This window comes from Acinetobacter sp. ESBL14 (assembly GCF_036668815.1).
Taxonomy (GTDB): Bacteria; Pseudomonadota; Gammaproteobacteria; order Pseudomonadales; family Moraxellaceae; genus Acinetobacter; species Acinetobacter gyllenbergii.
Genome location: NZ_JAZEVS010000003.1, coordinates 285,369 through 343,039 on the forward strand (window position 1 = coordinate 285,369; position 57,671 = coordinate 343,039).

50 protein-coding genes, 1 tRNA gene and 1 pseudogene (2 of these 52 cut by a window edge) are annotated in these 57,671 nt (G+C 40.3%); 21 read left to right on the forward strand and 31 right to left on the reverse strand.

Going from position 1 to position 57,671, the window contains the following annotated elements; all coding sequences use genetic code 11:
• A protein-coding gene (gene dnaE / locus V6E90_RS12465) for a DNA polymerase III subunit alpha (protein ID WP_332605502.1) crosses the window boundary here: on the reverse strand, window positions 1-1,339 show its 5' portion. 2,225 nt of this gene lie to the left of the window's left edge; the window shows 1,339 of its 3,564 coding nt (coding positions 1-1,339); it begins with the start codon at window positions 1,337-1,339; the stop codon falls past the left edge of the window.
• 215 nt (window positions 1,340-1,554) lie between these two features.
• Between dnaE and V6E90_RS12470 the strand changes: the two genes are divergently transcribed.
• Window positions 1,555-2,457, forward strand: coding sequence for a tetratricopeptide repeat protein (locus V6E90_RS12470; protein WP_016543260.1), 903 nt, complete (start codon window positions 1,555-1,557; stop codon window positions 2,455-2,457).
• 62 nt (window positions 2,458-2,519) lie between these two features.
• On the opposite strand, the gene V6E90_RS12475 is transcribed toward V6E90_RS12470, so the two are convergent.
• Window positions 2,520-3,950, reverse strand: a complete 1,431-nt coding sequence (locus V6E90_RS12475) for a pyridoxal phosphate-dependent aminotransferase (RefSeq protein ID WP_065342804.1) — start codon at window positions 3,948-3,950, stop codon at window positions 2,520-2,522.
• 240 nt (window positions 3,951-4,190) lie between these two features.
• Between V6E90_RS12475 and msrB the strand changes: the two genes are divergently transcribed.
• The 4 genes from msrB to V6E90_RS12495 all read left to right on the forward strand — a co-directional run bounded on the left by msrB (window position 4,191) and on the right by V6E90_RS12495 (window position 6,664).
• Window positions 4,191-4,610, forward strand: a complete 420-nt coding sequence (msrB, locus tag V6E90_RS12480; protein WP_016543262.1) for a peptide-methionine (R)-S-oxide reductase MsrB — start codon at window positions 4,191-4,193, stop codon at window positions 4,608-4,610.
• Entirely contained in the window at window positions 4,607-5,095 is a 489-nt protein-coding gene (locus tag V6E90_RS12485; RefSeq protein ID WP_016543263.1) for a glutathione peroxidase, read from the forward strand. Before msrB ends, V6E90_RS12485 begins: the two co-directional genes overlap by 4 nt.
• Window positions 5,096-5,128: 33 nt before the next feature.
• Window positions 5,129-5,968 (forward strand): AraC family transcriptional regulator, encoded by an 840-nt coding sequence (locus tag V6E90_RS12490; RefSeq protein ID WP_407638700.1) that lies wholly within the window; start codon window positions 5,129-5,131, stop codon window positions 5,966-5,968.
• Between the two features lie 72 nt (window positions 5,969-6,040).
• Window positions 6,041-6,664 carry a LysE family translocator gene (locus tag V6E90_RS12495; protein WP_332605503.1) on the forward strand — a complete coding sequence of 208 codons (624 nt, stop codon included), beginning with the start codon at window positions 6,041-6,043 and terminating at the stop codon, window positions 6,662-6,664.
• Between the two features lie 43 nt (window positions 6,665-6,707).
• On the opposite strand, the gene V6E90_RS12500 is transcribed toward V6E90_RS12495, so the two are convergent.
• The 3 genes from V6E90_RS12500 to V6E90_RS12510 all read right to left on the reverse strand — a co-directional run bounded on the left by V6E90_RS12500 (window position 6,708) and on the right by V6E90_RS12510 (window position 11,687).
• Complete coding sequence (locus V6E90_RS12500; protein ID WP_332605504.1) at window positions 6,708-9,860, reverse strand: efflux RND transporter permease subunit; 3,153 nt, start codon at window positions 9,858-9,860, stop codon at window positions 6,708-6,710.
• 1 nt (window position 9,861) lies between these two features.
• Window positions 9,862-11,052, reverse strand: coding sequence for an efflux RND transporter periplasmic adaptor subunit (locus V6E90_RS12505; protein WP_065342800.1), 1,191 nt, complete (start codon window positions 11,050-11,052; stop codon window positions 9,862-9,864).
• Between the two features lie 182 nt (window positions 11,053-11,234).
• Complete coding sequence (locus tag V6E90_RS12510) at window positions 11,235-11,687, reverse strand: Lrp/AsnC family transcriptional regulator (protein WP_016543268.1); 453 nt, start codon at window positions 11,685-11,687, stop codon at window positions 11,235-11,237.
• A gap of 152 nt (window positions 11,688-11,839) precedes the next feature.
• On the opposite strand from V6E90_RS12510, the gene V6E90_RS12515 reads away from it, so the two are divergent.
• Window positions 11,840-12,457, forward strand: coding sequence for a LysE family translocator (locus V6E90_RS12515; RefSeq protein WP_332605592.1), 618 nt, complete (start codon window positions 11,840-11,842; stop codon window positions 12,455-12,457).
• Between the two features lie 188 nt (window positions 12,458-12,645).
• Window positions 12,646-14,850, forward strand: coding sequence for a TonB-dependent receptor (locus tag V6E90_RS12520; RefSeq protein ID WP_065342799.1), 2,205 nt, complete (start codon window positions 12,646-12,648; stop codon window positions 14,848-14,850).
• A 47-nt stretch (window positions 14,851-14,897) separates the two neighbouring features.
• Here the strand turns inward: V6E90_RS12520 and dapC are convergent, their stop codons facing one another.
• From dapC to V6E90_RS12540, 4 genes are all read right to left on the reverse strand, one after another.
• Entirely contained in the window at window positions 14,898-16,067 is a 1,170-nt protein-coding gene (dapC, locus tag V6E90_RS12525; protein WP_332605505.1) for a succinyldiaminopimelate transaminase, read from the reverse strand.
• A gap of 25 nt (window positions 16,068-16,092) precedes the next feature.
• Complete coding sequence (gene glnD / locus V6E90_RS12530) at window positions 16,093-18,756, reverse strand: [protein-PII] uridylyltransferase (RefSeq protein ID WP_262758238.1); 2,664 nt, start codon at window positions 18,754-18,756, stop codon at window positions 16,093-16,095.
• A 71-nt stretch (window positions 18,757-18,827) separates the two neighbouring features.
• Window positions 18,828-20,045, reverse strand: a complete 1,218-nt coding sequence (gene purT, locus V6E90_RS12535; protein ID WP_171068331.1) for a formate-dependent phosphoribosylglycinamide formyltransferase — start codon at window positions 20,043-20,045, stop codon at window positions 18,828-18,830.
• A gap of 121 nt (window positions 20,046-20,166) precedes the next feature.
• A complete protein-coding gene (locus V6E90_RS12540) occupies window positions 20,167-20,556 on the reverse strand; it encodes a tautomerase family protein (protein WP_016543274.1) in 390 nt (129 codons plus the stop codon).
• A 187-nt stretch (window positions 20,557-20,743) separates the two neighbouring features.
• Between V6E90_RS12540 and V6E90_RS12545 the strand changes: the two genes are divergently transcribed.
• Window positions 20,744-21,208, forward strand: a complete 465-nt coding sequence (locus V6E90_RS12545; protein WP_065342794.1) for a hypothetical protein — start codon at window positions 20,744-20,746, stop codon at window positions 21,206-21,208.
• Between the two features lie 9 nt (window positions 21,209-21,217).
• Window positions 21,218-21,721, forward strand: a complete 504-nt coding sequence (locus tag V6E90_RS12550; protein ID WP_065342793.1) for a hypothetical protein — start codon at window positions 21,218-21,220, stop codon at window positions 21,719-21,721.
• A gap of 129 nt (window positions 21,722-21,850) precedes the next feature.
• Here the strand turns inward: V6E90_RS12550 and V6E90_RS12555 are convergent, their stop codons facing one another.
• Together V6E90_RS12555 and V6E90_RS12560 are read right to left on the reverse strand one after the other, a co-directional pair.
• Window positions 21,851-22,168 (reverse strand): hypothetical protein, encoded by a 318-nt coding sequence (locus V6E90_RS12555; protein WP_016543277.1) that lies wholly within the window; start codon window positions 22,166-22,168, stop codon window positions 21,851-21,853.
• Between the two features lie 203 nt (window positions 22,169-22,371).
• Complete coding sequence (locus V6E90_RS12560) at window positions 22,372-23,076, reverse strand: Crp/Fnr family transcriptional regulator (protein WP_332605506.1); 705 nt, start codon at window positions 23,074-23,076, stop codon at window positions 22,372-22,374.
• A gap of 106 nt (window positions 23,077-23,182) precedes the next feature.
• Here V6E90_RS12560 and V6E90_RS12565 point away from each other — a divergent pair, with 106 nt between their 5' ends.
• The 6 genes from V6E90_RS12565 (at window position 23,183) to V6E90_RS12590 (ending at window position 30,473) form a co-directional block, all read left to right on the forward strand.
• Window positions 23,183-23,716, forward strand: a complete 534-nt coding sequence (locus V6E90_RS12565; RefSeq protein WP_332605507.1) for an Mpo1 family 2-hydroxy fatty acid dioxygenase — start codon at window positions 23,183-23,185, stop codon at window positions 23,714-23,716.
• A 276-nt stretch (window positions 23,717-23,992) separates the two neighbouring features.
• Window positions 23,993-26,863 (forward strand): type VI secretion system Vgr family protein, encoded by a 2,871-nt coding sequence (locus tag V6E90_RS12570; RefSeq protein ID WP_332605508.1) that lies wholly within the window; start codon window positions 23,993-23,995, stop codon window positions 26,861-26,863.
• Window positions 26,860-28,461 (forward strand): glycoside hydrolase family 19 protein, encoded by a 1,602-nt coding sequence (locus tag V6E90_RS12575; protein ID WP_332605509.1) that lies wholly within the window; start codon window positions 26,860-26,862, stop codon window positions 28,459-28,461. Before V6E90_RS12570 ends, V6E90_RS12575 begins: the two co-directional genes overlap by 4 nt.
• Before the next feature lie 23 nt (window positions 28,462-28,484).
• Window positions 28,485-29,021, forward strand: coding sequence for a hypothetical protein (locus tag V6E90_RS12580; protein WP_332605510.1), 537 nt, complete (start codon window positions 28,485-28,487; stop codon window positions 29,019-29,021).
• Window positions 29,022-29,245: 224 nt separating this feature from the next.
• On the forward strand, window positions 29,246-29,953 hold the full coding sequence (locus V6E90_RS12585) for a hypothetical protein (RefSeq protein ID WP_332605511.1): 708 nt from the start codon (window positions 29,246-29,248) through the stop codon (window positions 29,951-29,953).
• Entirely contained in the window at window positions 29,946-30,473 is a 528-nt protein-coding gene (locus V6E90_RS12590; protein WP_332605512.1) for a hypothetical protein, read from the forward strand. Before V6E90_RS12585 ends, V6E90_RS12590 begins: the two co-directional genes overlap by 8 nt.
• A gap of 125 nt (window positions 30,474-30,598) precedes the next feature.
• Here V6E90_RS12590 and ychF read toward each other — a convergent pair whose 3' ends face one another.
• From ychF to V6E90_RS12625, 7 genes are all read right to left on the reverse strand, one after another.
• Window positions 30,599-31,690, reverse strand: a complete 1,092-nt coding sequence (ychF, locus tag V6E90_RS12595; RefSeq protein ID WP_005271118.1) for a redox-regulated ATPase YchF — start codon at window positions 31,688-31,690, stop codon at window positions 30,599-30,601.
• Between the two features lie 99 nt (window positions 31,691-31,789).
• Window positions 31,790-32,449, reverse strand: coding sequence for a methionine ABC transporter permease (locus tag V6E90_RS12600; RefSeq protein WP_005062303.1), 660 nt, complete (start codon window positions 32,447-32,449; stop codon window positions 31,790-31,792).
• A complete protein-coding gene (locus tag V6E90_RS12605; RefSeq protein WP_332605593.1) occupies window positions 32,430-33,500 on the reverse strand; it encodes a methionine ABC transporter ATP-binding protein in 1,071 nt (356 codons plus the stop codon). Before V6E90_RS12605 ends, V6E90_RS12600 begins: the two co-directional genes overlap by 20 nt.
• Before the next feature lie 11 nt (window positions 33,501-33,511).
• Complete coding sequence (locus V6E90_RS12610; protein WP_332605513.1) at window positions 33,512-34,342, reverse strand: MetQ/NlpA family ABC transporter substrate-binding protein; 831 nt, start codon at window positions 34,340-34,342, stop codon at window positions 33,512-33,514.
• Window positions 34,343-34,377: 35 nt separating this feature from the next.
• On the reverse strand, window positions 34,378-35,790 hold the full coding sequence (locus tag V6E90_RS12615) for an LLM class flavin-dependent oxidoreductase (RefSeq protein ID WP_332605514.1): 1,413 nt from the start codon (window positions 35,788-35,790) through the stop codon (window positions 34,378-34,380).
• A complete protein-coding gene (locus tag V6E90_RS12620; RefSeq protein ID WP_332605515.1) occupies window positions 35,790-37,013 on the reverse strand; it encodes an SfnB family sulfur acquisition oxidoreductase in 1,224 nt (407 codons plus the stop codon). Before V6E90_RS12620 ends, V6E90_RS12615 begins: the two co-directional genes overlap by 1 nt.
• A 10-nt stretch (window positions 37,014-37,023) precedes the next feature.
• A complete protein-coding gene (locus V6E90_RS12625) occupies window positions 37,024-38,235 on the reverse strand; it encodes an SfnB family sulfur acquisition oxidoreductase (RefSeq protein ID WP_332605516.1) in 1,212 nt (403 codons plus the stop codon).
• 358 nt (window positions 38,236-38,593) lie between these two features.
• On the opposite strand from V6E90_RS12625, the gene V6E90_RS12630 reads away from it, so the two are divergent.
• Together V6E90_RS12630 and V6E90_RS12635 are read left to right on the forward strand one after the other, a co-directional pair.
• On the forward strand, window positions 38,594-39,364 hold the full coding sequence (locus V6E90_RS12630; RefSeq protein ID WP_016543290.1) for a glutathione S-transferase family protein: 771 nt from the start codon (window positions 38,594-38,596) through the stop codon (window positions 39,362-39,364).
• Window positions 39,365-39,820: 456 nt separating this feature from the next.
• A complete protein-coding gene (locus V6E90_RS12635) occupies window positions 39,821-40,291 on the forward strand; it encodes an Lrp/AsnC family transcriptional regulator (RefSeq protein WP_004661600.1) in 471 nt (156 codons plus the stop codon).
• A 43-nt stretch (window positions 40,292-40,334) separates the two neighbouring features.
• Here V6E90_RS12635 and V6E90_RS12640 read toward each other — a convergent pair whose 3' ends face one another.
• Together V6E90_RS12640 and V6E90_RS12645 are read right to left on the reverse strand one after the other, a co-directional pair.
• The gene (locus V6E90_RS12640) at window positions 40,335-41,084 is read right to left on the reverse strand and encodes a YebC/PmpR family DNA-binding transcriptional regulator (protein WP_004653079.1); all 750 of its coding nucleotides are present in this window, start codon (window positions 41,082-41,084) and stop codon (window positions 40,335-40,337) included.
• Between the two features lie 142 nt (window positions 41,085-41,226).
• Window positions 41,227-41,772: a 1-acyl-sn-glycerol-3-phosphate acyltransferase gene (locus V6E90_RS12645; protein WP_016543291.1), complete on the reverse strand. Its 546-nt coding sequence runs from the start codon at window positions 41,770-41,772 to the stop codon at window positions 41,227-41,229.
• A 279-nt stretch (window positions 41,773-42,051) separates the two neighbouring features.
• Here V6E90_RS12645 and V6E90_RS12650 point away from each other — a divergent pair.
• Together V6E90_RS12650 and V6E90_RS12655 are read left to right on the forward strand one after the other, a co-directional pair.
• Window positions 42,052-42,128, forward strand: a tRNA-Ile gene (locus V6E90_RS12650).
• Window positions 42,129-42,414: 286 nt separating this feature from the next.
• On the forward strand, window positions 42,415-42,816 hold the full coding sequence (locus tag V6E90_RS12655; RefSeq protein WP_332605594.1) for a hypothetical protein: 402 nt from the start codon (window positions 42,415-42,417) through the stop codon (window positions 42,814-42,816).
• A gap of 28 nt (window positions 42,817-42,844) precedes the next feature.
• On the opposite strand, the pseudogene V6E90_RS12660 reads toward V6E90_RS12655, so the two are convergent.
• From V6E90_RS12660 to V6E90_RS12700, 9 genes and pseudogenes are all read right to left on the reverse strand, one after another.
• A pseudogene (locus tag V6E90_RS12660) lies at window positions 42,845-43,929 on the reverse strand (catalase family protein).
• Between the two features lie 144 nt (window positions 43,930-44,073).
• Entirely contained in the window at window positions 44,074-45,180 is a 1,107-nt protein-coding gene (locus V6E90_RS12665) for a tryptophan 7-halogenase (protein ID WP_332605517.1), read from the reverse strand.
• Between the two features lies 1 nt (window position 45,181).
• Entirely contained in the window at window positions 45,182-48,208 is a 3,027-nt protein-coding gene (locus V6E90_RS12670; RefSeq protein ID WP_332605518.1) for a LodA/GoxA family CTQ-dependent oxidase, read from the reverse strand.
• A 319-nt stretch (window positions 48,209-48,527) separates the two neighbouring features.
• A complete protein-coding gene (locus tag V6E90_RS12675; protein WP_332605519.1) occupies window positions 48,528-48,821 on the reverse strand; it encodes a type 1 fimbrial protein in 294 nt (97 codons plus the stop codon).
• A 358-nt stretch (window positions 48,822-49,179) separates the two neighbouring features.
• Complete coding sequence (locus V6E90_RS12680; RefSeq protein ID WP_332605520.1) at window positions 49,180-50,160, reverse strand: DUF4882 family protein; 981 nt, start codon at window positions 50,158-50,160, stop codon at window positions 49,180-49,182.
• A gap of 158 nt (window positions 50,161-50,318) precedes the next feature.
• A complete protein-coding gene (locus tag V6E90_RS12685; RefSeq protein ID WP_332605521.1) occupies window positions 50,319-51,332 on the reverse strand; it encodes a fimbrial protein in 1,014 nt (337 codons plus the stop codon).
• Entirely contained in the window at window positions 51,329-53,902 is a 2,574-nt protein-coding gene (locus tag V6E90_RS12690) for a fimbria/pilus outer membrane usher protein (RefSeq protein WP_442881258.1), read from the reverse strand. The genes V6E90_RS12685 and V6E90_RS12690 overlap by 4 nt, the downstream gene beginning before the upstream one ends.
• Window positions 53,903-53,965: 63 nt before the next feature.
• Complete coding sequence (locus V6E90_RS12695) at window positions 53,966-54,700, reverse strand: fimbrial biogenesis chaperone (protein ID WP_332605522.1); 735 nt, start codon at window positions 54,698-54,700, stop codon at window positions 53,966-53,968.
• Window positions 54,701-54,780: 80 nt separating this feature from the next.
• Window positions 54,781-55,314: a fimbrial protein gene (locus V6E90_RS12700; RefSeq protein WP_004653088.1), complete on the reverse strand. Its 534-nt coding sequence runs from the start codon at window positions 55,312-55,314 to the stop codon at window positions 54,781-54,783.
• 490 nt (window positions 55,315-55,804) lie between these two features.
• Between V6E90_RS12700 and V6E90_RS12705 the strand changes: the two genes are divergently transcribed.
• Window positions 55,805-56,152: a hypothetical protein gene (locus tag V6E90_RS12705; protein WP_332605523.1), complete on the forward strand. Its 348-nt coding sequence runs from the start codon at window positions 55,805-55,807 to the stop codon at window positions 56,150-56,152.
• 129 nt (window positions 56,153-56,281) lie between these two features.
• Window positions 56,282-56,494, forward strand: coding sequence for a hypothetical protein (locus V6E90_RS12710; protein WP_016540435.1), 213 nt, complete (start codon window positions 56,282-56,284; stop codon window positions 56,492-56,494).
• A gap of 43 nt (window positions 56,495-56,537) precedes the next feature.
• Here the strand turns inward: V6E90_RS12710 and bioB are convergent, their stop codons facing one another.
• Entirely contained in the window at window positions 56,538-57,527 is a 990-nt protein-coding gene (gene bioB, locus V6E90_RS12715) for a biotin synthase BioB (RefSeq protein ID WP_065342773.1), read from the reverse strand.
• Window positions 57,528-57,618: 91 nt separating this feature from the next.
• Window positions 57,619-57,671: the end of a tRNA epoxyqueuosine(34) reductase QueG gene (queG, locus tag V6E90_RS12720; protein WP_332605596.1), read on the reverse strand. Its footprint extends 1,072 nt past the window's final position; the window shows 53 of its 1,125 coding nt (coding positions 1,073-1,125); its start codon lies beyond the right edge, outside the window; it ends in the stop codon at window positions 57,619-57,621.

Sequence of the window (57,671 nt, forward strand, 5' to 3'; positions counted from 1 at the left end):
ACTTACCTAAGACACGTGCCACATCTCGAATCGCACCTTTTGCCGCCATGGTACCGAATGTGGCAATCTGTGATACCGCTTGGCGACCATAGTTCTGTGCCACATATTCAATCACACGGTCACGGCCTGCGATACAGAAATCGACGTCGAAGTCGGGCATCGAAACACGTTCTGGGTTTAAGAAACGTTCAAACAGCAGATCATAACGTAAGGGGTCAAGGTCAGTAATTTTTAAACTATAGGCGACCAGTGAGCCTGCACCTGAACCACGGCCAGGGCCAACAGGAACACCGTTATTTTTCGCCCATTGAATAAAGTCCATGACGATCAGGAAGTAGCCAGGGAATCCCATTTTGAGGATAATATCGACTTCGTACTTGATCCGCTCATCATAAGGCTTGCGAATCTCGACCCAATCCTCATCACGTTCTTCAATTGGATAAAGATGGTTTAAACGTTCTTCCAAGCCCGTGCGTGATAAATGCTCGAAATAAGTATCGATGGTATAGCCATCAGGAATCGGGAAGTCGGGTAAGAAATAGGTGCCGAGTTGCAAGGCAACATTACAGCGTTTTGCAATTTGATAAGTGTTTTCAATCGCGCTTGGAATGTCTGAGAACAGCTCAGACATTTGCTCGCCCGTTTTAAAGTATTGTTCAGTGCTGTAGTTTTTGGGGCGTTTATCATCACCTAAGACATAACCATCAGCAATACATACCCGTGCTTCATGGGCTTCAAAATCGTCTTGTTCAACAAAGTGCACATCGTTATGTGCGACCACACCAACTTGATATTTGGCAGCGAGCTTGACTGCTTGCTGAATAAAATCTTCTTCACCGACGCGTTCAGTACGTGTTAAGGCCAAATAGACACGGTTACCAAACTTCTCAATCCACGCTTCTAACAAAGGTTCGGCTTTTTGCGGATTAGAAGAGCAGAGCATTTTGCCTACATCACTATGCTGTCCAAGCAAGACGATCAGATCATCGGATTGCTCAAGTACCCATTCTTTTTGCACGCATGGAATACTGAGTTGTTGACCTTCAATAAAGCCACGTGACACGATTTCAGTTAGATTCAGCCAACCTGTGCTGCTGGTTGCCAATAAGGTTGCACGGTGTTCTGCATCGTTGAGTCGAATCACGCTACCTAATATAGGTTTAATGCCTTTTTTTAAGCAAGCCTCATAAAACTTGACTGCGGCATGCAGGTTGGATAAGTCAGTGAGTGCTAAAGCAGGCATCTCATCTTTTATGGCAGCCTTGACCAAATCAGGTATGCGAACAATCGATTCCGTGATCGAAAATTCTGTGTGGATACCGAGATGAACAAACCGCATAGAAGGACTATCCTTTTTCAAAGCAACGCATAGTTTAGCATGCAAACCGAAAATGACATGCCTAATATTTTGGCAAACCGTGTTTTTGCTTTGTTATTTTTATAGAATATTAAAAATTAGTTTTTGATTTTTATGTAAATATAAATATTGGTTTACATAAAGTGTTTTGCCGTTAGAATATAACCGCATAAAAATGTAGCAATGTGAGCCAAATAATGAAATTAAAAAATATCGTACTTTCAATATTATTAACCAGCAGTTTATTTAGCATAAGCCATGCAGATGATGTGCCGTATAGCCCAGAATTGGTACAACAAGCTAAAAATGGTGATGCGATTGCTCAGAATAACTTAGGTGATGCTTATTATTATGGCATTGAAGTCGAACAGGATTTTGGTAAAGCATTGGAGTGGTTTAAGAAGTCTGCAGCAAAGGGTAATGCCGATGCAATTTTCTCTGTCGGCTATATGTATAACTATGGTGAAGGCACTGAAGAAGACAACCCAACCGCTTTAAAATGGTATACCCAAGCAGCGCAGAAAGGGCAGTTGAGAGCACAGTATTATCTCGGTTATATGTATCTGAATGGAGATGAAGGTGTTAAAGCCAATACCAAGAAGGGTTTAGAGTGGATGACCAAGTCTGCTGATGCGGGGCTGGATTTGGCACAAGTTGAGCTCGGTCATCTTTATAAAGAGGGAGATGAAGAGAAAGGTGTTGCTCAGGACTTGAATAAGGCGGTGCATTATTATCAATTGGCAGCTAAGCAAGATGAAGCTGGGGCGATCAATAATCTCGGTATTTTCTACTTAGAAGGGAATAGCGTGATTAAGCAGGACTATAAAGAAGCGATGCGCTTATTTAGTTTGGCATCCAAAGCGGAAGAGGCTTTAGGTTCTTATAATATGGCGTACATGTATGAAGAAGGCAAAGGCGTCGCGAAGAATTATAAAAAAGCGGTTGAATTTTATGAGCTGGCTTTTTCACAAGATGAAATGGATGCCTTGCTGTCTCTATCTCGTTTGTATGAAAAAGGCGGGTTTGGTTTGACCAAAAACTTAAAGAAAGCCAAAGAATACGAAGATTTATGGGATACCCTTCAATCAGCTGACGATTAATATGCTTTGATGGTGAATATGAAAATGAGGTATCTCCGCAAAAGATACCTCATAACTTAAATTTAGCGCATTTTTGCCAAGAAACGGCCTAAGCGATTAATAGCTTCACGCAGTTCATTTTCGGCAGGTAAGAACACCACGCGGAAGTGATCCGGTGTTGGCCAGTTAAAGCCAGTACCTTGAACCAGCAGCACTTTTTCGGCCTTTAAAAGATCCAGCATCAGTTTTTCATCATCTTCAATTGGATAAACTGTTGGATCAAGTTTAGGGAAGCAGTACATCGCACCATCAGGTTTAACACAGCTCAGACCTGGGATTTCATTCAGCATTTCCCATGCAATATTGCGTTGTTCGTATAAGCGACCGCCTGGGCGAATCAAATCATTAATCGACTGATAACCGCCGAGCGCAGTTTGGATCGCATATTGTGCTTGGTGATTGGCACATAGACGCATGGAAGCCAACATGTCTAAGCCTTCGATATAGTCAGCCGCACGTGCTTTGTTGCCTGTGATTGCCATCCAACCCGCGCGATAACCTGCAATACGGTAGGCTTTTGACAAACCATTGAATGAAATACACAGTTGATCGCCAGCCAAAGCTGCAACTGCCACATGCTCAATGCCGTCATAAACGATTTTGTCGTAAATTTCATCGGCAAATAAAATCAGGTCATGTTTTTTCGCTAGGGCAACAATTTGCTCCAACACATGGCGTGGATAGACGGAACCTGTTGGGTTGTTCGGATTGATAATTACAATACCACGCGTATTTGGTGTGATTTTGCTTTCCATATCCGCAATGTCTGGATACCAATAATTTTCAGAATCACATTTATAGTGAACTGCAGTTCCACCTGAAAGATTCACTGCCGCTGTCCATAGTGGATAGTCGGGCATAGGTACCAGCATTTCATCGCCGTCATCAAGCAGACCTTGCATCGCCATCACAATCAGTTCAGAAACACCATTTCCGACATACACATCATTGACATGCATATCAAAGATACCTTTCTGCTGGTAATACTGGCAGATGGCTTTACGTGCAGGGAAAATCCCTTTTGAATCGGTATAGCCAATTGCATTTGGAAGGTTTAATGCAACATCGTTAATAATTTCTTGAGGGGCTTCAAAACCAAAAGGTGCAGGGTTGCCGATATTTAGCTTGATGATCTTATGTCCTTGCTCCTCCATTTCATTGGCGGCGCGTAATACTGGTCCACGAATGTCATAACAAACATGCTCAAGCTTAGATGATTTTTTAATTTCTCGGCTTGATTGATTAGACTGGGAAACAACAGTATTTTTTGACATAGCTGGATTCACTTTTGCATATCGGTATAAATAACTTTTAAAGGTTTCTACACTTACCAAATTCAGATCGTGTTGATCTCTCAACAATTCAACAATTTTTTCATGAGTAAAACCTGATTGTTGATATTGTCTGATCGTTGGTAAGAGGTTTTGAAAAACCACACTTTTTTTCTGAGACATTGTTTGTCCTATATCACCGTGCGAAATAAGCATAACACTATATTTGCTCACGAAGAAGACAATATTGTTAAAAGTTGCTTACTTTTGATTTTTAATTTGCTTTCTTTTTGCTATCAATAATTAAAGTGTTTAAATTTCACTAAATTATACGATCTGAGACTAGAGTTTTTTTTTTGAATGGCGTAAATATAAAACCTGATCATTAAGATAGTTCTAACATCAGAATAAAAGGTGCAGGTTATGGGAAAAGTGAATAAAACGGACCGAGAATGGCAAAGAGAATTATCACCTGAAGAATATCGCATCACTCGTCAAAAGGGCACAGAACCCGCATTTACTGGGCAATATTGGAACAATAAACAACATGGTACTTATGTTTGCCGTTGTTGCGGTGCGGAATTATTTTCTTCAGAAACAAAATATGATAGTGGTTGTGGTTGGCCGAGCTTTTTTAAACCTATTGATAGTGTTGCAATCGAAGAACATGAAGATGTATCACACGGTATGGTCAGAACAGAAATTGTCTGCCATGATTGCGATGCACATTTGGGCCATGTGTTTGAGGATGGTCCACAGCCGACAGGACTGCGTTATTGCGTGAATTCGGCATCATTACAACTTAAAACAGAAGAAAAGAACGACGAGGAAACGTATCCATGAGTAACATTTATCAGTTTGAAGCTGAATTGTTAGAGGGAGAAACAAAAGCGCTCGCTGATTATAAAGGCAAGGTCATGCTGATTGTAAATACTGCCAGCAAGTGTGGTTTTACTCCGCAGTTTGCGGGACTTGAGAAACTTTATGAAAAATATAATGCTCAAGGCTTAGAGGTTTTAGGATTTCCATGTAATCAATTTGGAGGACAAGACCCAGGCACCAATAAGGAAATCGGGGCATTTTGTCAGCGCAATTATGGCGTCAGTTTTCCCATGTTTGCCAAGGTGGATGTGAAAGGACCTGAAGCACATGTGATTTTCCGTTATTTAACGCGTGAAGCGAAGGGGCTTTTGGGGAGTCGTAATATCAAATGGAATTTTACCAAGTTTTTGGTGGGGCGTAATGGTGAGGTTTTAGAGCGTTATGCACCTACTACCAAGCCAGATGCCCTAGAAGCTGATATTGAAAAAGCATTAGCGAAGAAATAAATGAGCAAAGTTTTGGTTGAGGTTTGAATTCTTTTGGACTCAACTGTTGAATTCTGGAGTGATCCAGACATGCCTTATGTGGAAACGCGTAGGGCATGTCAAAGTCGAATCTGCTATAAATCACATAGCCATCCGACCTTTTCGATTGGCGCAGTAGATGCGGGACAAAGTCATTTTTCAAGTTTTTTTGCCCAAGACCAACTGATTCAGGCTGGTAGTATTGTTGTTATTCCAGCTCATGTAGAACACTCCTGTAATCCTTTGCCAAATCAGGCATGGAGCTACCAGATGATGCATTTGGATGCGGCATGGTTGACTGCATTGATAGAGGAACTGCAACATCATACGGATCTAAACGTTGATTTTGATGCGCCGTATTTACCTCAATTAAAACCCAGTGTTATAAATGAGCTGAGTGTTTATCAGGCATTTTCGAGCTTAAATGCAGTTTTTTTTAATCCACAAATTTCACTATTAGAAAAAGAACATCATTTAATTCAGGTCTTAACCCATATATTACTCCCTTATTTTAACTGGGAGACAATTGAACCTCCTCGCTATTTTCAACAGTATTTACCTAATTTACTGGAATGTCTCGAGGACAATATTGAGGGACTGTCACTGCAACAGCTTGCTGAAAAGATGCAACTCAGCCGTTATGCATTAATTCGTTTATTTAAACATTATTTTGGCTTAACACCGCATGCCTATCAATTGAATGATAAGGTCAATCAAGCCCGTCAACGCTTGAGAAAAGGTTGTGATTTAGCGCAATTGGCATACGAACTGGATTTTACTGATCAAAGTCATTTTCATCGCGTTTTTAAACAACATACTGGCATAACCCCTAAACAATATTATAAAAAATCTTAGTCCACGCAATTTTATACAAGAACAACGCACCGCACTTTTCTAAGCTGACTCCGATTCATTTGGAGAGTAGTTATGGAGCTATTTCTGAGCATTGCGATTACGCATTTTATTGCGTTACTGACTCCCGGCGCAGATTTCTTTCTAATTTTGAAAACCTTGATGCAGAGTCAGAAAAAGGCTGCGAGATTTACCTGTGCAGGCATTGCGCTGGGGAATGCCATCATACTGATCAGCATTTATTTGAGTTTATTTATCATCGGGCAGGTGAATACAGCGTTATTCATCCTTATGAAATGGTTGGGTGTGCTTTATTTTGCTTATTTGGCTTTTCAATGTTTTCGTTTGGCTCAATCAGCACAGAGGGTTAATCAACTTGCTGAACAACGTGTTGATCAACCGCAAAAGTATGCTGAGTTGAAGGCTTTTCTATCAGGCCTACTTTCAAGTTTGTTAAACCCGAAAAATTTGATGTTTTATACGGTATTGGTAATCTTGATTTATCCTCAATATGATTTTGTTCAAAATGTTTTGGTTGGTTTTTGGATGGTGGGGTTAGTGTTGATCTGGAATGTTGCTATTGTTCAATTGATCGGTTCAAGTATTTATATGTCGTGGTTGAATCGGCATCTGCGCCATTTATATTATTTAGCAGGAATCAGTTTTTTGTTGTTTATGCTGATACTGCTCATGTACTAAACATATAAAAAGACGGTCAAATGACCGTCTTTTTTATTTAAGCTTAGTGTGTGGGCTTAACCGTTTGGGCTTCAGTTTTTCTAAAGCTGCGAATCTTACGATTAATATCATCGATAAAGGTATAGACCACAGGAATCACCAATAACGATAAGAAGGTACTGGTAATCAACCCACCAATCACCGAGATTGCCATTGGTGCACGAAAGCTTGGATCAGTCCCAATGCCGAGTGCAATTGGCAGCATCCCAGCACCCATCGCCAATGTGGTCATGATAATCGGGCGTGCCCGTTTATGGCAGGCATCAAGTAGGGCATTGAATCGCGAATAATGCTTTTCATTCCTTGCGATAATTGCGTAATCGACCAGTAGAATCGAGTTTTTACTGGCAATCCCCATCAGCATAATCAGACCAATTAAACTTGGCATCGAGAAACTACTTTTGGCTAACAGCAGCATCACGAATGCACCACCCAGTGATAGAGGTAAGGCCACCAGAATGGTAATTGGCTGCAAGAAGTCTTTAAATAACAATACCAATACGACGTAGATACATAAAACGCCTGTCAGCATCGCTAAACCAAAACTAGAGAACAGTTCCTGCATCACCTCAGCATCACCAATATTGGTACGCTTTACTGTAGGGGGGAGATTCTTCATAGTTGGTAGTTGATCGACTTTGGCAGCAATATCCCCTAAAGGTTGATTATTCAGCTCAATATTAAAATTAATATTCCGCAAACGGTTGAAGCGGTCAATTTGTGATGGACCACTCTCAATATTAACATCCGCAATGGTACCTAACATTACAGGACCTCGATTACCTTTCACCATCAGGCGTTTCATGAGTTCCTGATCTTGACGGGCAGCCAATGGCAGTTTAATCACTACAGGTACTTGGCGTTGAGACAGATTGAGTTTTGCCAAGTTTTGATCGAAGTCACCCGCAGTCGCAATGCGTAAAGTTTCCGCAATATCATAGGTGGTTACACCTAAATCAGCTGCTTTGGCAAAGTCTGGACGAATTACTAATTCGGGACGAATCAAAGCCGCACTGGAGGTGATACTGCCTACATTTGGAATGGTACGTAATTCACGTTCAAGGCTACGGGCAGTTGCCATTAATGCTTCTGGATCATCACCTGATAAAGCCAGTTGGTATTGACTATTATTACCCGCTAAACCGACTTGAATGCGTGCACCTGGAACTGGGGCAAGACGTTGGCGTAGTTGCTCCTCAATGTCTTGTAAGCTGGCACTACGATCAGAACGTTCCGTGGTTTGAATGGTGAGGGTCGCTTTACGTGGCTCACTGGATGCACCACCGGCAAAAGGATCTGTTCCCGCAGCACCACCACCAATGGTGGTATAGATGCTTTTAATCTCGGGATGATCTTTAATCAGTGTACGTGCATATTCAGCAGTGTTGAGTGTGTCTCCAAACTGTGAACCTGGGGTAAGCTCCAAACGAACCTGCGTTTGTCCTGTATCGGGTGGAGGAACAAAACCTGTTGGCAACAATGGAATCAGTAAAACTGAACAGACGAAGAAGGCAATTGCACCACTTAAAGTGAACCAACGATGATTGAGGCACCATGTCACCAATCGCATATAGCCACGCATGACTTTGCCATCTTTGGCGCGGTCTTTGGCAAGACTGCTGCTGCCTTGGTCGCTTATGACTTGGGCTGATGTAGATTCATCCTGTGGTTCGACTTTGCCTATCCAAGGTTTTAGGAGATAGGCGGACATCATCGGGGTGAGTAAACGCGCAACAAGTAGTGAAGCAAAAATTGCCAATGCTGCTGTCCAACCAAATTGAACAAAGAATTTACCTGCAATACCACTCATAAAAGCCGTGGGTAGGAATACCGCAATTAATGTGAAAGTGGTGGCAATTACGGCCAGACCAATTTCATCGGCTGCTTCCATGGCTGCTTCGTAAGGTGTTTTCCCCATACGTAAATGCCGGATGATATTTTCAATCTCAACAATGGCATCATCAACCAGAATCCCCACCACCAGTGACATGGCTAAGAGAGTGACTGTATTGAGGGTAAAGCCAAAAAAATACATGCCAATTAAAGCAGGTAAAATCGATAATGGCAGTGCAGTTGCAGCAATGATAGTGGCACGCCAGTCACGTAAGAATAACCAGACCACCAAGATCGCTAAGATTGCACCCTCGTACAGCAGTGACATTGAACCTTCGTAGTTATCCTGAACAGGTTTTACAAAGTTAAATGCTTCAGTAATTTTGATATCGGGATGTGCCGCTTTGAGTTTATCTAGAGCAACAACAACCCCTTTTTCAACATCGACTTCACTGGCACCCTTACTACGCGTGATTTCAAAGCCAATCACTGGTTGGCCATTTAAGAGTGCTGCGGAACGTCGTTCAGCCATACCATCACGAACAGTTGCAACCTGATCCAAACGAATATGTCGGCCATCGCTGAGGGCAATATCCATTGCACCAATTTCATCAGCGGTTTTAACTGTCGCAATGGTACGGATGGATTGTTCACTGCCACCGATTTTGGTTTGACCACCTGAGGCATCTTGCTGAATCAAACGTAGTTGACGGGTAATGTCGGTTGCAGTTGCATTTAGTGCCAGCAGCTTTTCAGGATCAAGTTCGACTTCAACTTGACGCGTGACACCACCAACACGAGCGACAGCGCCAACACCTTTGACTTGTAACATGGCACGGGCAATATCATAGTCCACAAACCATGACAGTGCTTCTTCATCCATCTTTGGTGATTGGATGGTGTAGGTCAGAATCGGGGAACCAGAAAGATTGATTTTACTAACAATTGGATCTCGTAGATCGGCAGGGAGGTCAGAACGCACTTGTGACACGGCATTACGTACATCATCAACTGCTTCTTGTAATGGTTTTTCCAGTTGAAATTCCGCAGTAACGGTCACCACGCCATCTTGAATGTTGGTGTACTGATTCCTTAAACCTTGCAAGGTTGCGATTGAGTTTTCAATCTTACGTGCGACTTCGGTTTCAAGTTGCGGTGGTGCAGCACCAGGTAGGGCCGCAGTTACCGTCACCATGGGGAGCTCAATGTCGGGGAACTGCTGGATCTTCATCCATTTAAAACACAGCAATCCTGCCAAACCCAGCATAATAAATAACAGGATGCCGGGAATAGGATTGCGGATCGACCAAGCGGAGAAATTCATGCTATTTCTCCTGTGTAGTTACGAGCTGTTTGCTCAGTGGTGTTTCAGGAATTTCTTTGGCAATCGTGACCAGATCACCATCTGCCAAGAAACCTGTACCCGAGGAAACCACTTTCACGTTTGCAGCTAAATCTAACAGTTCAACACGATCTCCTAAACGGCGACCAACAGTGACTTTCTGTTGAGTGACACGATTCTTGTCATTAACAATAAAGACATAGGAAAAACCATCACGCAACAGTAGAGCTGTTTGTGGAACTGTCAATGCAAGTTTCTGACCTAAATCAAATTCACCTTTAACAAACATGCCCATACGCACAGCCTGTGTGGTTGGAATATCCACATAAACCAAGCCATAACGAGTTTGTGGGTCAATCACAGGAGCAATCATTCTGACTTTACCTGTCACTGCAGGTTGCGCAGGGTCAGGTGAAACAATATGTGCGGTCATGCCTTGTTTGAGCTTATACAAATCTGATGTGGTGACTTCCGCGCGCCATTCCAGACGATGATCCCGAATCAAACGGAACAGTTCTTGACCAGTTTGTGCAAGAGAACCGACTGTGGCTGTGCGGGCTGAAATTACGCCATTGTCTGGTGAAACCACTTGAGTCTGTGCTAAGCGTAATTGATTACTTTCGATTTGTGCTTTGGCTGCATCAAGCCGTGCTTGAGCAGTGGCTTGAGAGGTTTGATACTGAGTAGACTCTTGCGCTGAAATTGCGCCTGTGTTTTTTAATTGCTGGATACGTTTATTGTTGGTGATCGCATCAGCTAGGACAGCTTGTGCTTCGGCATAACTGGCTTTGGCTGCTGCCAAATCTGCACGGATAGTTTCACTATTAATTTCAGCCAAGACTTGACCACGTCGAACTTCATCGCCGACATTGACATTGACCCGGGTGAGGCGCTGGCCTGAGAGTTCGCTGCCAATCACCACTTCTTGCCATGCCGCAATGTTGCCATTGGCAGTAAAGGTTTGTTGCCAGTTTTGTTGTTGCGGCGAAACCACGGTCACGGTGAGGGCTGCTTTCTGTGCAGTTGGATTGGTATTTTTTTGCTTTTCAGTCACCGTTGATTTTGGAGCAGTTCCAATCCGCCAAATCCCGATTGCAGCAATTAAAAATACAGCAATGATTGCTAAAATGAGCCAACCCTTTTTCTTTATTTTCTTGGGAGTTTGTGAAGTCATCTTTCCATAGTCATCAAGTTTTGATGGCTAAGTATAGACGAAGATTTCAACAGTTGGTCAATCGCCCATAGACAGATAAAAAAATTAATAAGGTCACTTATCTATATTGCTGTTCAGTAGAATAAAAGTGTGAAACGCTTCAATTCTACTCTCTTATGCTGTCATAAAGGCGAACTGCTGCTTTAGAGTGGCAGTAAACGATTGGAGACCACGTTTTTCATAACAATGGTTGAGGTCAAACGCTGGACATTGGGTAAGGCAGACAGGCTGTCATCATAGAGTTTTTGGAAACTGGCCAAGTCTTTAGCCACAACATGCAGTAAATAATCTGGATTTCCAAATAAACGTTGCGCCTGAATGACATTGGCAATTTCAATGACTTTTTCTTCAAAGGCAGACAGGGCCTTTTTATCTCCATCTTTTAAGGTGACAAAGATGATCGCTGAGAAATTAAGGCCGATTTTTGAAGCCTCTAGATCGGCATGATAGCCTTTAATCACACCACTTTCTTCCAATGCTTTTACACGACGATGGCATGGTGACAGACTTAAACCGATTCTTTCCGCCAGTTCCGTGATAGATAATCGCCCATTTGCTTGTAGTTCAGCAATAATTTTCTTATCAATGCGATCCATTTAGAAGAATCTCCCTTCGGGCTTTGAAGATATAGAAGTATTTGGAATAACATTTTCACCATTAAAGCATATCCTTTCTCAACAATCTTCACCAAATGGTGAAAAAGAAAACGATCAAAGGTCGTATTGTCGATGTGGGAAGGGCTTTGCTTATGGAACTTAGTGTGATTTTTGCTTTTTGGTGCATTTCGATCTTATTCGTATTAACGCCTGGCGCCGATTGGGCTTATGTCATTCTTGCAGGTATCAAAGGTAAATTTATTCTAAATGCCGTCACTGGTTTAGTGTTTGGGCATCTCATGGCGATCTTATGTGTTGCAGCAGGTGTGGGCGCTTTGGTGCAACATTATCCGATTTTACTCACTGCAATGACGATCATGGGAGCCTGTTATTTGTTATGGATGGGCATCAGTCTATTTATACATCCAGCGACCATTTCAACTGAGACCGATGCCACGCAATCGCTTGAATCAGCAGGTTCATGGCTGATTAAAGGGGTGGGGATTAGTGGCTTAAATCCTAAAGTCTTACTATTATTTTTTGCCTTATTGCCACCGTTTATTCATCCGAAAATGGCATTTTCACCAACGGCACAAATTATTTTACTGGGGCTCATTCACTTAATTAGTTGTGCTGTGGTGTATATGTTTGTAGGAATCGCAGCCAAGAAATTGCTTAGAAGCAGACCGCGTGCTGTAAAAGTTGTTAGTCGAATTTCGGGTGGGCTAATGATGCTCATTGCTGTGATCTTATTTATTGGGCAAATTTAAAATAAACATCTATTCTGCCTATTTATAAAGCTTTAAGTTTATCATTATTGAATTCAGGATCTTAATTTTAATGCTGTTTGAGTTATAAAAATCATAAAATTACACAGTGGCACATATTGGTAAAAAATAGTGTAAAACGTATCAATTCTCATTTATTATGCGATTTTTTAAGTCGGCTGATAAAGATCATGGGTAGACAACTTAAACCATTAGTACTGATGATGGCATGTGCTTCAATGGGGACAACAGCTGTTTTTGCAGATGAAGTGCAACAGGGGCAAGCAGCGGATGCAACCGTGACATTAAATACAATTCGTATTACTGCCAGTGCGGATGCATCAGCAGATGGTTTAATGGATCCTTTTGCAGGTGGACAAGTTGCCAGTGGTGGTCGGGTCGGGATCTTTGGTAATCAGAAGAACCTGGATACACCATTCAACTTAACCAGTTATACCAATGAATATATTCAGTCCAAGCAAGCTAAAAGTGTAGGCGATGTATTAAAGGCTGATCCAAGCGTTCGTGTTGGGCGTGGTTTCGGAAACTTTCAGGAATCTTATTACATCCGAGGTTTTAATTTAGGGTCAGATGATACGGCTTATAATGGGCTGTATTCCATTCTACCACGCCAATATATTCCAACAGAGTTATTTGAACGTGTCGAAGTGCTTAAAGGTGCTTCATCTTTCTTAAATGGTGCGATGCCGGGCAATGGCGGAATTGGTGGGGCAATTAATCTATTGCCAAAACGTGCAGGTAATGAACCATTAAATCGTGTTACGGTTGGTACAGATTTTAACGGTGGCCAAATTGCCAGTGATATGTCTCGTCGCTTTGGCGAAAACCAAGAGTTTGGTGTACGTGTAAACACCGCTTATCATGGTGGCAATACCAGCGTTGATAATGAGAAAAATTCATTAGGTTTAGCTTCTATTGGATTAGATTACCGTGGCGATCGTTTGCGTTTGTCTGGTGATATGGGGTACAGCAATAACCGTTTAGATGCAACACGACCTAATATTTCTCTTGCAGGTTTGACTGAAGTACCTGCTGCAATAAAGGCGAGTCGTAACTATGCACAAAAATGGACCTATTCTAATGAAGAGGACGTGTTTGGTAGTTACCGTGCAGAATATGATTTAACTGATGCTGTAACCGCTTATGCAGCTTATGGTTTCCGTCATGGTGAAGAGCAAAATAGTCTGGCAAATCCGACTTTAACCAATGTCTCTAATGGTGATGCGAAATATTCACGCTTTGACAATGGTCGGGTCGATATGGTGAATACTGGTGAAATTGGTGTTCGCGGTAAGTTACAGACAGGTTCTATCCAGCATAATCTAGTGTTATCAGGCTCTGCATTCCAGCAAAATACCCGTAATGGCTGGGCCATGAGCGGAAGTAACACCACTAATATTCTGCATCCAGATTATAGCAATGCACCTGAATTGACGATTGGTAATCCAGAGCGTGTCAATGATCCTAAGCTTGGTACACGTACCCGTCTAAGAAGTATCGCGATTGGGGATAATATTTCTGCGCTTGATGATAAGTTGATCGTGATGCTTGGCGCGCGCTATCAAAAGATTATGCAGGAAACTTATAACTATCAGACCGATGGAAGTAAAATCAATCCAGCATATAATGAGGCGAAATGGACGCCTGCTTTAGGTGTGACTTATAAACTGACGCCAGAATTTTCTGTGTATGCAAACTATATCGAATCATTGGCGAAAGGGTTAAGTAATACTACAGTGGATGTCACTACCACTCTTAAACCTTTTGTTGCCAAGCAAAAAGAAATTGGTGCTAAATACGAAAATGATCGTTTAGGTGCGAGTATCAGTTTATTTGACATTAATAAGCAGCGTGGTGTCTTGCAAGATGGGGTATTTAGTGATGCTGGTGAATATGTTCATCGTGGTGTCGAGCTAAATACCTATGGCAAGCTGACTGATTCAATTACGGTATTGGGCGGTGCGTCGTGGCTACATGCCAAGCAAAAGAATACAGGATCTGCCTTATATGATGACAATAATGAAGTTGGCGTGCCAAAGTTCCAAGCCAATTTAGGTGCTGAATGGGCGTTGCCAGTTCCGCAAGATATCTCCTTAAATGCACAATTGACTTATACAGGCTCGACTTATGCAAGTCTGGACAATAAGTTAAAAGTGAATGACTGGACTACGCTGGATATCGGTGCGAACTATAAAACCCAGCTTGGACAAACACCAACCACTTTCAACTTTAACGTGAATAATGTCTTCAATAAAGATTATTGGTCTTCTGTTGGCTTATCTGACAATATCAATAGCACTTCAAATACCAATAATGGTTATGTTGTAGCAGGTCTACCGCGTACCTTTATGCTCAGTGCAAGCTTTGATTTCTAATGTATTGATTTAAAAAAAATCCCCGAATATTCGGGGATTTTTTTTATTTATAGAATTGCTTTCAGTCGTTTGACCACTTCTTCACACTGTGCCAAATCTGCAACCAGTGCCATTCTGACATGACCTTCGCCTGGATTACCTTGTTCTGTGTCACGAGACAGATAACGGCCTGGTAAAACCTTGATGTGCGCTTTTTCCATCAACATTTTGGCAAAAGTTTCATCGTTATCGACTTTTAACCAGTAATAGAAGCCCGCATCTGGTTTTTGTAAAGGCAATAAATGACCGAGTTCAGACTGGAATAAATCAAACTTGGCACGATATTGCTGACGGTTTTCTTCAACATGTGCTTCGTCATTCCATGCCGCAATTGAAGCCAACTGATTTTGTACTGGCATTGCAGCGCCGTGATAGGTGCGATATTGCAGATATGGTTTTAATAAAGCCGCATCACCTGCAACAAAACCAGAACGCATGCCTGGTAAGTTTGAACGTTTAGACAGGGAATGGAACACGATACAATTCTTATAATCATCACGGCCCATTTCGGCACAAACTTCTAAAAGTCCGATCGGCGCTTGATCAAACCAAAGTTCCGAATAACATTCATCCGATGCAATCACGAAACCATATTGGTCAGACAATGCGATCAGCTTTTTAAACTGTTCTTTTGACAGGACCGTTCCTGTCGGGTTGCCTGGCGTGCACACAAACAGTAAGGCTGTTTTTTCCCAGACTTCCGCAGGGACAGCATCAAAGTCACCTAGGTAACCATTTACTTCAGTACAGTTAATAAAATAGGGTTTTGCACCTGCAAGTAGGGCTGCACCTTCATAAATCTGATAAAACGGATTTGGCATCACCACATAGGGTGCATCTTCACGCTTAATCAAAGCTTGTACAAAAGAGAAAATGCCTTCACGTGTACCAGAAACAGGCAGGATATGATCTTCTGCACTAATATGATTCAACTTGAAGCGATTGCTGAGCCATTGTGCGATACTTTGGCGCAGCTCGGGCAGGCCTTTACTGTTTGGGTAGGTCGATAGATGGGCAAAATTATCAATAATCGCTTGTTTGACGAACTCTGGCGCAGGATGTTTAGGCTCACCAATTGATAAAGGAATCAACGGTAAATTGGCAGGTTGCACATCTTTAAAAAGTTGGTTTAACTTTTCAAAAGGATAGGGATGCAATAACGACAAGCTAGAGTTCATTTAAACAGTTACCAAACAATAAAATTTAAGATGGATTACAAATTTGATTCGATGCTTCATCTAAAGCGGCTTTTAAGCTTTCCGCAAAAGTTTTCACTTCTTCATCGCTGAGCAAGACACCATTTTTCTTAGTGACAAAGAAAATATCTTCTGCACGTTCACCCAGTGTGGCAATTCTTGCAGAATGGATATCCAAACCTTGCAACATGAACAAACCACCAATACGCGCCAGTAGACCTGGATGGTCGAGGGTTGAAATTTCAACCATGTGTTGCTGTAACGTCGGGTTTAGGACAATATCTACAGTATTTTGCACATCAAAATGACGCAAATGGCGTGGGATACGGCGTTGCATAATCCCCGGATATTGATCCGAATGGCTCAATGCATCAACCAAAGCGGCTTTCACTTTGCGTTCGCGATCTGGATCAGTCAACAATGTACCAAAACGATCAAGGACCAGATAAGTATCTAAGCTGAATGAAGTTGAGGCAGTGATAATGCGTGCATCTTGCACATCAAGGTTCATACGATCCAGCACCGCAACCGTGGTGGCAAACAAGTTTGGTTGATCACGGGTGTAGATAAAGATTTGAACCGCATCATCGGCAGCATTACGATGCGCCCGTAATAACACCAATGGTTCTGGATTATCGCCGTGTTGTAAAATTGCTTGGGTATGCCAAGCAATTTCATTGGCTGACTCTTTGACGAAGTATTCATCACCCAGCTCTTGCCAAACTTTCTCAACTTCAGCGAGAGAGAAGTCATTGACCAAGAGTTCACTGGCAGCAAACTTGGTATCTTCAATCAGCATTTGATAGTCAACTGGACGGCCCAAGCCTGAACGAATCACATCACGTGCATAGGTATATAACTGACGCATCAAGGATGCACGCCACGTATTCCATAGTTTCGGATTGGTCGCGTTAATATCGGCGACTGTCAGCGTATAGAGATAATCGAGATGCTCCATATCACCGACTTTTTCGGCAAAGTCTTTGACTTCATCAGGGTCCGAAATATCTTTTTTCTGTGCTGTAAGCGACATCAAGAGGTGATTGTTAATCAGCCATGCAACCAGTTTGCACTCACGTTCGGTAAATCCATGGGTACGGCAGAATTCAATTGCATCTAGCGCCCCCAGTTCACTGTGATCACCGCCACGACCTTTGGCAATATCATGGAAAATCGCGGCCATATACACGATGTCATGGCGGGCAATACGCTGGAACACCGAACTAACCACAGGAAATTCTTTGGCAAATTCAGGTTCTTTAAAGCGACTTAAATTACGTAGTAATAACAGAGTATGTGCATCGACGGTGTAAATATGGAAGAGGTCGTATTGCATCAAACCTGTAATCTGTCCAAAAGCAGGAATGTAATTCCCCAATACACCGTAACGCTTCATTGCCACCATGGTGTCATATAAATGCGGGGAGCGGATAATCGACATAAACAGTGCTTGATGTTCTGGATTATCACGGAAGCGTTGATCAATCCGTTTTGCAGCAAGCACCAGCAGGCGTAAGGTACGGGCACGAATACCCGTAATTTCAGGTCGATTTGCCAATAAGTAGAATAATTCTAAGATGGCAATTGGCTCTTCTGAAAATACTTTGTGATGTTGAACAGCCAATTTGCCATCGACAATTTTAAAACGTTCATTAATCTCGATAATGTGACGTTCATAATCAGGTAGACGTGGAGTAATCACCGATTCATTGAAATAAGCGAGTAGCATTTCATTCAGCGTTGAAACTTGCTGCGCGGTACGATAGTAGCGCTTCATAAACTGTTCAACGGCAAAATTAACAGGTTGGCCTTCTTCACGTACATAGCCAAATTTTGCTGCTATATCACGTTGATATTCAAATAATAAACGGTTTTCATCGCGTTTGGCTAAACGGTGTAAATGGGTGCGAATTTCCCATAAGAAACTTTCCGCTTCTTCTAATACACCTAATTCAAACTCAGTAATAAAACCCAAATGCACCAAATCATAAATACGATTGACACGGAAGTGACGTTTGGCAATCCAGCCGATCTGGTTGATATCGCGAATACCACCTGGGGCATTTTTGATATCCGGCTCTAAATTACTTTCGGTATTGTTGTGTTGCGCATAACGTTTGGCTTGTTCAGCCATTTTGGCATCATAGAAAGTTTGATCCGTCCATGTTTGTGCAACAATACGGCGTGGCCATTTGGCTAATTGCTGATTGCCAGTAATGAGACGAGCTTCAATCAACGTGGTCGCAACAGTTAAGTCATTAATGGCTTGTTCGACACAGTTTTGAATGGTACGTACGCTGATGCCTGGTTTGAAATTACCGACATCCCATAAAGAGGAAATAAAGGTCGAGATCAGTTTTTCTTGTTCTTCGCTGATTTCATCCTCAGATAAAATCATGATATCAGTATCTGAATAAGGCAGCATCTCATGGCGGCCATAACCACCGACTGCAAATAAACCCAATTCAGTTTGATCTAGACCGGCGTGGTTCCAAAGGAAGATCAAAGCTTCATCTATCGAATCAGAACGCGCACCAATCACATCACGAATGGGCTGCCCATTTTCATAACTCTCCTGTAATTGCTTTTCTACATCCGTACGCCATTGATTAATGGCTTGAATATCATGAAGACTGGTGACGTAGTTCAACAAAGGAGAGGTCTTGATCATAAAGCTGAGTCTTCTATCAAAGCCCCTCTAGATCAGAGGGGAAGTTGTAATGATAATCACCTAAGGTCGTCTTAAGCGTTGGTTTGTACACTCACTTGGTCTGCGGCATGTTGTGCCAATTCACGTGCAAGATCGGTTGTCTCAGCACGAGCAGTTGCTACACCCATACGGCGGCGTTTAAAGCCTTCAGGTTTACCAAATAGACGTAGATCAGTGTTTGGATTGGCTAATGCAAGATTCAAGCCAGTAAAACTCAGATTTTTGGCATCTACGCCTGCATAAATCACGGCACTTGCAGCCACACTATGACGAGCTGTATTGACAGGTAAACCTAAGATCGCACGTGCATGTAGTTCAAATTCGCTTTGGAATTGTGAAGCTAAAGTCACTAAACCCGTGTCATGCGGACGAGGTGAAACTTCGCTAAACCAGACTTTATCGCCTTTGATAAATAGTTCCACTCCGAAGATACCACACCCCCCTAAAGCAACAGTGACTTTATTGGCAATGCGTTTGGCTTCCTGTAGCGCAACAGCTGTCATCGGTTGCGGCTGCCAGCTTTCTACATAGTCACCCGCATCTTGACGGTGGCCAATTGGATCACAGAAATGTGTTTCAATTTCACCTGTTTCAGGGTTTTTAGCACGAACGGTAAGTAGGGTAATTTCAAAATCAAAATCAATCTGTGATTCAATAATCACCGTACCTTGATTGACGCGGCCACCTTGCATTGCATAATCCCAAGCCGCATCCACTTCATCAAAACTCTTCACGCGAGATTGACCTTTACCTGATGATGACATCACAGGTTTTACAAAGTTTGGATAGCCAATGTCATCACAGGCAGCACGGAAGCTTTCTAGTGTATTGGCAAAGCGATAAGCAGAGGTGGGGAGGCCAAGCTCTTCAGCAGCTAAACGGCGAATCCCTTCACGGTTCATAGTGAGATTGACTGCTTTAGCCGATGGAATCACTGTTGCAGTTTGGCTCTGTTCAATTTCAACGAGCACTTCGGTCGCGATCGCTTCAATCTCTGGAACAATTAAGTGAGGTTTGATCTTTTCAATCAGTTGTTTTAATTCGGCTGGATCAGCCATATTCAGGGTATAAGCATAATGTGCGACTTGCATGGCAGGCGCATGATCATAACGATCTGCAGCATGAACTTCGACACCCAAGCGTTGTAAAGAAATCACAACTTCTTTACCAAGCTCTCCAGAACCTAACAGTAAAACCTTAAATGCAGAAGATTGAAGTGGAGTTCCTAGAGTGACGCTCATGCGAATAATCCTATCCTGAGTAATTTGTGTTTAAGCATAGCAGAACTTTCTACTGAATTAAGCTTATACACCATAAAAAAACATGCTTTTTGTTAGACAAAAAATAGCACTTAGTACCGTATTTGTCTGTTTAAACATTGACCTGATAATTGAGTTGTAACTGGTCTGCATGTTGTCCACGAATTCCCCAATTACATTTCGGTGTTTCAAAAATTGTGATTTCAATGTCTTGGGGGGAAATTCCACATTGCTGTTCGGCATAAGTAAAAATGCTTTGAATCAAGCTTTTTTTTGCTTCAATGCTTCTGCCTTCAAACATTGAGATTTCAATAATCAGATAGTGCGGGCTACGATCATTGGGATAAATAAAGTCTTCTTTCGCTAGTGCAATAAAACGCTGAAATTTCTTTTCGATGGGATAATTTAAACTTTCCACCAGCGCTTGATGTATGGCATGTGAAAGTTGATGCCTAAACTGCTCAATCGTGGGTTGTAAGGCATAAATCTTGATTTGTGACATGGTGGTTTTCTTCCTTCTTGAAGTTTTAATTTTTTATATATGAGCAAGTCTGACTTTATGCTGAACAAGAATATAAAATCAATTGTTTAGAGTAAAAGGTATGCTGCTGAGTAAATAAGTAACAAGCATTGAGAATTATTCCCAAATTGACTAGCATAATGTCCAATTGTTTCCTCGGCGATTTGCTATGTCTCATCCAAACTCTCGTATAGCTGCAATCTTGTTATGCAGTACTTTTTTATTGGCTGCTTGTGGAAACTCAAGCAATGAACCAAAAGAAAAGGTCGAAATCAAACCTGCGCCGAAGCTCAATAATGATGCCACCACCTATGCTAATGCGGCATGGAAGTTGATTAATGACATCGATCCGATTGTTTACAATAAACAGACTGCCGAGATTGAAGAAAAAGTCAGAAAACCGCTACGCCAGCTCAGTACTGATTGGCGTATCAATGTCAAAATGACTGATTCAGTGACAGAAGGGAAATATGCCCTGTGCCGTAAAGCACTGACCAGCTTGGATACTTGGGCACGTGAGGTAAAAGACAAGGCGAATGCATCGACTCAAAAGCAGGCTGATTATGAACGTGATAAAGCGCAATGCAAGGATGCAATTGATAATCCTGCATTAGGCAATACCTCTCCAAAGTAGGAGTGAAAAATGTATCTTCGTATCTTCTCGGTTTTCTTGATTCTATTTGGTCTGTTGGGAATAAACACCAGTTATGCCCAAGTAGATTTTCATCTTGCCTATCAGGTGCAAATGCCGAAGACGAAGCCTGTACATTTTTCTAATGATCGTTCATATAGATTTGTGAGTCTGTCTCCTTTTTTTACTGCCAATGAGTTAGTGAATGCAAAGGCGATTCTTGTTGAAGGAAGTGCTGTTGTTGAAATTGAAATTTCGGCTTCTGCACAGAAAAAGTTTAATCAGTTGGCCAATAGAAATACGCAAAGTCAAGATCAAGGTCTATTTAATCAGATGATTGGTTTAGGCGTTATGATTGATGGACAGCCTACAACGGTTATACAAGGGGTTTACAGACCTATTTCAGATCGAAAATTATGGTGTTTCCTGATAGATGATCGCTTACCCGTTCAGGAGCAATTGCGTCAGGCTAATGATATTGTGAAAAAAATGAAATTGACCCAAGCGCCACATTAAAATCATCTCGTTTGGAGTTTATCCCAGCTTAGATGTAGAGCTTGAATACAGAATGACAGGATGTCATTTCAATAAAAAAGCGAGATCAATGATCTCGCTTTTTTATGGTTAAAGTTATCTGACGACTACTTACGAGGTTTTGACCGTTTTTGCGGCTTCCTGTTTGGCTTTGCTTGCTGTCGTGCTAGCCACTTTTTTAGTATCTGTGGTTGCTTTCATTGCATCGTGTTTGGCTGTTTCTTTCATTTTCGTCATGTCATGTTTTGCAGTGTCGGTTGTCTTGGTTGCTTCTTTCTTGGTTTTTACCACAGTTGTTGCAACACATTTGCCACCTTTATGATTAGGTCCTGTACCACCTTGAATTTGAGTTCCTTTTGGGCAGGCAAATGCGCTAGCGCTGAGTACGGTAAATAGGCCTGCTGTTAAAATCGTTGCAATTTTTCTCATGATTGTCATCTGCATCGGGTAAGCGATAGTGCTTAGCTTTAATGTATGCGTGTTGAGAGGACGAAAGCAGACTGATTTTGTGAAATATTTTAGAGCATAAGTAGTATTTTATAGTGAGAGTTTATCTTTTAATTTATGTTTAAGCTTAAAAGCATATTGCAAAAAATGCTGTGCTTATCCATTTTAAATACAAAGTATTATACTTACTCTTTTAGGTGACTGGCGGTTGCCAATATTCTGAGGCGCTCTAAATCCAGCACTACAATTTTTTTAAAACCAAGCTGAATCACGCCTTGTTTCTCAAACTGATTCAGTTCCTGATTGATGGTCTGTCTAGATACCGTCAGCATGTTGGCCAACTGGTCTTGAGAGATCTGAATACTAAAATCCTGAATAAGTGCACGATTGCCATAACCTTCTAAAATAAACAATAAGCGTTGTGCCAGACGCTGACTGATGCTTTGGGTTTGAATCGCAATTTGTTCTAAAAATACATAGCGTAATTTTTGACTGGTCAGCAAGGCAAAGTAATACCAGTAATACGGATTTTGGAGCAAAAAATCATGCAGTGCTTGGGCGGGTATTTGCAGTACCACGCTCTTCTTTAAAGCAACCGCATCATGTGATCGCGGTTGTTGGTCGATTAAGGAAATTTCGCCAAACCACATGATCGGTTCAGCAATTGCAGCAATGGCTTCATTGCCATTTACATCGATATAACCCAAGCTAATAGAACCTTCCAGTACGCCGTAAACACCGTCAAAAATATCTTGAGCCTTAAACACCGCCGCATTTTTTTCAACGATATGCTTTTTGCCGTGTTGAATAATAAAGTTCTGAAAGGGTTCTGCCAGGTGACTAAACCATGAATTTTGCTGCAAATGTTGAATATAAACACGATCTAACACGGCTGTTCCTTGATTAAAAATAAGTCCATTTGTCAGCTACATGACAACTTCGCTGCAATATTTCTTATAGATTAACAGTATAAACAAATGAAATGAGGAATGAGAAATGACAAATTTGGAACGTCTACTCAGCCAATATGCGGCTTATCACTTAGATCGAAATAATATTGTGACCCATTTTGTGGGTATTCCCTTAATTGTTTTTTCTATTCTATGTTTAACGGCACGTGCGGGTGTAGAAATTTCAAGTGTTTCAGTCACATTGGCATCGGTTCTGATTGTATTAAGTACAATTTATTATATTTCACTTGATAAGCTATTCGGTCTTTTGATGCTGATTTTATTGGTCTTGGCATATCCACTGGCTGTGAGTATTGCGGCTTTATCGATGTGGAGTTGGTTGGGTGCCAGCATCGGTATTTTTGTGGTGGGTTGGGTGTTTCAATTCGTGGGTCATTATTTTGAAAAGAAAAAACCAGCTTTTGTCGATGATGTCATTGGTCTAGCCATTGGGCCATTATTTGTATTGGCAGAGTTTATCTTCTTACTCGGATTCCGTAAGCCCTTACATCAGCGCATTTTAAAAGAGGCACAAATGAAACGTGCTGAAATGGATATGAAGCCGCAAACGGTGTCTTAAGTTGCCAGTTTGATCTAAAAGTCCTGCATAAAACCCCTGAAAATGTGTAATTTTTAGGGTTTTTTTTATGCAGTTTATTTATTTTAATCCGAATTAAATTTATAGCTTGAAAGCTAAGCTATAAAATAAAAAATACATCAAAAATTAGATTATCTTATCTTGGATAAATAAAGGAATAAGTTGTTTTATAAAATGTCCTAAAGTGGCAAATAAAAGACAGTGAGCTGAACTACAATAAATAATTAAATGGATTTATTTTAATATAACAAGATTAATATGCGATTAAATAATATTGAATTCCTGTTGGAAAAAATAGGACTGACTGCACATAAACGTGCCATTCATATTCAGTTTGCAAATCAGAGTTTAAATTCTCAAATTTTTTTGCAGCATATTGAGGGCATTCATGGCCTTAATCAAGGACTCAAGGCTGAACTAATCTGTTTGTCAATGGATGCCACCATTCCGCTCAAGCAATTCATTGGCAGTCAGGCTGCGATAGATACAGTGACGGATCAGGGGCAGCTTAGCCGTGTCACTGGGATTATCACCCAAGCATCACAAGGCCTATCTGACGGCAGTTTAAGCCTCTATAAACTGACTTTAGAAGATCCAACCGCGCTGTGGCATAAAAGGCGAAACTCTCGCGTATTTATGAATAAAAGCGTGTGTGAGGTGGTGCAAGTCATATTTAAGGAATGGCAACAAAGAAGCCCATTATTTACTTCAAGCTTGACACTGGATTTAAGTGGGTTGCGCACAGACTATGATGTACGTCCATTTATTATGCAACATAATCAGACCGATGCAGAGTTTTTAACATTTTTGATGCGGAGTGAAGGGGTGAGCTGGGTGGTTGACGAAGCCCAGCTTATTGTTCCGACTAGCAATAGTCCAATCCAAGCGCAAAAACTACGTTTGATTGATGACAATAGCCACTATCAAGCCCTAGCGCGAAGAACGATTCGTTACCATCGTAGTGATGCCACCGAACAATACGACAGCATGACCACACTGAGGGCAGAACGCAGCTTACAGCCGACCGCCGTGCATATCCAGCGTTGGCAAGCCGATGCACTGGAACAAGAGGACGGAGCAGGTAGTGTTCAAAGCAAACATCAGCACAGTGAAGGCGATGATGTAGCCTCACTTGGACTCGAAGATGCATGGCATTTCAGTCCAGCATGGATGCAGGACCTAAACGGCGAGGATGGTGTAACTTCGTCAGGCCATGCGCAAATTGAAAAGCTGAATCAGCAAATTGGGCAATACCACGACTTACAAGCAAAGCAATTTGTGGTGAATAGCACCGTTCGAGACGCTCATGTCGGGTACTGGTTTGAACTGGCAGGACATCCTGAAATAGATCAACACCAAGGAGATGATAAGCAATTCCTGATCACTGCCAAGCAGTTTTATAGTCAGAATAATCTTCCGAAAGACCTAAGCCAACAGATCCAAGATCTGATCAACCAGAGTCAGTGGCAACAACAGAATATTGGCTCTGAACAACGTCAGGCAAATCAACTGACACTACAACGCCGTAATATCAAAATCGTACCTGAATATAACCCCTTAACTCATAAGCCAACTGCTCACCCAATGCGAGCTCGAGTTGTTGGCCCTGAAGGAGAGCAAATCCATGTGGATGAATGGGGGCGTATAAAAGTTCGTTTTCTATTTACCCGTACAGAAGACCATAGCCATGATGGTGGTGCAGGAACCAACGATGATGATACTGACTCAGCATGGGTCGATGTCCTGACCCCTTGGGCTGGCGAAGGTTTTGGTGCGCGGTTCTTGCCTCGCGTCGGTGAAATGGTTGTCATTGACTTCTTTGATGGCAACCTTGACCGCCCTTTTGTACTGGGGAGGATTCATGAAGCGCAGCGTTCACCCACACAGTTTGATCAAATAGGAAAACTTCCTGAGACCAAAAAACTGTCAGGTATTCGATCACGCGAATATAAAGGTGAAGGCTTTAATCAACTGCGTTTTGATGACAGCACAGGGCAGATCAGTGCACAACTGCAAAGTAGCCATGCTGCCAGTCAATTAAATCTCGGTCAGCTCAGTCATCCAAAAAACAAGGTTGAAAGCGAAGACCGTGGTGAGGGCTTTGAACTGCGTACCGATTTATGGGGCGCAGTACGTGCGGGAGAGGGTTTATTGCTTTCAACCCATAAGCAAGACCATGCACAAGCTGAACATCTGGATGCACAGTCAGCCAGACAGCAACTCGAAACGAACCAGAATAATGCCCAAGCACTGAGTGTGGTCGCCAAAAATCAGCAGACCGATGAAATTGAGTCACTGGCACAGTTAAAGGAATTTGCTGCACAGATCGAAGCAAAGATTGCCAAGTTCAATAAAGCATTGCTGTTACTGAGTTCACCTGATGGTATTGGCCTGAGTAGCCATGAAGATATTCATTTCTCGGCGGATAGACAGATCAATCAGATCGCTGGCGAGAGTATTCATCTGAGTACACAAAAAAATCTGATTGCCCATGCACAAAACAGGATCAGTTTGTTTGCTGCCCAAACAGGGATTAAACAGGTTGCGGCGAAGGGGAAGTTTGAAGTCCATGCACAAACGGATGGCATAGATTTATTCTCTAAACAAGGCATTCAAATTATTTCGACTGAAGATCGGATTGAAATCATTAGTGCAAAAGAAATTGTGATTACAGGCAAAGATTCTCAACTGAAACTAAATGGTTCAGGCATTGTTGCGACCACAGGTGGAAAATTTGAGGTGAAGGCAGGTCAGCATGTGTTTCAAGGGGGTGAAAATATTGTTGTACCAAAATTGAGTTTACCAACAGCCAAGACATTATTTAGCAATCAGATTAACTATAACTGGAATATAGAATCTGAAGGGAATAAGCAGATTTTTATTATTGATCAGAAGACCAATCACTTAATAAAAACAAAAATGGATCAACTTGATGCTGAAAATCAGCTGAGTTCATTACGGTTCCATACACCGCAAGCCACAGACTTTACGGCACTCATCTTTAATTCGGATCTTCCTCGTTTAAAGCAGGATTTGCCTGATCGTGAAAACATTGATGAATTATTAGAGGAGGCACTTCTGGAAGAACAAAATGGTGAGACCTATGCGGAGGAGGATGCTGAGCAATGAGTAACTTAGTCACTATTACAGCAAAACTTTATGATAAATCTGGAACTCATTTTAATCAGTTGAATGTTCAGTCGAGATATCAGGGTTCATCTAAGGCCAATACTCAACAAACTGATTCCAAAGGCTTTTTTGTATTTCAGGCATCTCCAAACAGAAGAGTAGAAATATTAGCTAAGCCCCCGAATCAAAAAGATTATATTGTTTTTAAAACTATAGATTCTTCTATTCTTTCTTCAAAAGACAATCCTGTTAAGGTTCAACTGCCTAAAACCATAGATGAATATAAACAGGTTAAACAGCCTACACCTGCTAAAGGAATTGTAAGTACATTTTTTAAGGTGGTGGATCGTAATGGGAAAGTGATGAAGAATTTTCCTGTTCAGTCCAGACCAAAAGGTAAAGGTAACTCACCCGATAAATTCACTGATGATCAGGGGATTGTAGAAGTGAAGTCTTCTCCGAATCGGGATATCGAAGTCTTAGTACTGACTTCAAATGATCAATTTGTTTTAAAAAGTTCAGTCAATTCAGCTAGCGGAAGTTCACAACCGATTCTGATTAAATTAGATGAGCCTTATGCAAACTTTTTAAGTCGATCTATGATCAAAATCTTAGATCGGGATGGGAAGGCGTATGTTGTAGAAAAAACCAATGTAGAAATGTTAATTGTAGAGAGTGGCAAGAAGCAGTTGTATAGCATATCCAACGGGAAGTTAGCTCTAGAAAGTATGGTCGGGCAGAAACTGGAATTTACAGTGTATAAGCCTGACGGTAAACCATTGAAACCTCAGCCTTATATGGCGACACGAATAAAAAACAATCCTGCTGAGTTACATCTGGATGTGGATGTAACCAAAGGAACGACGGCACCAAATGATCCAGAGATTAATAAAACGGTTACAGTTGATATATTAATTACGATGGAGCAAATGCAAAAAATGTGGCCAGGTATTGCGTCATCTAAAATTCAACCAATTATGGATGAGTTAAATGCAAATTTAGATGCATATCAGTTAAATACTAGATTAAGACAGTCTCATTTTTTCGCTCAAGTTTTTGGAGAAATTGGTGCAAAGTTTAGTCTTAGAGAAGATATCTCAAACTATACGGCAAAAAATTTAATGGCACTTTCATCATATTATAAAGCACACCCTGAGGAGGCGAAAATAGATGCCAAAATTTCTCCAAAGGAGTTGAAAGTTAAAGCTATTACGAATAAATGGTATATGGATAAAAATAGACCTAAGCATTTAGCTTTAGGTAATATTAAAGATGGGGATGGCTATAAGTTTCTTGGGAGAGGATTAAAACAGACTACAGGTCGATATAACTATTCGGTGTTCACTAAAATTTATCCCAAAATTTGGTCCGATGATAGTGAGGTTGATTTTACGGAAACACCAGAGCTATTAGAACAAGCTAAATATGCTTCTAGATCGGCGATAGTTTTTTGGCTAGATAAAAGCTTGTATACTGTAGCAGATACTGGATCAACGGATACAGTGGTTGACAAAATCACCAAGGTAATTAATCAATATGCTCCAAATAAAAATGAAAGGAGATTATATTTTAAGAAAGCTGTAAATATTTTTATTTGAAAACTATTCTGAGGTGGATTGAGTTGGTTAAATTTTATCTAGTAATTTTATTTATATTTTTTACACAAACTACGCATGCTGAGAAAAAAGAGGATAATTCTTGTAATTTAAATCAAAAATATAAATTAAGTGTGTTTAGTAAAAATGATGCTACATTTATATCGAATAATTGTGAGATATCACCTGATAATCAATATGTTGAAAGTTTTTTAATTATACAAAACAAAAAAATGAATCTTAATAGAGTTAAAGGTCGAGTAGGGAATGGTGAAGGCACTGAGTTAGTTGCAGTTAGTTTGTATAGAAAAAAAAGTAAGTTGCCAGTATTAATAACCTTATACTCAGAAACTTATTGTTGCTATCCTCAGCCTAGTGGAAAGCTATATACAGTTGATTTATATAATATTGTTAAAAATGGAAACAATATATCATTGAAGCCGATTACTGATATTTTGGGTGATAATAGTTCAGGGCTTGAAGGTGTTTCTGATGACTATATGCACTTTAAATTTAAAGATGTCGCTTCGATTAAGAAGTGGCTGAATAAGAATTATAAATGAGATTCTTTATTGGATTGTTTTTTTTCAAACCTCTCTCCGCGTGGAACAAAACAAGAATGTAATGTTGAGCTTAATAATTTTTTTGAAAAGCTATTGCAATATTATGTGGATAATTTTATTTTTTATTTGAGTGAGATGGGGGAGTTAAAAATGCAAGTTTAATATGAATAATAACTAGTTTTAGATGGTGGGTTAGTCAGATTTTTTCAACATGGTGAATATAAATGGTTTATTTTATAAATAGAGGAATCATCTTTTTTTTTCTTTTTAGTACATCCTTTACTTATGCAGAAAATAAAGTTAAATTGAATGAAAATCAATGCGTTGATTTAAGGGTCAATTATGAAAAGCTGGATTTGTATCTCAGTGATTGTGTTGAAAAAATAAATAAAATTGACACTATTGAGGTTCCTAACGATATAGCAAAAATAGAGTATTCTTTTTTTAATAAAAATAATTTATATATAGCATTTTCTTATGATGAGAACTATAGAAGTTTAGATAATAAATATAGTTATGTTAATAAATATTTTTTGATTAATGCTTATGATTGTAATGAAAAAAATAATTGTAAATATAATTCTGCTTTGTCAAATTATTTTGGTAGTGGTGGAGATTTGTTTGATCGGGAAAGAAAAGAATTAGTTTATAGGTATCCATATTCTAGAAGGGATCTTTTAATGAAAGAGTTAAGCTCTGATAGGTTTGATAATTGGATGAGTGGTAAAATAAAAGAAGGAAAAGTTGTGAGAAAAACATTTGTTAACGAAGTTAATAATGTTTCAACTGAACATAATGGTTATTTAATAAAAGGTGATATTTTTGAAGTGGAAGATATTAGCTCTGGGTGGTTAAATGTTAAATATACAAGTAAAGTGGGGAAAATAACAAAAGGGTGGGTTAACTGTAAGGATACAAATATTTGTGATTAATTTTTTTACAGTATTTTTTTTAATATTTTTTGTAGCAACATCATATGCTGAGACAAAGAATGATAATTTTTGTAATTTAAATCAAAAATATAAATTAAGTATATTCGGTAAGAATGATTTTATTCTAATTAGCAAATCTTGTGATTATAATGATAAGCATTTTTTAGTGAATTTTTTAATTAAAGGGAAGCAAAAAATATTTATTAATAAATACAGTGTGGATGGTGGGAAGTGGCCACAAAAGTTAGAAGCTGTGAGTATTTATAAACAAAAGAACAAAGCCCCTATTCTTATTACGTTACATACCCAGCGATGGGATACTCTTGCAATAGGTGGAGTAACTTATTCAATTAACTTATATCAAATAATTAATAATAATGAAGGTGTGAAGTTGATAGATATTAGTAAGAATCTTGGTAATGATCAAAGCGGTTTGGATGGTATTTCAGATGACTATATGCATTTTAAATTTAAAGACATTGCTTCGATTAAGAAATGGCTTGATAAAAATTATAAATGAGCGTCTTTGTTGGGTTGTTATCTATACGCATCGGCATTCATAAAGTTTTTACTTTCGATGAATATTTTAAATAAAAAAACCGCCAATAAGATCCTTATTGGCGGTTTGGAAATCAAAAAACTGATTTATACATTAAAACGGAAGTGTAAAACGTCGCCATCTTGAACGATATACGTTTTACCTTCTAAACGCCATTTACCTGCTTCTTTGGCGCCGCTTTCACCGTTGTATTGAATGAAGTCATCATAAGCAACACATTCAGCACGGATAAAGCCTTTTTCGAAGTCAGTATGAATCACACCAGCCGCTTGTGGCGCAGTCGCACCGACCTTAACAGTCCAAGCACGAACTTCTTGTACGCCCGCAGTGAAGTAAGTTTGTAAGCCAAGTAAGCTATAACCTGCACGAATCACGACATTTAAGCCTGGTTCTTCCATGCCCATCGCTTCCAAGAATTCAGCACGGTCTTCATCTTCTAACAATGAAATCTCAGCTTCGATCTGGTTACAAAGCGGTACAACAATCGCATTTTCTTCAGCAGCAAGTTTTTTAACCGCTTCAAGATGCGGGTTATTTTCAAAACCATCTTCTGCAACGTTCGCAATATACATGGTTGGTTTAAGTGTCATTAAACCAAAACCGCGAACCGCTTTACGTTCGTCATCAGAAAGGTCAGCCGCACGTGCTGGTTTACCTTCATCAAGCAAAGGTTGGATTTTTTCTAATACAGCTTTGGTTGCAAGTGCTTCTTTGTCACCGCCTTTCGCCGCTTTAGTCAAACGTAACAATGCTTTGGCAACGGTATCAAGGTCAGCAAGTGCAAGTTCGGTGTTGATGGTCGCGATATCATCTAAAGGATCAATTTTACCATTTACGTGAATCACGTTTTCATCTTCGAAACAACGAACAACGTGTGCAATTGCATCCGTTTCACGGATGTTGGCAAGGAATTGGTTACCCAAGCCTTCACCTTTTGATGCACCAGCAACTAGACCTGCGATATCAACAAATTCCATTGTGGTCGGGATAACACGTTGTGGTTTAACAATTGCTGTAAGTTTATCTAGGCGTGGATCTGGAACAGGAACAATCCCTGTATTCGGTTCAATGGTACAAAACGGAAAGTTTTCAGCCGCAATCGCTGCCTTTGTTAATGCATTAAATAATGTAGATTTACCTACGTTTGGCAGACCAACAATACCGCAATTAAAACCCATGAAACCACTCACAAATGTGTTATTTAAAAATTGCTGCTGATTTTACATGAAAGCCATGACAAAGTCAGGTCATGGCGCGTGCGGATTTTTATTTCGGACTTAAACTTTGCGTTTATCCAGTTGTTTGGCAATATTATCGCCTGTGACTTGTACCAACATCACCAAGACAATCAGCACTAAAATTACCGCCAGCATCACTTGCATATCAAAACGTTGATAGCCGTAGCGATAGGCGATATCGCCCAAACCACCTGCACCAATCGCACCTGCGATGGCAGAGGAACTGATCATGGTCACAATGGTCACGGTAAAACCTGCGACAATACCCGGCAAGGCTTCAGGGAGTAACACATGCCAAAGAATCTGTTTACGATTACAGCCCATTGCTTGCGCTGCTTCAATCAACCCTTGATCCACTTCACGTAGGCTGACTTCGGCAATACGGGCGAAGAATGGAATAGCGGCGATGGTTAAGGGCACAATCGCAGCCAAGACCCCATAACTGGTGCCGACGATCCAACGAGTAAATGGAATCAATGCCACCATTAAAATCAGGAAGGGCACGGATCGAGTGATGTTAATGACCCAACCCAAAGGCTGATTAATTTTCTTGGATGGGTAAATCCCAAAATCTGCGGTACTGACCAAAATCAAGGCAATCGGCAGACCAATCAAAAAGGCCAGAATCGCAGAGACACCGACCATGATTAAAGTATCGGTCGTACCTGTGAGTAACAGATCAATGAGTTGATTGTACATAACCGATCACCTCAAGTTGTGTTATTGCAGGATGTTTTTCAAAGTGGGAGTGAGTTAAATCAAATTCCGAAGAGGGAACCCCGATAATCAATGAGCCAATGGTTCGCTGTTGAATGCTATTAATTTGGCTGTGGTAGACCTGAACTGGACGATTAAAGCCATCCAATAGTTCATATAAATCAGGAACGGCTTGCGATTCACTGACATATTTTAGCTTTAAAATCTGATGGGTACTCTGAGGCAGAATGGTTTGACTCAGTTCAAAAGGTAAATTTACCTGCTCAAAATTGAGTAATTCCCGTGTGATCTGTTGTTGTGGATCGGAAAATACCAACCAGACTTGCCCAGACTCGATAATCTCACCATGATCAATCACGATCACCTGATCACAAATTTCTTGAATGACTTGCATCTCATGGGTGATCAAGACAATGGTTAAGCCGAGGTCTCGGTTGATCTGCTTTAACAACGATAAAATATTGGCCGTGCTTTCTGGGTCGAGAGCTGAGGTCGCCTCATCACAGAGCAGAATTTCGGGCTGAGAAACCAAGGCACGGGCAATGCCCACACGTTGTTTCTGCCCACCAGACAATTGAGCCGGGTAATCATTTCGCTTTGCTGCTAATCCAACCAGCGTCAGTACCTCACTGACCCGTTGCTCTATTTCGGCCTTGTCATAACCGGCAATACGTAGCGGTAGCGCCACATTTTCCCATACGGTTTTGGCAGACATCAGATTAAAATGCTGAAAAATCATGCCAATTTTCTGCCGAGTTTTAATCAACTCTGCATGACTGAGTTCAGCAATATTTTGCTGATGAATCAAAATACTGCCTGTATCAATCGACTCCAGACCATTTAAGGTACGCAGCAGGGAGGATTTACCTGCACCACTTTTTCCGATAATCCCGACAATCTGTGCTTTAGGAATATCCACATTAATGTCTTTTAATGCATGTAAGCGTTGGCCCTGTACCTCATAAAACTTATTTAAACCACGGATTTTCAGATGTGGAACTGAAAAATCAACTTGTGAACCAAAACTCACCATCATTGTTCTCCTTATTTCCAGCCTGGGAACCACAACGTTGGACCAAAATCACTATCCAAGGCTGCTTTGACTTTCGGTGAGTTTTGATAAATCTCGACAAATTTCTGTAGTTTGCTGTCTTTATCCTGATAGTCATCACGCACCACAAATAAAATCGCATAACGCTTATTGGTATTGTCATCAAACAATAAGGCACTTTCAGGATCAGCTGTTTTGGCTAGACGTAGGTAATGTGGATAGCCAAATGCCAGATCAACATCATCAATGGCACGTGCAGTTTGTGGGCCTTCAACTTCGGTAAATTTCAAGTTCTTCGGATTTGCAGTAATGTCTTTCAGTGCAGAAAGGTGATTATTGCTGTCTTTCAGTTCAATCAGCTTGGCTTGTTGCAGCAACAATAAAGCACGACCTTGATTCACTGGATCATTCGGAATGGCAACTGTTGCACCATTTGGCAGTTCATCAAAGCTTTTATATTTTTTTGAATACAGTCCAACATGCGAAGCCGCACCTGCCGCAAATGACTTTAATTTAAAGCCAGTTTCTTTAATGGCATTGTCCAAGAAGGGCTGATGCTGGAAAAAGTTCGCATCAATATCACCATGATTTAGTGTAATGTTCGGCGTGTTCCAATCGGAAAACTCTACCAATTTGACATTTAAACCCTGCTGTTTGGCTTCATCCGCAGCGACTTGTAACGGATGTGCAAAAGACGGACTAATCCCAATCACCAGTTCACTGCTGTGGTTCTGTCTTTGATTATTCCAAATCAATAAGGCAATAATCGCAACAACAACGACAAGGCCAATACCCAACCATTTTTTAGAGGCTGTTTGAGCCATATATTTCTCCAATTCTATTCTTAAATGTTTAAATGCTAAGCACTAATTTCTTCAATTGTTTTTAAGTCATGTGTGTTGTTCTGCGCTCTACATCGAAACTGATCGGCAGGATGGCTTGCAGCTAAATGATCCCCTTGGGCAAACAGTTTATTGCGTAATGAACCTGTGGCATATTCAGTTTTATAACGTCCACGTTGCTGTAACTCTGGAATCACCAAGCGAATAAAATCATGATGTGATTCAGGTGCAACGGTACGAGTCAGGTTAAAACCATCGATACCGGTTTGATCGAGTAGCTCAATCAGATATTCCGCAACTTCCGTAGCACTCCCGACAATCAGCGGATAACGTCCACCCAAAACATGCTGTGCTTTTAAGTCATTCTTGCTGATGCGCTGTTCTTTAAACTTCTCATTGACTGAGGCAATGCTATTGCTCTTTTGATAAGGAATCGCTTCATCATCTGCAAACTTGGCAAGGTCAATACCGACTGAGCTGGCATAATGCGCTAAACCTGCTTCAGGGCTGGCATATTGGCGATATTCAGCCAGTTTCTGTTGAGCAAGTTCATGTGTTTCAGCCACAACTACGGTAATGCCGACAAAGATTTTAATCGCATTTTCATCTCGACCTTGCTGTGTTGCTTGTAGTCGTATCTTATTAACTTGCTGACGAATTTTTTCAGGCTGATCACCGCCAATAAAAATACATTCCGCATGACGTGTGGCAAATTGCAGACCTTTCGGTGAAGCACCTGCTTGGAAGAGTGTCGGGGTACGTTGAACCGAAGGCGCAACCTGAAACACCCCTTGGCTTTGGTAATATTGGCCTTGATGATTGATCGAGTGGACTTTATTTGGATCGGTAAAAATGCGTTGTTGCTTATCTTTCCTCAAGGCATCATTTTCCCAAGAGCCTTCCCAATATTGATAGCAAAGCTGTAAAAATTCCTCGGCCTGATCATAACGGGCATCGTGATCTTTTAAACCTTTTTGCCCAATTAAACGTTCAGCACTGTCCAAATAGCCTGTGACAATATTCCAGCCCAAACGACCTTGAGTTAAATGATCGAGACTGGCAAATCGCCGTGCAAATTGATAGGGCTGTTCATAGCTCAAATTGACGGTGACACCAAAGCTTAAATTTTGTGTGACTAAGGCCATTGCCGAAATCAGGGTCGATGGATCATGGCTCGGTAGTTGAATGGACTCTTTGAGGGTCAGATCAATCCCATTCTGATAGACATCATAAACCCCTGTAATATCCGCCAAAAATAAACCATCAAATAGACCTTGCTCTAGCGTTTGGGCTAACTCAGTCCAATAACTCAGTTCATTAAAGCGATGTGATTGATCACGAGGGTGCGTCCACAAACCATGATTGATATGACCGACACAATTCATATCAAAGGCATTCAGTAAAATTTTCTTCGGCAGGTTTTGACCCATTACAATGTCCCCCGACGTGGAGGAAGAAGACCATTCAACACATAATTGCCAATGAAGTAATATTTCCAGCGTGCAGCATCGTGCAGGGTATGAACCCGTGCATTACGCCAATGTCGATCCAGACCATCACCACGTTGACTGCCACGACTACCTGCCAACTCAATCAGTTTTGATGAGGCTTTTAATGCTGTTTCGGTACTATGCGCACGCACTTTGGCGACATCAATTGAGGCTTTGGCCAAGGTCTCTGCATTGAGGTCCTGTTTGGCGATATCTACAGATCGAGCTGCTTGTTTGAGAAGTAATTCGCTGGCTTTAACATCGGTTGCCACACGACCCAGCTCTGATAGGGTTAACGGATCTTGCGTCGCAGATTCAATATTGGCATCAATCCAAGGACGCGCCACACGCACACGTTCCAGTGTTTCTTCAAAGGCAGCACGGGCAATGCCGACTTCAATCGCTGCATGCATGATCTGGGCAAAGGGGCCAACTAAAGACAGTTGCTTAAAGGCAGTATCAAAAGGAATCACATCCTCTTTGGCAACAAAGACCTGATTAAACTTAACTGTGCCGCTGCCCGTGGTGCGTTGCCCAAAACCAGACCAGTCATCAATCAGCTCAAGCCCTTGACTGTCGCGTTGTACAAAAGCCAGAAACTCATTACCCGTTTCATCAACTACTAAGGTTGGAATACGATGTGCAAACAAGCTACCTGTGCAATAAAACTTTTCTCCCTGAATCAGATAGCCTTTCTCATTTTGAATCAATGTTGTTTGCTTATGGGCAGATGTGCGAGTTTTAAATTCAGCTAAGGCATTACCAAAGCGTGCACCATGTAAGACTTCTTGATAGAGACGTTTCTTTTGCGCTTCTGTGCCTGTATTACGCAATACTTCCAATGCATAGAAGTGATTTTGTGGAATTTGTCCAATCGAACCATCCGCACCGCTAAACAGCGCAATGACTTTGGCAACAGTGAGGCTGGAAACCTCTGCACCACCATACTGTTTAGGTACGGTAATCGCCCATAAACCAGACTGGCTATAGCTTTCGATTTCAGTAAATGGCAAGTTTCGATTGGCATCGCGTTCAACCGCTGCTTGTTTAAACTGTTGGCTGAGTTGCGTGGCAATGTCCAGTGCTTCTGCATCACTTTGAATGATATGCGCTGCTTTAATATGGGTTTTGGCAAAACCTTGTAATTCTTGGTATGAAGTCATGATGTGCTCCTTAAATCCAAGCATGGCGGGCAGGGTGCGTACCATTGAGGTAATAGTCACCGATGGCATGGAATTTCCAACGCACAGGATCATGTAAGGTATGTACACGGGCATTGCGCCAGTGTTGATCGAGATTATGTTGGCTCAGGCTGGCACGGCTGCCACCAAGTTCGAGTAGCTTCTCTGAGATATGCAGGGCAGCATCATTGGCATAAATTTTTGCTTCTGCTACTAAAATAGAAGCGCGCGCGGCTTGCTCGGCAGAAATCTCAGCGATTTGATCAAGTTCATCCAGATATTCGGCAGCATCATCCAGCAATAAAATGGCAGCATCGAGCAGGATATTGAGTTTGCCAACTTCTTGTAAGGTGTAATGTTCTTCACTGGCTTTTTCTACGCCTGCATCAATAATGGGACGTGCTTTACGAATGCTGGATAAGGTGTCGTCAAAAGCTGCTTCGGCAATGCCAACATCAATGGCAACCTGCAAAAGTTGAGAATACGCACCGCGAACATTTGGGGTGTCGGCAATAATGCGCTCATCAAAAAATAGTGCAGGATCAACAACGACGTTGTGTAGTTTTACCGTTCCACTGGCTGTAGTACGTTGACCAAAGCCATTCCAGTCATTAATCACTTCAACACCATCGGCATGACGCTCAACCAGAGTCAATACGGTATAACCATCTGGATGTAAGGCTCGAATCGCTAACCAATCCGCAAAGCTGGTGCCAGTCGAGTAAAATTTTTCCCCGTTTAAAAAGTATTGACCATTTTCTAACCTTAATGTGGTTTGAATGGCTTTGGTATCTTTGGAGTTTTTTTCTGGCCCACCATTGGCAATGCGTTTGCCTGCCAAAATTTCAGTATAGACAAACTGTTTTTGTACATCTGAACCAGTGATATTAATAAAATTTAAAAGACCAAACTGGTTTTGTGGAATTTGTCCGACATTGGCATCGGCTTTCGTTAAAATACGAAACACATGTGCCAAGGTCTTGTTGGAGACAAAAGCACCCCCATATTGTTGTGGTACACGGATTCCGCCAAGGCCTTTTTGGCTAAACTGAATAATTTGTTCTGTCGGCAAAATCCGATTTTGATCACGATGATTGCGATCTTCTAATGCAAAGTCAGCAACTTGATAGGCAGCATTGATGGCCTGCTGATCATTTGAAATCAGTTGTGTTTGAGCTTGGATCACTGATTGATTACTGGACATGTGAGCACCTCTAATAGATAAGAGATACTTTACAAAAGTTTTACTTTTCCACTAAACCATCAGTTATGCCTTATATATCACAATAATTTCTAAGCATTTATTATGAGAAAAATAACAGAAAAGTAGATAATAAATACTAATTAAAAACATAAACTTAGAGCTCTTGGTTCTTTGTTAACCTATGCGAAAAGTCTTTTTCTATGAAAGAAAGGAATAATCTCACCACGAATATTTATAAAGCAAACTCGCCGAAATTATAGAAGATCGAGCAAAAAGGACATTGTATTGATTCACTTTTACTTCTACAGTAGGGAAAACCTTATGTTTGATCGAGTAGAAAAATAAATTTGGAGAGTCTATGCGGGTTTTATACCAATTTCCTTTGTCTCACTATTGTGAAAAAGCTCGCTGGTTGCTAGATCATAAGGAATTGGACTATGTGGCACATAATTTAATTCCTGGTTTTCACCGTGCTTTTACCTATCTAAAATCTGGGCAATACTTATTGCCAATGTTGAAAGATGATAAACACTGGATTGCCGATTCAACGCAAATCGCCTTATATCTGGATAGCACCTATCCAGAGCATGCTTTATTGAGACGTGATGAACAGTTACGTGAGCAAGCCTTAGAAATTGACAAGTTAGCTGATGAACTTGGTGTCCATGTGCGTCGTTGGTCATTGGCGCATGCATTGTCAGTGGGTGACCATCCGCTTGAAATCATGATGGGTGAGCAAGGTTATTTACGCCAGTTTGAAAAAATTTCTAAGCCGATCTTAAAAAGCTTAGTTTCGACCAACTATAAGTTGAATCCTGAGCAAGTGACCGAGTCTAAGCTCAGAATGACTGAGTTGATTACGGATCTGAACCAGCGTTTGATTGATAATCAAGGACGTTATATGGTCGGTGATCGTCTGGGTTTGGCCGATATCGCAGTCTGTGCAATTCTTGCGCCTTTATTGGTGATTAAAGGGACACCGTGGGAATTGGAAAATGATGATATTGAGCAGTTTAACGGCGAACTAAAACAATATTATGATTATTTATCTGATCTGCCGATTGGACAATATGTACAGCGCATTTACGCCACTGAACGAAATGCACGGGTCGATTGGCGTGGTTTATAAATAAGTTGTTGTAGAAAAGCCCTGATTGCTTAATTGGGGCTTTTTTTATGGGAAAGAAAACAGAAAAATGACCGATAAAGTAAAAAATTATCGGTGAATAAAATTAATTTTTAAAAGAAAATTCGTTTTAAGCTGAAAATATTAGAAATTATTGCCAAATTTACTTTAAAAAAACTGAAAAGAGGGAAATAATTATAAAAAGGCTTTGCTATCTTATGTTTCAGGGTGTGATGGGGATCGAAACGAGTTGTTCAACAATTGGGAGATCAGTTGAACAGTTGCTCAAAAGGTCTTGTTTCGGCTTTGAGACAGAGATAAACCAAAAGTTTATCGGAATCATGTTTGCGTTATCCATGCAGCATCGTCAAAAGTTAAACGAATGTTTTCCCTTGACCCTTAAAAATTACTGAGTGCGCAGTTCCGATAAAAACATAAATTCAGAGTGAGAACTGTAGAATGGAATTAGATCGTTTTGATAAACAAATTCTGGAAATTTTGACCCATGAGGATGTCAATCTGAATGAGCTTTCAGAGCGTATTAATCTTTCAGTGAGTTCAGTACATCGTCGCATTAAAAACTTGATTGAATCGCAAGTGATGGGGCAACTGAAACGAGAAATTAATTTTAATAAATTGGGTTTTAGCTTACATATTCTTTTACAGGTTTCATTGAGCAAACACGATAGCGAAACCTTTGATAAATTTCTGCAAGAAATCGAAGATATTCCAGAAGTCACCAATGCCTTTCTTGTGACGGGGCAGAGTGCCGATTTTATTTTGGAATTAGTGGCACGCAATATGGATGACTACAGTGAAATTCTATTACGCCGTATTGGTAAAATTGACAGTGTCGTTGCACTACATTCAAGCTTCGTGATCAAAGAATATAATGTCTTTAACTGCTATAAGCTTTTAAATAAGCTATAAAAAATGCATCTAAAAAGATGCATTTTTTACTGATCTAAATGAATTAAGCATCAAGTTGCGTTAATACATCTTCAGAGAATTCAACGTTGGTATAAACGTTTTGAACATCATCAAGATCTTCAAGCATATCAATCATTTTCATGATTTGTTTAGCTTGATCGATATCGTTGATTTCAGCTTTAGTCGATGGGCTCATCACAACTTCAGCATTGTCAGATTTTAAACCTGCAGCTGTAAGCGCATCTTGGACATCACCAAAGCTTTCTGGGCTGGTAATCACCAAGATACTATCTTCGTCGATCTCGATATCATCAGCACCCGCTTCTAAAGCAACTTCCATGACTTTGTCTTCTAAAGAAACATCTTCAAAAGAAATTTCACCACGCTTGGTGAATAGGTAAGCCACCGAACCATTGGTTCCTAAATTACCATTGGTTTTAGAGAAGCAATGGCGAACATCTGGAACAGTACGGTTTAAGTTATCGGTCATGGTTTCAACGATAACCGCAACGCCACCCACGCCATAACCTTCATAGGTAACTTCTTTTAAATCATCATTGTCTTCGCCACCTGCACCACGCTGGATTGCACGGTTGATGGTGTCACGTGTCATATTCACAGAAAGTGCTTTTTCAACAACAGCACGTAAACGTGGGTTGCTTGCAGCATCTGGCCCGCCTAAACGTGCAGCGGTTACGATTTCACGGATGTATTTAGTAAAAACTTTACCGCGACTGGCATCTTGTTTAGCTTTACGATGCTTAATATTGGCCCATTTAGAATGACCCGCCATGGAAGTAACTCCAAAAAATAAAACTTAAAAAAAGTGCAGGAATATTAGCATAGCGATGGTTTTGTTGAAAACTAGCATCACTCATATTCAAACTGTAAAATCTTGATCAAGCATCAAAGATTGATCAAATAAACTAAATCCTTTAGCTAATTTTTACGTCGATATCGTATTCCGCATAGAGCGCTTTGATTTTTTCCAGATCTTGTTGTAGATCGGATGGATAAATTTTCCCTAAAATACCACCTTGTTTGGTACGGGCATTAGCATACATCAAAATGATTGGCACATTGGCTGCTTTGGCAATATGCCAAAACCCCGTACGAATTGCTTTGCGTTCTTCACCATCTTTGGCGCGTGTTGCTTCAGGCGCAATCACCAGATTAAAGCTGGCATTTTGGTTAAATAGTTCAACCATTTGCGTCACGATATCTTTATTGGCTTTGCGATCAACAGGGATGCCTCCCAAGCGTTCCAAAATCGGTTTTAATGGTCCTTTAAATAATTCTTTTTTGATTAAGGTATGAATTTTTAACTCTAAAATTTCGAATAAAGCGAGGGAGAGGATGGTATCTAAGTTGGAGGTATGCTCGAAGCCGATAATGACTTGTTTCTTTTCTAAAATGGCTGGATCAACTTTGTATTCCCAACCTGTTGCTTTAAAAATAGATTTTCCTAAAAATTTTTTCATGTTTATCATCATAGGCTTTGAGTCGCAGCAGTGTAATACGACTTTTCAGGAAAATACATATCTGAAAATACCAGATCAAAATAAATTTAGATGTCTTATTAATGATCAAAATAGTGCAATATGATCTTTACTCAAGCTGTAAAGATCATATAGAATCAGCGCAGTTTATGATTTTTAACATTATTTTAGTAATTTGATAAAATCATCTGCTTGTAATTTAAGTTAAATTTTACTAAGATCAGGCAGCATTCATCATATACACAATATGATTCAAGTTTAGGGCCTATAGCTCAGTTGGTTAGAGCAGCGGACTCATAATCCGTTGGTCCCGTGTTCAAGTCACGGTGGGCCCACCATATAAAACAACCACTTAGGTGTACTAATCCTAAGTGGTTTTTTAATATCTAAATTTATGTCAGCATGATGTAAGAAATATTCATCAAGAATCAAGCGTATTGCATGTTGAATATAAAGTTTAAGAATATTATTAAGTCAACCCCCCCCTAAATCTAGAACGAAACCCATTTCATATAATCATTACGCTTTAGATACTTTTTTATTTTGTTTATTTCGACTTTATTTGCTAAATTACACTTTTTGATTTAATAGATTATTCAAGTGAATAATATCTTAGCTTTCACCATGATGTTATGTTTATTCGGGTGTGAGAGTTTTGATAGTCATAAGAGCAATGACTCTAATATTATAAACAATCTAGATCATCACTTAACCGAAAATGCTGATCAAAATCATGAGTATAATTCACTGAATAGCGATTCTTCGGTTCAGAATAAAGAGATGAATATTAATAAGGAAAAATTAATCGAGTCGTGTAAAAAGTTAATTATCTCAAATGTATTAAAGAACAATACAATTAGCTTCAATAAGAATATAGGAAGCAATTACTACATAAATAAAAATACTGGAGACGTTTATTTATATTTAGAGTTTTGTGCTGAAAATGAGGCGGGGAATGCACAAGAATTTAAAGGAAAATGTATATTTTTTATAGATGGACAAACGCAGATTACGATATCTGAATGAATAGCTGCGCATTGACGGAGAGAAGGATTCATTGGGGCTCTTTTGGGGGTGCAGAATTCATTTCATGTCGGATGGTGCTAACAGTCTCGTAAATCACTTTACGTAATCTATTGACGGCACCTAAGGGTCTATGTGCGGGTAAGGAGTGCCAAGGTGTAAATGAAAGATTTTCACAAAATGCATTTTGTTCAGGTGTATCAAAAACCTGTTGAGGAATATGAATTGTTGCAACTTGAAAAAAGGGGCTTGAGACTCTTTCCATTCCGTCATCGAGTCTTCAATGTGCATTTTATTGGATGTACGCGGTTGGATCAGAAACACCATACATGCATCATCTTTTGCTAAACTATTTCGAAGCGCTACTCTTAAAAAATCATGAGTTGGGTTGTTTGGTCGGGTTGTTAAGTTTTGAGTGCAAGGCTTTGCTGAGTATTTAACAGCTTGGCGGTCGTTACCCAGTCCTAATTGATAAGGTGTCATTGACCAATAACGGGCTTGTAGTGGATTGGCAATTTTTGAGTTACTTGCTTTAAACGCATTCATCGTCCCTTGAAAGCCGAGAGCAAAAGGGATTCGTAATTTTTTGAGCGTACTTTCGCTATTTACATTTTCGATAAAAGATAAATATCGATGAGCTTCATTCACAAAAAATACAGGGTAGTTGATCATAATAAAATCTTGCGTCATCGCTTGATCATCGTTTTCCATGATCTTTTTCCCAGGTACGCCGAGAATTTTTATCGCCATACCTCGTGCATCTTTCTTATCGTCTGCTTGCGTGGCATCTCTCGAAGCATTGGAAAAACGAATCCATGCGGAATATGTTTTATCAGGTATAAAAATGCCTTGAGCTAAATTTGTTGGTAATGATTTTGAAACATGGAATTCTGCCCGGACGCAGCCATGAGCTTTGGGGTGCGCATCTCGTTGTGCATGACCTAATGCGTATTGTTGGCGGATAGATTGCCCAATAGATTCAGATATTTGTTGAGCAAATTGTTTTTCATTAGGTTGAAGCTTTTCACCTAAAACAGTGTCTATCACTGGATATGGGATGTTCTTTGTTGTGGCTAGAATTGCTGGTTTTTGCTGATCGTAAGCACAGCCACTCATATTTAGTAAGAGTGGGCTAAGTAGGAGCAACACATTAAAGCGTGACTTAAGATTTCGCATTTATTTGCTCCTTCACTTTACTGATTTAATGAATAACCAGAGTCAGCATGGGATGATGGCCTATGATTAGTTATCTAATTGATATTATCCTAAAATCATTCGATGCGTTTTCCAAAATGGGCTATTTAACCATCTCTGCTCTTGTTGATATAGCGCAGATCGACGGCTTTCATAGGTTTTAATAATTTGATTGACTTCAGTAGAATACTGATGGGTGATTTGTTTATTCTGTTCAAATTGTACAATCGTTTCGGCAGCTTTCATGGCTGTATAAATTGCATTAAATAAACCTTGTCCTGCAATGGGATCAAAGGCCAATAATGCATCACCACATGCAATCCAACCTTCACCAAAACTCTGTTTTAACCAGCTACTACGTGCATCATGGCAAAACACATTCTTTCCAAAGGTGATATTGGTAAAGAGCTCAGTTATTGTTGTATTTTTTCGAATAATTTCGTCCCAATGGACTGGGGCATTGTGCAATTTCGCGGCTATCTTAGGCGTAGTATGATAACCAATCACCCAATTTTGTGCTGAAATCTTACCTGCATAGCACCAGCCATGCTGATTTGCAGAGATGATGGTTTTATTAAGTAAACTGTTTTTTTCGGGGATAAAGGTACGATAGAGTGCAACTAAGGGCATACCGCGGTGGCGCTGGATTCCCAAGAGATGAATGATTTTAGCACTGCGACCAGTTGCATCAACGACCCATTTTGTAGCGATGGATTCACCCGTTTCTAATGTGATGTTCCAGATATTTTGATCTCTTTTTAAATTTAAAATGTGACTATAGATCTTTTGAATACCTTCGATATCAGCATGCTGGGTTAAAAGTGCATCGAATTTTTGCCGATCAATACGGAGTCCACAACCATAAGGGTCATATAAGGCATCCGTGACTAGTGCTGAGTCACTGCCCCAAAAAGACATATTCCCAGCTACGCGAGATGAGTTGTTCTGGTGAGTAGACTGAGTATTTAGTAAAGAATCAGTGACGGATTGTAGGCCAAGCTTATTTAATAATCGGATTGCCGATCCAGGCAAGGTTTCACCAAATTTATGTATTGTATGATTCGGGCTATCGATAATCATGACTGATAACCCTGCACATGCAAGCTGTCTAACTATGATGATGCCAGCAGGTCCTTGACCTGCTACACATACATCTACGGTGAATTTATTCATACTAGCGCTTCTGTACACGTACAGAGCGGAATGCTAATAACTGTTCATGACTTGACCAGCCTGCTTTTTCCAGATTGGTTAGTGGTTCAATCTTACTTGTTAATAAATGGGTTGCGTGTTCCGCCGCAGTTTTTAATTGGCCCGCAATTAAAGTTTCTACATAGAGATATTCAGGAATATCAGGGTCATCTTGTAAGCCTGCACGAACTTCAACAATACCCAACTCATTAAAACGTTCAATCATTCGATGCATGACTTCAGCCGTATTGGCATCTTGGATTGCTCTTAACCAACTTTGTCTTTGATTAAAAGCGGCAATACGTTCTTCTCGAGGAAGCGTAGTGTTGATCACTTTCTGGTAATCTTGTTCAGTCAAAACGTGGTTTGGAACACGTGCAGCCCAGAATGTTGGAAGATAGGGATCAAAATCTGGATCATAGCCAGAACGACAGAATGCTGTATCGCCTTGCCATGGAATTGCCATCCAACGTGTGATACTGCCTGCTCGCTGTGCATATAAGGGACCATCAACTTGCTGAACTTTGACTGGTGTCATGGTGGCACCATAGTCTGGTTCGGGATCTTTATCATCACGTAAGCGGATTCTAAACGGCGAACTGTACATACTGGCATGACGCATTGGCCAAGTCATCTCACAGCCTGGATGGAAAGTATCAGCCAGACAATAGTGCAAGGCTGCTTGATCTAAGCTGCGTGGTTGATCAGACAGTGGAACTTGATCTAGAGATGACGGTGCTTCAATTTTTTCATTAGACCAGTCGTCAACAAAATTACCTTCAGCCCAACGACGGAGCAGTCCTTCCTGTAGCCCCGTCATGGTCAGCATATTTCCGGTTCCATTTTCTGAAAAACTACCAAACGCATCTCCGTAAATCCAAGGCCAGATATGTGGCCACTGTACAGGTTCAGCCACTATTGGCTTTGATGGTCTGAAACTATGGAAGATAGCACGGCGTAATTCAGTGTAGGGATCTGCTCCTGTTTTATCTTTGGGTTGATATGAAAGCTTAGCAAGCAATATTGGATTGTTAAAATCCATTGGGCAGCCTTTACCAAAGTATGCAGCAAAACCTTTATTGACCCATTGTAAACCGCCTAAACGTTTTAAAAGTGGCCATATATCTTTGGTAAATGATGGCTTTTCAGGCATGACCATCCAACCTGAATTGACATAGACATCACACATCAAATCGTACATGGTACGCCAACTTACCACATCTGGTGCATAGTTCGGCGGAGCGACCACCACCCAAGCGGATTCAACTGGGATTGCCAGACCATGAATCGAAACGGTTGCAGTCACTGGACCATCTGAGGTGTCATCATACCAGTCATCCGCATTATTAAAACTAGGTGGATGATCTGGATCATAGACAGCAGCATGGGTTGGTGATGCGGATTGACCATGTCCACCCAAAAAGATGAGACGACCATTTTCATCGGTTTGAATTTCCCCTAAAGGAACGGTAACAGGCTGTTCGGCAGCAGCCTGAAAGGTACCTGTATCAAAACGATATGCTGCACCACCTGCAACATTACGACCCCGAATAGTGCGTGGTCCAGGATCAATAGCAAGTTTGTGGCGCTGTGGGGATTTAACTTTCTCGTTACGCAGCTTAAATGCATTATCTGCTGCATTTACGGCTTCTGGAATATCAAGCGCATACTGGAACTGATACCATTCAGCTTTGCGATTGGCGACATGAACGGTCCAGATAATATCAGCATTGTCTGGATTAAGCTCTCGAACCACTTCTCCAGCAGCATTGTAACCATAGATACGAAAACGGGCAGCTTGCCGCTTAATCGCACCTGTCTTATCTCGATAATAATTCGGTTGTTGAGTTAGGTCCGCAGGTGCATCTACCACTTCAGGGCCAATAAAAAATTCATTTTCGCTATTGCCCACACGTGCAATTCCAATTGCTGGATGAATAGCGGCTCGAACAATCGTGCTATCAATACATGCAGCAGGTGAAATAATAGGGCGGGGTGTATCAGGCTCTCCTAGAGGTACGCCGTTTACATTACGTCTTAATTCAGCCGAAGCTGCGTATACCACACGTCGCGCCTCTGCAATTGAACCTACGGGAGTATGTTCTGCAGTGACACGCCAAATATTCATGGATAAATTTTCACCATACTGGGCTTGCCCACGTGCAGCAATATCTTGAATAGGAATCACAATATCAGCGACATGAATTGGCGGGCTTAGATCTTCTGGCCAGACCACGGTCGCTTCATCAAGTGGCATCCGCTCAGGGTCTGTTCTAAGCTGAACCATAAAACGAAAACGAGCTGCTGAGGTTTTTAATCTCGAAATGAGATCATTGGCCAAATAAGATGGATCATTGGGTGAGTGGATGGGCGGATCAAGATAAAAGTCTGGTTCTAATTTGTATTTCACATATTCATTTTGACCGAATTGAAAGGGTAAACCGCTCCAATACGGGGAAGATAAAACACTGGCAACGGGTTTTGCCATCGCATCCAGCAAGTCAGAAGTTTTTGGGTGCGCTTTTAGATAAGGATCATAATCACCGTCGACTACACCAGCTTTGGTAAATTCACACATATCTTTTGCAGTATCGACAAAAAAAGCATCAAAATTCTGCAGGAGGAAATCGAAGGTGCTTGCATCAGGATTCCCCAGTATTTTTGCCCCCTCTACATCAAAGAGTTTGATCCCAATACCAAGCGTAGATTTAAAGTCTGTATTTGTGGGTGTGGTATCTGATGAAAAGCGAATCCAAGTAGGATAACGTTTACCTAAATTGGAAAATAATCCAACACGTAACTTTTCAGGTAAATCACTGCGAATAATGAACTCAGCCGCGGCGATCCCATGTGGTTTCAGAAATACAGGGCGCATAGCAGGGCATTGGCCTTTGCCGATTCTTCCAGCTTGTACCATATCTACAAACATGGCTTTTAGCGAAGCAATTGGGTCCAGCGAGCAATCTACACAAGCAGTATTGTTTGTCGAATCGGATTTTAAATGATCCATTATTTGTCCTTATTATTTTAAAGTGTTTTTATTTTCATCAACTAAGAAATTATAGAAAATATTTTTCCTGGTCAATATGTGTTCACCAGAATGTATGAAATAATTAAGTGTGCTATTTTTATTAAACTGTTTTTTAAATTTTACTTATAGGTTGTTTTTTATTCAAGAGATAAAATTAAATAAGTTGTATTGATGTTAATTAAAACTAAACTATAGTTTAGTTTGTTTAGTATTATGATGGAATCAAAATTCAGATAAAATGTGTGAACTAATCTAGTTTAATGTTAATTAGTTCACATCTTTCCATATATTCTATTAACTAGTAGTAACTTGCAATAAGCACGGCATTCTTTTGATCTGGAAACTGCTCAAAGCTAATCTCAGTCATCATATTCTTTTGGGGTGAAGGACTTAAATCATTCAAGGAAATCGATTGAGTTTCAACCTTTTGGCGTAACGTGTTCAATTGCTGACATTCATTGGTTTGAAGCTGTTGCGAGCATGTATCCTCTACAATACTTCCATTCAACTGGATTGTGCTGGCAGCATAACTGACCGAAGCAAATGCCATTAATGATAAAAGTAGGGCAGATTTATAGATATTTTTATACATGATTATTGCCTTTTATAAATGTATTAAGTATTAATTAACATGACTTTTATTATTAAGGCAATATTAAAATTAAATATTATTAAAATAGTTATTTAAAGTGTGATGCATTTAGGGTTTTATTTTAAAATTGATAATTAATATATTTATTTAAATTTGTTAATTACATCACACATTTTTATTTTAATGAGAAATTAAAAAACTGATTGTTTTGGTATGTATTATCTACTTGCTATCTTCTATTTTAAAATTCAAATACGGAACTTAGGTCTAAAATTACAATAGGAAATTATTCGATTTCTATTTTTTAGATAAGAAAGCCTAATCGTGTGATTAGGCTTTTGACTTTATACAATACAGGTTAAATGACATTACCACAGATGTCTGTTGTGCCTTGAGGGTAGCTGAATTGCAGAGCGTTGCGGTCAGTGATTAGCTCAGATGAAAACTCTAGTCCTGCAAGTTTGTCTGAGAATGCACCATCTTTATCCGAACCAATCCAGCTACGAATATCAAAACCAATATTTTTCAATGGGGCAGGAAGTGTCCCTTGGTATCCCTGATCAACTCCATTGACAATAAAACCGACCTGTTTGGTATTTTGGTTGATATAAACACCTAATCGATGATATTTGCTTTGATAGTCGGTCATTTTACTGTAGTAATAAGCAACTGAAGTATACTCAGTCTCATCGCTATTTGGGTAACCAAACATAAATAATACGGATGGTGGGTTTTCACCAAAGTCAGGGTCAGCAGTACCTGCCATGTAACTATATCCTGATCTTACAACATATCCATTTTCTGTTATTCCATTAAAATTAATATCTGAGATATAAGATGAACCTGGTTCTCCATAATAGCCGCCGCTAAGTGGAGCAGCGGGAATATCGAGCTGCATTTCCAGTGCAAGAATTCCTGTTTTTGGTAAGTTAAAATCTCCTAAACCATCTTGCAAGTGTGGAAAGTAAGGAGAATCTTTTGCTGAATAAAACCTTGTTTTACTGGTAGCTAAGTATTGTAAGTAATTAAAAGTACCGTATTCAGGATCGCTATTTGAAGAATAAGGAGGGGCAACAGTTAAGCTAAACTTTTGTCCATTGATTGTAGGAAATAAATTGACTAGATAGTCTGAATTCTGATTGTTCCATAAAGCATCATAATCTTGCTGTGTTGCATCGAAGTTATATTGGCATGTTTGTGCTTGGCTAGAACTACGTAAGCTAAAGTTGCTGGATGTGGTAGTTGTTGATTGAGTATTGGCATTATTTTGTGAACTATTCTGATTGTCACCACAGCCGAGCAAGGCTAGGCTAAGTGCAAATATACTCAGTTTTTTCATTTGATTGTTCCTCTGGTGTGTTGTTTGCGGTTTATTATCGAAATTAAGAAAGGCGTCTTTTTAATAAATAAATTTTAAAAAATAATAGTTTAGGTGTATTCTGTTTTAAATTTTATAAAAAAAAGACCTCTCGTTTGGGAAGAGGTCTTATAAAAAGTTTAATCGTATTGAATGGTCACAGTTGCCATTGCGCGGACTTTACCCGCAGTGACATTGGTTGCGGTTTGATAATAGCGAGCAGTGAGTGGAACATTATATTGAACTGTTTGATTTGATTTCACAGTTCCTAGTTCTAACTTATTACCTAGACCAATCACTTGATTTTTATTTTGGTAATTCCATACAAGCTGTACACCAACACCATTTGCTTTAGTCGAATTGGGTTCAAGATTCTTTAAGACTTGAGTGTTATTACCTTCTTGTTGATAGTCAAAGGTTAGACTGATGAGGTTTTTTTCTTCATAGCCTGTTGGATTTTCGCCACCATTACAAAGAATATTGAGTTCAAAAGATTGTTCGCCCTGAGTTGAACCAACACCTTTAAAGCCTGACTTCATCACTGTTGGAAGCTGTACTGCTTTATTAATATCACCTCTCCATTCACATGACGAAGAAGCAATCGTAATCGCGTTACCGTAAACGGTACTGGTTACGAAGGGGCGATCGCTTCTGTTTCCAGCATAATAGGTACTATAAACACCTGGAACTAATGTTCCTGAGCCTGTATTTTCTGCTGTTTTCACAATCTCAACAACAAAATAGCCTTCGGCAAGGCTAATACGAGTACTTGGTACTGGTCGAGTGTAAGGATAATACCCTGAAAAATTCGTTGCATTAAATGCTTCTCGGTAAAGACGAATTCCAATTCCAGGGATATTGGTTGAATAGATATTATCGCCAAGTGGACTAATTGCATAGTTTTGTAATAATCGTGCGACCATCATATCACTACGATTACAACTATATGTCGTATTGTCCTTTGGGCGAATCTCAAAAAGAGATTTAACCAAGACTTTACCAACAGGGTCACTTGGTCGAACCACGACACGCCCAACTTGCATAGAGACATCAATAGTGGTGAAGCCTGAGCTCGTTGAACAAGCTGCTTGAGCTGCTGTATTAACACCAAAGCCTGCCGCAATTAAAGCACTGCTTAAAAGTAATTTTTTCATTTGCATACGGCCTCAGTCATGATCATGCTTTGCTGATCGTTAGAAATTTGTGCTGTAACATCATAACTGAAGTGGCACTGTTCATTGGCTTCTTCACCCCATTTTACATACAAATCACCTTTTGGCTCTTGTGTACGTAAATACACCATACTGCCTTGCGCAACAATACCAACTGATTCATCTTTAGTATTAAATACTTGTGCTGCGAATGGTAAGCTTTCACCTGCGGCTGTTTTGGTGTTGATGTAAATGGCATAGCCTTTCTTGGTTGAGAAATCAACTTTAGCAATCGCGCCAGCAAAAGGAGCAATACGTTGGCTGGTTTCTTCCAATTCAACATTGGTCGACATTTCTTGTGGGTCAAGTGTGATGTCATTTAAACGGTATGGTGTTACATAAGGGATCACAGCATAACCAGATTTATTTACACTGAGCCCAACGGTATTGTTAACTTTGGCACCGGCAGCATCTGGTGCATAGACCAGTACCATGGTTTGACCTTGTTCAGGACCAAACAAGATGCCTTTATCATGTGCAACAATACTGCCGCTGACACTAAGCATCGCTTGCTGATATGAATCGGCAACGCTATAAGAGCCGCCCACAGTTGCAAAGTTAGTACGATAACGGCTGTTAACGTTGAAGCTTGGATTCTGTCTATCTTGATGAGATACCGATGCACCGTAGTTGAAACGATCACCGACCATACCACTCATACCGACAGTACGACTGTCTTGAGAAGCAGTTGCATTAATATTGGCAGAACTCTTTCTGAAATTAATTGGGAAAGAGAGAGTCATCAAATATTCAGTATCGCGAGTCTGGTTGTTTGATCCATATTCGATCTGACGATTAGTCGCAGAAAGGCCATAGGTTAAACCTTGATAGTTATTACTATAACCGACTTGGTATTGACGACTGGTTTCGTTACGGTTCCAGTAATCATTCCAAGAACCAACCATGTAAATATTACCCCAACCCTCAGGTAAGCCTTGGTTTAGTGTAATTTGGAATTCACTACGCTGCTTACCGACGGCAAAGGTATTTACACCTTTATCTTCAAGGTCACGAATGAGCAGGGCATCACGCAACTTATAATAATTCTCTGTCGAATAGCGATACGCTGCCAAGGTTAAGTTGGTATTTGTCGGCGAAATAAGTTTGCTATAACTGAGACGGAAACTTTGTCCTGATTGAGACCCTTGCTTGTCAAAATCAGTATTGGATTGGGTAATATCAAAAGACACTGCGCCAATAGGCGTTGCAACTGCCGCACCTAATAGTAAAGCACTATAGTCTTCTGCTAATTGAAAGCCTGTATAACCAGTCAAATAGTTATTCAGACCACGTTGATATTTACCCTGTGTTACCCAAGGCGTTAGATCAATATCACGGTCACGGAATTCACCGGCTGTAACTGAGTAACGGCTCAGTCCAGGACGTAGCATTTGTACTACCGAAGCATAAGGAACAGCAAGTTTTTGAATTTCGCCATTTGATTCAATAATCGAAACTTCAAGTTCACCACCAAAACCAGTAGGGTAGAGGTCATTAATTTCAAAACTACCCGGCGCTACCGTGGTTTGATAAATTAACTGACCTTGTTGGCGAACCTCAACTTTAGCGTTGGTTTTTGCATTACCACGAATACGCGGTGCGTAACCCAGCATACTATTTGGTAGCATGCGGTCATCGCTAGAAAAATCCAAACCACGGTAGCCAAATGAGTCAAATAACTCACCATTGGTAAAACTATCACCTAAGGTCAAGACCCCACGATACTGCGGGAAAGCACGTTGTAAATAGGTGCTTGTCGATTCGTAGTTCGATTTTTTGTTGTTGTTTGAATCGAGTTCGCTTTGGGCGCCATCTTGCCATTGCCATTGGCCGTTGTGACGAAGTTGCCAACCCGCAATGTTTGCACCTGCTGTGATTGCCATAAAGGCATTGGTTGTTTCTTTATTTTCGTTTAAACGGTTAAATGTTTTATAGGCACTACCGCTATAAGATAAGAATCCAGCATTAACACCGCGATCCCAGATACTTGGGTCAACATAGCCTTGTGCATTTTTTTGCAATGCAATTTGTGGAATCGAAATATCAACACGCAAACGTGAAGTATCGAAATCATAATAAGCGTTTTCGATCCACTCTTCGATTTTGTAACATGCATTTGGCGCATTTGACTCGGTACGGTTCACAAGAACTTCTTGTTTTACGCCGTATTCAAGTAATGAGCTTGAGGTGAAGCAGGTGAAGGCATTTTTATTTTGTTCCGCCGAACGGAACATCATTCTTCTTTTACCAAACCAGTTCCCATTGATATAAACGTCAACGTTATATTCACCTGGTAAAACAGGGTTGCCATATTTAAAACGAGAAATATCTACTTTTTGTGCATCACCGATTAAGAAAACAGAGTCAAATTCTGCTTCCATTGGTGGGGCTTGTTCTGCTGTCTGTTCTACTGCATAAACAGCCATAGGCATCGTCACTGTGATCACCCCAGAAGTAAGGTAATAACATATACGACGCTTCAAGAATTTAGCTGTTGCATTTTTCTTTGACATAATCCGTTCGCCTATTCAATGATAGGTACAAAATCATTTATTGATTTGAAATAAAGTTGTTTGTTATTGAAGCTTGATCTGGTGTTCGATACGACCACCGTAATCGTTGATGCTTACATAGCTCAACTTCTCAGTACTACCTGTTTTCAATTGGATTTTGTCCTCTGAAAAAGGTGACAGCATTAGACCTTTAGGCAGTAGGTCAACTGGCTTTCCTGCATTTTGTTGATAAACCGCAGTCATGGTGACGTGAAACGGCGTTGGATTTTTTACAATAAGCGTTTGTCCACTTTTAACCCATTGCAATTTTTCACCAGCGAGATTGGCATCATTTTTAATGCTTGCTGGACGATAGAAAAATTTAATGCGTGAACGGATAGCAAGCTGTAAAAAATTATCAGGCGCAGCGTCTTTGCTATTTGCTGTTGGTCTTGGCGGAATATCCAAAACGTTCAGCCAAAAAACAGTTTCTTGTTTTTGATCTAACTGAGCTGCATTGGGTAATGCAGTAATACGAAGAGATTGGCTCTTCGTTGGATCTACACGCGAAATCGGCGGGGTAATCATGAATGGAACTTTAGACTGGTCGGGTGTGCTTTTAGCATCACCTTCATCAATCCATGCCTGAACCAAAGAGGGTTTAGAACCATTGTTACTCACTTGCAAAGTTACTTCACGAGCATCAGATGGATAAATAACGCGAGTACCATGCAAGATAATTTCTGCATGTGTTTGACTTGCGATTAATGCCGATGACATCGTTAAACCAAGCAAAAAATTGTAACCGTTCAGTGCCATTTAAATTTACTCTATGATTGCGTGAAGTTTACAACTGCGAATTTCTAGTGACCTAGAAATTCGCATAGTTTATCAATAGATTATTGATAAATAATAGTGTACTGAACTGAAGTGTTTACTTCACCAGCAGTAGAAGCACCAGTTGCATAGTATTCAGCATAGTAGTTAAGGTCAGCAGTACCGCCTTCTACAACGTCAACCCATTGAGAGTTCGCTTGAGCACCATTGCTACCAGCAGCAAGAACTGGGATTACTTGGTTGTTGTTACCTAATAATTGAACATCAACGTTTTTAGCACCACCAGCGTTTTGGTTAAGTAAACGGCCAGTATTGAAATCAACAGTAGCACCTGGTTCGAAGTAAGTTGCAACTTTACCTTCTGAACAGTTACCTAAGTTAATTTGGAATGGTGTACGACCAGCAACATCACCTGCATTAGCAAGAGTTTGTTTAGAAACAGTTGGAAGCGTTACAGTAAAGTCTTTACCAGCTGGAGTCACGATGTCACAAGTTTTGTCTGTTACTAGACCATTAATTGTAATCGTTCCGTCAGCAGCTTGAGCGTTAGCGATACCTACAACTGAAAGAGCAGCGATCAAAGCAAGTTTTTTCATAATAATTTCTCGAACACATCGGCTAAAAGTTTGAATTAAAATTACTTCTCAGTTGAATATTTGCGCTGAACAAGTAATGTGCGAAATATATATCAGTAGGTATTGAAATTGCAAACTGCATCACACTTTTGTTATGGTTTTTGATCTAAATTTCCGATCATAAATAAGTTATTGATATGAGGAACTTTTATTTTTGATAAAACTTATTTTACCAGTCGGTTTGTTTAATATTGCTTAAGACTGATTGTTTTTTCCTTTTATAAAAAATAGGCTTTTTGGTTGTTTTTTGATCAAAAATGCACAAATTCTATATTTTTATGTGATTTGCTTAACAAAATAGAAAAAATAATTTAGATGAATAATCAAGTTTTTAGAGCGTTTATTAGCCATCTTAACAAAAAGCTCAACGTTCTTTTAAGAATCTTTTAAGGTTCAATCCTTACTTTTTTAGTCATGATTAGATGAAAAAAACACCGTAAAGGAGCTTTCAATGAACATGCTTTATACCCACAAACCGAACTATTATTTCTTTGCACACAAGTTTGTTTTATTCCTAGAGAGTTATTTAAAAAGCCATCCTACGGAGCTGCAGACAAGCTTTAATTTGCAAACGATCTATGATTTATTCAGTCATGATCGTGCCTCAAGTACCACCAATCTAGAAGGTATTTTAAATATCGCAGATGAATATGTACTTGAAACGGATGAGGGCCAGCAGTCATTGATTCAGTCTTATCACGTACATTTAGACAATCATGTATTAACCTTGGAGTTTAATCTAAAGGCTGTAGCAAGCTTAAAAGCAGGTCAAGTGATCGTTAGTCCGCAAGCAGCTTAAGCATTTAAATATTTTCAGAGTTTATGCACTTAGTAAGTAATGTCCTTTATTAAGTGTTTTTTTAACAGGCTGCGTTAATGTCATTGATCCGTTATGATGGACTGATCAGTTGAAAATATACATAGCACTATGGATAAGGACTTTAAGTCAGAAACCTATACGGTAGATGAACGTATCACTGACACCATTCTATGGTTAATGCAGCATCAAGACATTTTTGATTCGTTTCATTTTGATGTACATAGCCAAGAATTGTCAGTCACACATGCAGCAGGGGTTGATATCATCCGTGTTGGAATGTTTTTAAATGCCAAGTATGGCATTTTGGTGACATCAATTTAATCATATCTAAAAAAGCCTTGTCAGATGACAAGGCTTTTTTTGTTTATGCACTCATGGCATCGACAGAGAGTTCTGCAACCGACGGTTTTGGTTTTTCTGCAGTCAATCCTAATTTGGCAAATAAGACCTGATCCTTACCTTCACCTGCATTTGGCGTCGTAAGTAATTTTTCACCAGAGAAGAGTGAATTTGCACCCGCCATAAAGGCAAGCGCTTGGTCTGAGTCACTTAAAGACTCGCGACCAGCTGAAAGACGAATATAACTATGAGGCATAATGATACGTGCGACTGCAATCGTGCGAATCCATTCAGTCACATCTAATTTTTCAACATTTGCCAAAGGTGTTCCTTCGATTGGAACCAGCATGTTAATCGGTACTGATTCTGGATGCACAGGCATAGTCGCAAGTTCATGTAATAAGCCGATGCGGTCATTACGACTTTCACCTAATCCCACAATACCGCCGCTGCATACTTTCATGCCCGCTTGGCGAACATGATCTAAAGTATCAAGACGGTCATCGAAAGTACGAGTGCTGATGATATGTGAATAGTATTCACGAGATGTATCAAGGTTATGGTTGTAATAGTCTAAACCTGCATCTTTTAAACGTTCAGCTTGAGATTGGTTTAACATCCCTAAAGTCATACAAGTTTCTAGACCGAGTGCTTTTACTTCACGCACCATTTCTAATACATAAGGCATATCACGTTCATGCGGGTTACGCCAAGCAGCGCCCATACAGAAACGTGATGAACCAGATTCTTTTGCTGCAAGTGCTTCACGAATAACTTTATCAACGGCTATACGCTTTTCTGCTTCTAACTTAGAGTCGTAACGAGCAGATTGTGAACAATACTTACAATCTTCAGGACATTTACCTGTTTTGATTGAAAGTAATGTGCTGACCTGAATCGAATTCGCTTGGAAGTGCTGACGGTGAACGCCTTGTGCTTCAAATACTAAGTCTAGAAAAGGTTGGTCATATAAAGCTTGGATTTCATCACGAGTCCAGTCATTACGTAAAGTCATTGTTATATCCATGATGATTGATTACAGACATTGAGATTCATCATACAGAAATCGTGCCAAAGCCAAAGGGCAAAAAACATCATTTTTCTATTCAGTGTACTTTTATTTGCTGCAATTGCTGTTGAATTGCCCAATCAATATGTA

Coding starts and splice junctions, on each gene's coding strand:
- V6E90_RS12500 (WP_332605504.1), bottom strand. CDS start 9,860: ATGAATTTCTCCGCTTGGTCGATCCGCAATCCTATTCCCGGCATCCTG.
- V6E90_RS12550 (WP_065342793.1), top strand. CDS start 21,218: ATGTATCTTCGTATCTTCTCGGTTTTCTTGATTCTATTTGGTCTGTTG.
- V6E90_RS12470 (WP_016543260.1), top strand. CDS start 1,555: ATGAAATTAAAAAATATCGTACTTTCAATATTATTAACCAGCAGTTTA.
- V6E90_RS12625 (WP_332605516.1), bottom strand. CDS start 38,235: ATGTCCAGTAATCAATCAGTGATCCAAGCTCAAACACAACTGATTTCA.
- V6E90_RS12505 (WP_065342800.1), bottom strand. CDS start 11,052: ATGACTTCACAAACTCCCAAGAAAATAAAGAAAAAGGGTTGGCTCATT.
- V6E90_RS12705 (WP_332605523.1), top strand. CDS start 55,805: ATGAACATGCTTTATACCCACAAACCGAACTATTATTTCTTTGCACAC.
- V6E90_RS12655 (WP_332605594.1), top strand. CDS start 42,415: ATGATGTTATGTTTATTCGGGTGTGAGAGTTTTGATAGTCATAAGAGC.
- V6E90_RS12645 (WP_016543291.1), bottom strand. CDS start 41,772: ATGAAAAAATTTTTAGGAAAATCTATTTTTAAAGCAACAGGTTGGGAA.
- V6E90_RS12605 (WP_332605593.1), bottom strand. CDS start 33,500: ATGGTGAGTTTTGGTTCACAAGTTGATTTTTCAGTTCCACATCTGAAA.
- V6E90_RS12640 (WP_004653079.1), bottom strand. CDS start 41,084: ATGGCGGGTCATTCTAAATGGGCCAATATTAAGCATCGTAAAGCTAAA.
- V6E90_RS12540 (WP_016543274.1), bottom strand. CDS start 20,556: ATGTCACAAATCAAGATTTATGCCTTACAACCCACGATTGAGCAGTTT.
- V6E90_RS12545 (WP_065342794.1), top strand. CDS start 20,744: ATGTCTCATCCAAACTCTCGTATAGCTGCAATCTTGTTATGCAGTACT.
- V6E90_RS12700 (WP_004653088.1), bottom strand. CDS start 55,314: ATGAAAAAACTTGCTTTGATCGCTGCTCTTTCAGTTGTAGGTATCGCT.
- dapC (WP_332605505.1), bottom strand. CDS start 16,067: ATGAACTCTAGCTTGTCGTTATTGCATCCCTATCCTTTTGAAAAGTTA.
- V6E90_RS12665 (WP_332605517.1), bottom strand. CDS start 45,180: ATGAATAAATTCACCGTAGATGTATGTGTAGCAGGTCAAGGACCTGCT.
- glnD (WP_262758238.1), bottom strand. CDS start 18,756: ATGATCAAGACCTCTCCTTTGTTGAACTACGTCACCAGTCTTCATGAT.
- V6E90_RS12635 (WP_004661600.1), top strand. CDS start 39,821: ATGGAATTAGATCGTTTTGATAAACAAATTCTGGAAATTTTGACCCAT.
- msrB (WP_016543262.1), top strand. CDS start 4,191: ATGGGAAAAGTGAATAAAACGGACCGAGAATGGCAAAGAGAATTATCA.
- V6E90_RS12555 (WP_016543277.1), bottom strand. CDS start 22,168: ATGAGAAAAATTGCAACGATTTTAACAGCAGGCCTATTTACCGTACTC.
- ychF (WP_005271118.1), bottom strand. CDS start 31,690: ATGGGTTTTAATTGCGGTATTGTTGGTCTGCCAAACGTAGGTAAATCT.
- V6E90_RS12475 (WP_065342804.1), bottom strand. CDS start 3,950: ATGTCTCAGAAAAAAAGTGTGGTTTTTCAAAACCTCTTACCAACGATC.
- V6E90_RS12565 (WP_332605507.1), top strand. CDS start 23,183: ATGACAAATTTGGAACGTCTACTCAGCCAATATGCGGCTTATCACTTA.
- V6E90_RS12675 (WP_332605519.1), bottom strand. CDS start 48,821: ATGTATAAAAATATCTATAAATCTGCCCTACTTTTATCATTAATGGCA.
- V6E90_RS12680 (WP_332605520.1), bottom strand. CDS start 50,160: ATGAAAAAACTGAGTATATTTGCACTTAGCCTAGCCTTGCTCGGCTGT.
- V6E90_RS12485 (WP_016543263.1), top strand. CDS start 4,607: ATGAGTAACATTTATCAGTTTGAAGCTGAATTGTTAGAGGGAGAAACA.
- V6E90_RS12710 (WP_016540435.1), top strand. CDS start 56,282: ATGGATAAGGACTTTAAGTCAGAAACCTATACGGTAGATGAACGTATC.
- V6E90_RS12610 (WP_332605513.1), bottom strand. CDS start 34,342: ATGGCTCAAACAGCCTCTAAAAAATGGTTGGGTATTGGCCTTGTCGTT.
- V6E90_RS12510 (WP_016543268.1), bottom strand. CDS start 11,687: ATGGATCGCATTGATAAGAAAATTATTGCTGAACTACAAGCAAATGGG.
- V6E90_RS12630 (WP_016543290.1), top strand. CDS start 38,594: ATGCGGGTTTTATACCAATTTCCTTTGTCTCACTATTGTGAAAAAGCT.
- V6E90_RS12615 (WP_332605514.1), bottom strand. CDS start 35,790: ATGGGTCAAAACCTGCCGAAGAAAATTTTACTGAATGCCTTTGATATG.
- V6E90_RS12520 (WP_065342799.1), top strand. CDS start 12,646: ATGGGTAGACAACTTAAACCATTAGTACTGATGATGGCATGTGCTTCA.
- V6E90_RS12695 (WP_332605522.1), bottom strand. CDS start 54,700: ATGGCACTGAACGGTTACAATTTTTTGCTTGGTTTAACGATGTCATCG.
- V6E90_RS12570 (WP_332605508.1), top strand. CDS start 23,993: ATGCGATTAAATAATATTGAATTCCTGTTGGAAAAAATAGGACTGACT.
- V6E90_RS12515 (WP_332605592.1), top strand. CDS start 11,840: ATGGAACTTAGTGTGATTTTTGCTTTTTGGTGCATTTCGATCTTATTC.
- V6E90_RS12600 (WP_005062303.1), bottom strand. CDS start 32,449: ATGTACAATCAACTCATTGATCTGTTACTCACAGGTACGACCGATACT.
- V6E90_RS12585 (WP_332605511.1), top strand. CDS start 29,246: ATGGTTTATTTTATAAATAGAGGAATCATCTTTTTTTTTCTTTTTAGT.
- V6E90_RS12575 (WP_332605509.1), top strand. CDS start 26,860: ATGAGTAACTTAGTCACTATTACAGCAAAACTTTATGATAAATCTGGA.
- V6E90_RS12690 (WP_442881258.1), bottom strand. CDS start 53,902: ATGTCAAAGAAAAATGCAACAGCTAAATTCTTGAAGCGTCGTATATGT.
- V6E90_RS12670 (WP_332605518.1), bottom strand. CDS start 48,208: ATGGATCATTTAAAATCCGATTCGACAAACAATACTGCTTGTGTAGAT.
- V6E90_RS12620 (WP_332605515.1), bottom strand. CDS start 37,013: ATGACTTCATACCAAGAATTACAAGGTTTTGCCAAAACCCATATTAAA.
- V6E90_RS12685 (WP_332605521.1), bottom strand. CDS start 51,332: ATGAAAAAATTACTTTTAAGCAGTGCTTTAATTGCGGCAGGCTTTGGT.
- bioB (WP_065342773.1), bottom strand. CDS start 57,527: ATGACTTTACGTAATGACTGGACTCGTGATGAAATCCAAGCTTTATAT.
- V6E90_RS12495 (WP_332605503.1), top strand. CDS start 6,041: ATGGAGCTATTTCTGAGCATTGCGATTACGCATTTTATTGCGTTACTG.